Annotated in this window: 50 protein-coding genes and 1 pseudogene (2 of these 51 running past the window's edge); 19 read left to right on the plus strand and 32 right to left on the minus strand. The window is 54.3% G+C overall.

What is annotated here, in order from left to right; translation table 11 throughout:
• The 4 genes in view from J9880_RS19040 to J9880_RS19055 are tightly spaced (at most 59 nt apart) and all read right to left on the minus strand, a layout consistent with a single transcriptional unit that may run on beyond the window.
• Positions 1–391, minus strand: the beginning of a protein-coding gene (locus J9880_RS19040) for a carbohydrate ABC transporter permease (protein ID WP_232769775.1). 425 nt of this gene lie to the left of the window's left edge; the window shows 391 of its 816 coding nt (coding positions 1–391); the start codon lies at positions 389–391; its stop codon lies off the left edge, out of view.
• Complete coding sequence (locus J9880_RS19045; protein ID WP_095921913.1) at positions 388–1,299, minus strand: carbohydrate ABC transporter permease; 912 nt, start codon at positions 1,297–1,299, stop codon at positions 388–390. Before J9880_RS19045 ends, J9880_RS19040 begins: the two co-directional genes overlap by 4 nt.
• 8 nt (positions 1,300–1,307) lie before the next feature.
• Positions 1,308–2,588 carry an ABC transporter substrate-binding protein gene (locus J9880_RS19050; RefSeq protein ID WP_232769776.1) on the minus strand — a complete coding sequence of 427 codons (1,281 nt, stop codon included), beginning with the start codon at positions 2,586–2,588 and terminating at the stop codon, positions 1,308–1,310.
• 59 nt (positions 2,589–2,647) lie between these two features.
• Entirely contained in the window at positions 2,648–3,751 is a 1,104-nt protein-coding gene (locus J9880_RS19055; RefSeq protein ID WP_195817057.1) for an ABC transporter ATP-binding protein, read from the minus strand.
• Positions 3,752–3,995: 244 nt separating this feature from the next.
• Here J9880_RS19055 and hslJ point away from each other — a divergent pair, with 244 nt between their 5' ends.
• The gene (gene hslJ / locus J9880_RS19060; RefSeq protein WP_095921910.1) at positions 3,996–4,418 is read left to right on the plus strand and encodes a heat shock protein HslJ; all 423 of its coding nucleotides are present in this window, start codon (positions 3,996–3,998) and stop codon (positions 4,416–4,418) included.
• A 44-nt stretch (positions 4,419–4,462) separates the two neighbouring features.
• On the opposite strand, the gene J9880_RS19065 is transcribed toward hslJ, so the two are convergent.
• The gene (locus J9880_RS19065) at positions 4,463–4,747 is read right to left on the minus strand and encodes a putative hemolysin (RefSeq protein WP_095921909.1); all 285 of its coding nucleotides are present in this window, start codon (positions 4,745–4,747) and stop codon (positions 4,463–4,465) included.
• A gap of 237 nt (positions 4,748–4,984) precedes the next feature.
• On the opposite strand from J9880_RS19065, the gene J9880_RS19070 reads away from it, so the two are divergent.
• Both J9880_RS19070 and nifJ read left to right on the plus strand, forming a co-directional pair.
• Positions 4,985–5,644, plus strand: a complete 660-nt coding sequence (locus J9880_RS19070) for an MgtC/SapB family protein (RefSeq protein ID WP_095921908.1) — start codon at positions 4,985–4,987, stop codon at positions 5,642–5,644.
• A gap of 241 nt (positions 5,645–5,885) precedes the next feature.
• The gene (gene nifJ / locus J9880_RS19075) at positions 5,886–9,416 is read left to right on the plus strand and encodes a pyruvate:ferredoxin (flavodoxin) oxidoreductase (protein WP_232769777.1); all 3,531 of its coding nucleotides are present in this window, start codon (positions 5,886–5,888) and stop codon (positions 9,414–9,416) included.
• A gap of 180 nt (positions 9,417–9,596) precedes the next feature.
• Here nifJ and J9880_RS19080 read toward each other — a convergent pair whose 3' ends face one another.
• From J9880_RS19080 to J9880_RS19110, 7 genes are all read right to left on the minus strand, one after another.
• Positions 9,597–12,254 (minus strand): glycoside hydrolase family 78 protein, encoded by a 2,658-nt coding sequence (locus tag J9880_RS19080; protein ID WP_232769778.1) that lies wholly within the window; start codon positions 12,252–12,254, stop codon positions 9,597–9,599.
• A 47-nt stretch (positions 12,255–12,301) separates the two neighbouring features.
• The gene (locus J9880_RS19085; RefSeq protein WP_232769779.1) at positions 12,302–13,600 is read right to left on the minus strand and encodes an MFS transporter; all 1,299 of its coding nucleotides are present in this window, start codon (positions 13,598–13,600) and stop codon (positions 12,302–12,304) included.
• A 105-nt stretch (positions 13,601–13,705) separates the two neighbouring features.
• Complete coding sequence (locus tag J9880_RS19090; RefSeq protein ID WP_232769780.1) at positions 13,706–14,575, minus strand: helix-turn-helix domain-containing protein; 870 nt, start codon at positions 14,573–14,575, stop codon at positions 13,706–13,708.
• A 256-nt stretch (positions 14,576–14,831) separates the two neighbouring features.
• Positions 14,832–15,542: a FadR/GntR family transcriptional regulator gene (locus J9880_RS19095; RefSeq protein ID WP_095921903.1), complete on the minus strand. Its 711-nt coding sequence runs from the start codon at positions 15,540–15,542 to the stop codon at positions 14,832–14,834.
• Between the two features lie 94 nt (positions 15,543–15,636).
• Positions 15,637–16,413 (minus strand): SDR family NAD(P)-dependent oxidoreductase, encoded by a 777-nt coding sequence (locus J9880_RS19100; RefSeq protein ID WP_095921902.1) that lies wholly within the window; start codon positions 16,411–16,413, stop codon positions 15,637–15,639.
• Positions 16,414–16,436: 23 nt separating this feature from the next.
• The gene (locus J9880_RS19105) at positions 16,437–18,575 is read right to left on the minus strand and encodes a heparinase II/III domain-containing protein (RefSeq protein WP_232769781.1); all 2,139 of its coding nucleotides are present in this window, start codon (positions 18,573–18,575) and stop codon (positions 16,437–16,439) included.
• The gene (locus J9880_RS19110) at positions 18,572–19,906 is read right to left on the minus strand and encodes an alginate lyase family protein (protein WP_232769782.1); all 1,335 of its coding nucleotides are present in this window, start codon (positions 19,904–19,906) and stop codon (positions 18,572–18,574) included. Before J9880_RS19110 ends, J9880_RS19105 begins: the two co-directional genes overlap by 4 nt.
• Before the next feature lie 256 nt (positions 19,907–20,162).
• On the opposite strand from J9880_RS19110, the gene J9880_RS19115 reads away from it, so the two are divergent.
• Complete coding sequence (locus J9880_RS19115; RefSeq protein ID WP_232769783.1) at positions 20,163–21,962, plus strand: sodium:solute symporter family transporter; 1,800 nt, start codon at positions 20,163–20,165, stop codon at positions 21,960–21,962.
• Between the two features lie 40 nt (positions 21,963–22,002).
• Here J9880_RS19115 and nudI read toward each other — a convergent pair whose 3' ends face one another.
• From nudI to J9880_RS19130, 3 genes are all read right to left on the minus strand, one after another.
• Entirely contained in the window at positions 22,003–22,428 is a 426-nt protein-coding gene (gene nudI, locus J9880_RS19120; RefSeq protein ID WP_095921898.1) for a nucleoside triphosphatase NudI, read from the minus strand.
• Between the two features lie 135 nt (positions 22,429–22,563).
• A complete protein-coding gene (locus tag J9880_RS19125) occupies positions 22,564–22,806 on the minus strand; it encodes a YgdI/YgdR family lipoprotein (protein ID WP_095921897.1) in 243 nt (80 codons plus the stop codon).
• Between the two features lie 32 nt (positions 22,807–22,838).
• Positions 22,839–23,072, minus strand: coding sequence for a YgdI/YgdR family lipoprotein (locus J9880_RS19130; protein WP_131692722.1), 234 nt, complete (start codon positions 23,070–23,072; stop codon positions 22,839–22,841).
• Between the two features lie 616 nt (positions 23,073–23,688).
• Between J9880_RS19130 and J9880_RS19135 the strand changes: the two are divergent.
• Both J9880_RS19135 and ttcA read left to right on the plus strand, forming a co-directional pair.
• Positions 23,689–23,814: pseudogene (locus J9880_RS19135) on the plus strand (site-specific integrase); the annotation flags it as partial.
• Positions 23,815–23,896: 82 nt separating this feature from the next.
• Complete coding sequence (gene ttcA / locus J9880_RS19140) at positions 23,897–24,832, plus strand: tRNA 2-thiocytidine(32) synthetase TtcA (protein ID WP_095921895.1); 936 nt, start codon at positions 23,897–23,899, stop codon at positions 24,830–24,832.
• Positions 24,833–24,895: 63 nt separating this feature from the next.
• On the opposite strand, the gene J9880_RS19145 is transcribed toward ttcA, so the two are convergent.
• The 3 genes from J9880_RS19145 to J9880_RS19155 form a co-directional block, all read right to left on the minus strand.
• A complete protein-coding gene (locus J9880_RS19145) occupies positions 24,896–25,573 on the minus strand; it encodes a hypothetical protein (protein WP_232769784.1) in 678 nt (225 codons plus the stop codon).
• A 293-nt stretch (positions 25,574–25,866) separates the two neighbouring features.
• Positions 25,867–26,850: a zinc transporter ZntB gene (gene zntB, locus J9880_RS19150; protein WP_095921893.1), complete on the minus strand. Its 984-nt coding sequence runs from the start codon at positions 26,848–26,850 to the stop codon at positions 25,867–25,869.
• A gap of 68 nt (positions 26,851–26,918) precedes the next feature.
• Positions 26,919–27,854, minus strand: a complete 936-nt coding sequence (locus J9880_RS19155; protein WP_232769785.1) for a LysR family transcriptional regulator — start codon at positions 27,852–27,854, stop codon at positions 26,919–26,921.
• Positions 27,855–27,967: 113 nt separating this feature from the next.
• Between J9880_RS19155 and J9880_RS19160 the strand changes: the two genes are divergently transcribed.
• Positions 27,968–29,170: an MFS transporter gene (locus J9880_RS19160; RefSeq protein WP_095921891.1), complete on the plus strand. Its 1,203-nt coding sequence runs from the start codon at positions 27,968–27,970 to the stop codon at positions 29,168–29,170.
• A gap of 65 nt (positions 29,171–29,235) precedes the next feature.
• On the opposite strand, the gene J9880_RS19165 is transcribed toward J9880_RS19160, so the two are convergent.
• Positions 29,236–30,870, minus strand: coding sequence for an ABC transporter substrate-binding protein (locus tag J9880_RS19165; RefSeq protein WP_232769786.1), 1,635 nt, complete (start codon positions 30,868–30,870; stop codon positions 29,236–29,238).
• A 144-nt stretch (positions 30,871–31,014) separates the two neighbouring features.
• A complete protein-coding gene (ycjG, locus tag J9880_RS19170; protein ID WP_133823463.1) occupies positions 31,015–31,992 on the minus strand; it encodes an L-Ala-D/L-Glu epimerase in 978 nt (325 codons plus the stop codon).
• A gap of 118 nt (positions 31,993–32,110) precedes the next feature.
• Between ycjG and tpx the strand changes: the two genes are divergently transcribed.
• The gene (gene tpx / locus J9880_RS19175; RefSeq protein WP_095921888.1) at positions 32,111–32,614 is read left to right on the plus strand and encodes a thiol peroxidase; all 504 of its coding nucleotides are present in this window, start codon (positions 32,111–32,113) and stop codon (positions 32,612–32,614) included.
• A gap of 84 nt (positions 32,615–32,698) precedes the next feature.
• Here tpx and tyrR read toward each other — a convergent pair whose 3' ends face one another.
• Complete coding sequence (gene tyrR / locus J9880_RS19180; protein WP_095925130.1) at positions 32,699–34,273, minus strand: transcriptional regulator TyrR; 1,575 nt, start codon at positions 34,271–34,273, stop codon at positions 32,699–32,701.
• A gap of 255 nt (positions 34,274–34,528) precedes the next feature.
• On the opposite strand from tyrR, the gene xthA reads away from it, so the two are divergent.
• Together xthA and J9880_RS19190 are read left to right on the plus strand one after the other, a co-directional pair.
• On the plus strand, positions 34,529–35,338 hold the full coding sequence (gene xthA, locus J9880_RS19185) for an exodeoxyribonuclease III (RefSeq protein ID WP_119827164.1): 810 nt from the start codon (positions 34,529–34,531) through the stop codon (positions 35,336–35,338).
• Positions 35,338–35,751 carry a pyrimidine (deoxy)nucleoside triphosphate diphosphatase gene (locus J9880_RS19190; RefSeq protein ID WP_269812093.1) on the plus strand — a complete coding sequence of 138 codons (414 nt, stop codon included), beginning with the start codon at positions 35,338–35,340 and terminating at the stop codon, positions 35,749–35,751. Before xthA ends, J9880_RS19190 begins: the two co-directional genes overlap by 1 nt.
• A gap of 68 nt (positions 35,752–35,819) precedes the next feature.
• Here the strand turns inward: J9880_RS19190 and J9880_RS19195 are convergent, their stop codons facing one another.
• From J9880_RS19195 to J9880_RS19205, 3 genes are all read right to left on the minus strand, one after another.
• Positions 35,820–36,134 carry a DUF1496 domain-containing protein gene (locus J9880_RS19195; protein WP_232770492.1) on the minus strand — a complete coding sequence of 105 codons (315 nt, stop codon included), beginning with the start codon at positions 36,132–36,134 and terminating at the stop codon, positions 35,820–35,822.
• Complete coding sequence (locus J9880_RS19200; RefSeq protein ID WP_232769788.1) at positions 36,127–38,076, minus strand: DNA topoisomerase III; 1,950 nt, start codon at positions 38,074–38,076, stop codon at positions 36,127–36,129. The genes J9880_RS19195 and J9880_RS19200 overlap by 8 nt, the downstream gene beginning before the upstream one ends.
• Before the next feature lie 224 nt (positions 38,077–38,300).
• The gene (locus J9880_RS19205) at positions 38,301–38,852 is read right to left on the minus strand and encodes an NAD(P)H nitroreductase (RefSeq protein WP_095921884.1); all 552 of its coding nucleotides are present in this window, start codon (positions 38,850–38,852) and stop codon (positions 38,301–38,303) included.
• A gap of 179 nt (positions 38,853–39,031) precedes the next feature.
• On the opposite strand from J9880_RS19205, the gene sppA reads away from it, so the two are divergent.
• The 3 genes from sppA to pncA all read left to right on the plus strand — a co-directional run bounded on the left by sppA (position 39,032) and on the right by pncA (position 42,689).
• Positions 39,032–40,885, plus strand: coding sequence for a signal peptide peptidase SppA (gene sppA, locus J9880_RS19210; RefSeq protein ID WP_232769789.1), 1,854 nt, complete (start codon positions 39,032–39,034; stop codon positions 40,883–40,885).
• A gap of 148 nt (positions 40,886–41,033) precedes the next feature.
• Positions 41,034–42,047: an asparaginase gene (gene ansA / locus J9880_RS19215; protein WP_095921882.1), complete on the plus strand. Its 1,014-nt coding sequence runs from the start codon at positions 41,034–41,036 to the stop codon at positions 42,045–42,047.
• Between the two features lie 12 nt (positions 42,048–42,059).
• A complete protein-coding gene (pncA, locus tag J9880_RS19220) occupies positions 42,060–42,689 on the plus strand; it encodes a bifunctional nicotinamidase/pyrazinamidase (protein ID WP_095921881.1) in 630 nt (209 codons plus the stop codon).
• Between the two features lie 69 nt (positions 42,690–42,758).
• Here pncA and J9880_RS19225 read toward each other — a convergent pair whose 3' ends face one another.
• The 3 genes from J9880_RS19225 to msrB form a co-directional block, all read right to left on the minus strand.
• Positions 42,759–43,361 carry a LysE family translocator gene (locus J9880_RS19225; RefSeq protein ID WP_133823461.1) on the minus strand — a complete coding sequence of 201 codons (603 nt, stop codon included), beginning with the start codon at positions 43,359–43,361 and terminating at the stop codon, positions 42,759–42,761.
• Positions 43,362–43,455: 94 nt separating this feature from the next.
• Positions 43,456–43,728, minus strand: a complete 273-nt coding sequence (locus J9880_RS19230; RefSeq protein WP_013575364.1) for a YeaC family protein — start codon at positions 43,726–43,728, stop codon at positions 43,456–43,458.
• A gap of 95 nt (positions 43,729–43,823) precedes the next feature.
• Entirely contained in the window at positions 43,824–44,237 is a 414-nt protein-coding gene (msrB, locus tag J9880_RS19235) for a peptide-methionine (R)-S-oxide reductase MsrB (protein ID WP_119827176.1), read from the minus strand.
• A 349-nt stretch (positions 44,238–44,586) separates the two neighbouring features.
• On the opposite strand from msrB, the gene gapA reads away from it, so the two are divergent.
• Positions 44,587–45,585 (plus strand): glyceraldehyde-3-phosphate dehydrogenase, encoded by a 999-nt coding sequence (gapA, locus tag J9880_RS19240; protein ID WP_013575362.1) that lies wholly within the window; start codon positions 44,587–44,589, stop codon positions 45,583–45,585.
• A gap of 166 nt (positions 45,586–45,751) precedes the next feature.
• Positions 45,752–46,621 (plus strand): D-hexose-6-phosphate mutarotase, encoded by an 870-nt coding sequence (locus J9880_RS19245; protein WP_119827178.1) that lies wholly within the window; start codon positions 45,752–45,754, stop codon positions 46,619–46,621.
• Between the two features lie 72 nt (positions 46,622–46,693).
• Here J9880_RS19245 and J9880_RS19250 read toward each other — a convergent pair whose 3' ends face one another.
• Both J9880_RS19250 and J9880_RS19255 read right to left on the minus strand, forming a co-directional pair.
• Entirely contained in the window at positions 46,694–47,548 is an 855-nt protein-coding gene (locus J9880_RS19250; protein ID WP_232769790.1) for an aldo/keto reductase, read from the minus strand.
• A 110-nt stretch (positions 47,549–47,658) separates the two neighbouring features.
• Positions 47,659–48,408 (minus strand): MipA/OmpV family protein, encoded by a 750-nt coding sequence (locus J9880_RS19255; protein ID WP_095921876.1) that lies wholly within the window; start codon positions 48,406–48,408, stop codon positions 47,659–47,661.
• A 533-nt stretch (positions 48,409–48,941) separates the two neighbouring features.
• Between J9880_RS19255 and yeaG the strand changes: the two genes are divergently transcribed.
• Together yeaG and J9880_RS19265 are read left to right on the plus strand one after the other, a co-directional pair.
• Positions 48,942–50,876, plus strand: coding sequence for a protein kinase YeaG (yeaG, locus tag J9880_RS19260; RefSeq protein ID WP_095921875.1), 1,935 nt, complete (start codon positions 48,942–48,944; stop codon positions 50,874–50,876).
• Positions 50,877–50,910: 34 nt separating this feature from the next.
• Positions 50,911–52,185: a YeaH/YhbH family protein gene (locus tag J9880_RS19265; RefSeq protein ID WP_119827182.1), complete on the plus strand. Its 1,275-nt coding sequence runs from the start codon at positions 50,911–50,913 to the stop codon at positions 52,183–52,185.
• 143 nt (positions 52,186–52,328) lie between these two features.
• Here the strand turns inward: J9880_RS19265 and J9880_RS19270 are convergent, their stop codons facing one another.
• The gene (locus tag J9880_RS19270) at positions 52,329–53,093 is read right to left on the minus strand and encodes a DUF481 domain-containing protein (protein ID WP_095921820.1); all 765 of its coding nucleotides are present in this window, start codon (positions 53,091–53,093) and stop codon (positions 52,329–52,331) included.
• A gap of 468 nt (positions 53,094–53,561) precedes the next feature.
• On the opposite strand from J9880_RS19270, the gene nadE reads away from it, so the two are divergent.
• On the plus strand, positions 53,562–54,392 hold the full coding sequence (gene nadE / locus J9880_RS19275) for an ammonia-dependent NAD(+) synthetase (RefSeq protein ID WP_232769791.1): 831 nt from the start codon (positions 53,562–53,564) through the stop codon (positions 54,390–54,392).
• Between the two features lie 150 nt (positions 54,393–54,542).
• Positions 54,543–55,739: a multidrug effflux MFS transporter gene (locus J9880_RS19280; protein ID WP_131692710.1), complete on the plus strand. Its 1,197-nt coding sequence runs from the start codon at positions 54,543–54,545 to the stop codon at positions 55,737–55,739.
• Between the two features lie 10 nt (positions 55,740–55,749).
• Here J9880_RS19280 and dadX read toward each other — a convergent pair whose 3' ends face one another.
• Both dadX and J9880_RS19290 read right to left on the minus strand, forming a co-directional pair.
• Positions 55,750–56,823 carry a catabolic alanine racemase DadX gene (gene dadX, locus J9880_RS19285; protein WP_232769792.1) on the minus strand — a complete coding sequence of 358 codons (1,074 nt, stop codon included), beginning with the start codon at positions 56,821–56,823 and terminating at the stop codon, positions 55,750–55,752.
• A gap of 65 nt (positions 56,824–56,888) precedes the next feature.
• On the minus strand, positions 56,889–57,671 hold the 3' portion of the coding sequence (locus tag J9880_RS19290; protein WP_232769793.1) for a D-amino acid dehydrogenase. Its footprint extends 519 nt past the window's final position; only the last 783 of its 1,302 coding nucleotides appear in the window; its start codon lies off the right edge, out of view; it ends in the stop codon at positions 56,889–56,891.

The raw sequence follows: 57,671 nt of genomic DNA on the forward strand, positions 1-57,671 counted from the left end.
ATCCCAGCGCGCCGATGGTTTTGTAATTATTCAGGATCAGCACATCGGGGCTGATCATCAGTTGCAGCAGGATCAGCGCGAAGATCAATCCTGCGCCTTTCAGTTTGAACCGCACCAGCGCATAAGCGGCCAGCGTCGCCAGGATCAGCTGGCAGACCACAATCATCAGCACCAACAGGGTCGTGTTGAGGAAATAGCGGGCAAAGGGTGCCGCCTGCCAGGCATTGATAAAGTTCTGCACGGTCAGCGGTGCAAACAGCGAAAAACTGCCCTGCGCCGACGCCGGGTGGATAGCGATCCAGACCGCCACCAGCACCGGTAACAACCACAGCACCGCCGCCAGCCAGATGGCGAGATCCAGGAACAGACGGCGGTAAGAAAAGGGTTTCACTGATAGTGCGTCCTTTTGTCCAGCAGGTTGAATTTGATCAGCGCGATGGCCGCGAGGATCACCAGCAGCACCACGGTCATCGCCGACGCCGCCGGTAAATCCCAGTAACTGAATGCCGTGCGGTAGATGTAAAACAGCAGCAAGCTGGTGCTGTTGTTCGGGCCGCCGTTGGTCATGGCAATCACCTGATCGACAATCCTGAAGGCGTTCATCGAGGCATTAATCAGCACGAACAAGGTCGTCGGCATCAGTAACGGCCACTGCACGCGCCGGAAGAAATAGCGGCGCGACGCCCCTTCGATGTCTGCCGCTTCGGCCAGTCGCGGATCAATTTGCTGCAATGCGGCAAGATAGAAAATCATGAAGAATCCGGCTTCGCGCCACACCGATACCGCCATCAGGCTGTAAAGCGCCGTACCCGGTTCGCCGAGCCAGTTGACGGCTGGCAGCGAAAACAGCGCCAGCATTTTATTAAGCAAACCCAACTGCGGGGTATAGAAAAACAACCACAGATTGGCAATCGCCACCATCGGCAGCAGTGAAGGGATAAAGAACGCCGCGCGGGTCAGTGCGTTGCCGCGCAGACGGCGGTTCACTGCCAGCGCCATCAGTAAAGCCAGAGCCACCGACAGCGGAATGGTGATCAGGGCGTACAGCAGATTGTTGCGTAACGACAACATAAACACGTCGTCATCCAGCAGCGCCCGGTAATTATCCAGCCCGACAAACTGAGCCGCATGGCCGCTGCGGGCGGCGCTGAACAGGCTTTCCCACACCGTGGCCAGCGCCGGATAGTGGGTAAACAGCAGCAGAAAACTCAGCGCAGGCAGCAGCAACAGATAGCCGTAAAGCTGTAAAGACAACCCGCGTGTGCGGGTGGCCGGAAGGACTGCGTGAAGTGTGCTCATGCCCTTCCTTACTGATAGGGTTTCAGCAGGCGGTCTGCCTGTTTCTGCGCCGAACTCAGCGCCTCGGCAGGCGTTTTCACCTGCGTGACGGCCGCTTCAATCGCGTGGTTCATCAGTTCCTGGATCTGCACGCTGTTGTAGGTCGAAAGTTCCGGCTGAGAATATTTCAGCTGTTCGCGGGCGACCAGCGCCTGCGGAACCTGCTTCACATATTCCTGCATCACCGGGGTTTCCCACGCGGCAGGCGATGTCGCGACATAACCGGTGGCAATGCTCCAGCGCGCCGCCTGTTCAGGTGCGGATACCCAGCGGATAAACTCCAGCGCCGCTTTCTGTTGCGCCGGGGTGGTGTTTTTAAACACGTATAAATTGCCGCCGCCGGTCGGACTGCCGCGCTGCGTTTTCTCCGGCAGCATCGCCACGCCAAACGGGAATTTGGCGTTGTCACGCACCGTCGTCAGGTTACCGGTAGTGGTGACCATCATGGCGGTTTTGCCGTCGATAAAGTCCTGCGGCGTGGTGCCCCAGGCAATGGTGCCTTTCGGTGATACCGCCTCTTTTTGCGCCAGATCCGTCAGCCATTGCAAAGCTTCCACGTTGGCAGGCGTGTCAAAGGTCACCGCCGTCCCTTTTCCGTTATCCAGATGACTGCCGTTGGTGGCCGCAATCCCCTGGAAATTCCAGTAACCGTTCGGCGTGGACGGAATTTCAATGCCCCACTGCTTCACTTCGGATCCTTCACGCACCACTAACTTTTTGCCAAAATCCACCACCTGCTGCCAGCTGGCGGGCGGCGTGTCGCCGTTCAGCCCGGCCTTTTCAAACGCCTGTTTGTTCCAGTACAACACCACGGTCGAACGCTGGAACGGGATGCCCCACACTTTGTCCTGAATGTGACGGATAAACGCCGGATAGAAGCCGTCGATCCACTGCTTACCGTCTGCGTCGTTCGCCAGATCGCTGACCGGCAGAATAGCGCCCGCGTCGATCAGGGAATAAGCCTCGATATCGCCGATCACCGCGATTTGCGGGGCGTTACCGCCACGAAATGCCGTCAGCGCCTTGGTCACCGTCGTGGCGTAATCCCCGGTGTAGACCGGCTGAATACGGATATCCGGATGCGTTTTCTGAAAATCTTCCACCAGCGTATCCACCGTGTGGCTGATTTTTCCGCCGACGGCAATCGGGTAATACATTTGTAATTTCACCGGATCCGCGGCAAAAGCGGAAGTACCGGTAAGCAGCAGAACAGCGCAGGCAAGACGTGAAAAACGGTGAATACGTGACATGGTTTTCCCTTCGGCAATGGAGGTGGTATGAGTCAGTAAAAGTGCAAAACAGCAAAAAACTACACGGCAACCCGTTGCTCTGATGGCAAACAAGTTTGCTCAGCCTGATAACAGCGTTTTCCGTCCGCTGTGTTGAAAAAATATTGCGCGCCCGTGCTCCATTGCAGCCCGACCGTCTGGCCTTCGGCAAAACGCTGCATCCCCGCCACTTTTACCGTCAGCGGTTCCTCATATCCCGGTAACACACAGGCCAGCAGCGTATCGGCCCCCATGTATTCGTGGCTCAGCACCTGCGCGGTCAGGCTGGCGTGTGCGGCAGCCGTCAGCTGAATGTCTTCCGCGCGCAGGCCGAGGCTGAGGGCGTTGCCGTGGACATTTTCCACCACCGGCAGCGGCATGCCGGCCAGAAAGTGATGTTGGCCCTGTTGCGCCAGCGGCAGAATATTCATCGGCGGCGCGCCAATGAATTGCGCGGCGAAAATGCTGGTCGGGTTGTTATAAAGGTTGTCCGGCGTGTCGTGCTGTTCGATGCGGCCATCGTTAAGCAGAATAATTTTGTCCGCCATGCTCATCGCTTCGGTTTGATCATGGGTGACATACAGCAGGGTCAGACCGAGCTTTTTCTGAATCGCACGAATTTCGCGGCGCATGCTCTGGCGCAGCTTGGCGTCCAGATTGGAAAGCGGTTCGTCCATCAGGCACAGTTTATTATTGGCGATCACCGCACGGCCCAGCGCCACGCGCTGTTGCTGCCCGCCGGAAAGCTGCGACGGCTGGCGGTCGAGCAGCGGTTCCAGTTCCATCAGCCTGCTGACGTCCGCCAGTCGCGAGGCAAACAGCCGTTTGTCTTCGCCCCGCGCCCGCAACCCGAAAAGCAGGTTTTCACGGACATTCATGTGCGGGAATAACGCGTAGGACTGAAATACCATCGACAGTTTGCGTTCGCCTGGCGTCAGCGCCGTGACATCGGTGTGCTGAAAACGGAGGGTGCCCTGATCGGCCGTTTCCAGCCCGGCAATAGTGCGCAGCAACGTGGACTTGCCGCAGCCGGACGGCCCCAGCAAGGCAATGAAATCGCCTTCCTGCACATCAAAACTGATGTCGTCGAGCGCCACTTTGTTGCCCCAGGATTTGCGGATGTGATGCAGTGATAGATAGCTCATGCCGCTGTATGTCTCTCTGACCTGTGATGGGCATAACCTAACGGCGTAAAATGACGCTTTTATGATGGGCAGATGACGGGATAAAGATCAGCGATATTTTAAGCGCCTCGCCCTGTGCAGCGGGAGGGCGTTAAGGGCTTAAAATTTCAATTCATTCACGCTATAATGCACCACTAAATATTGCATAAGTCAGTTGAATGTATCGACAGGATGAGTGCTGAAGGAATATTTCTCAGGAGAGAAGATGAAGAAGTCACTGTTTGTTCTGGCCGCCGCTATCACGTTAAGCGCATGCAGCATGAATCAGAATACCGCCATTAAACAAAACGATTTACAGCATCACCGCTTCGAATTGCTGAGTGTGGATGGTCAGACCGTGCCAGCCGCACAGGGGCGCATTCCGGAGATTGAGTTCGGCGCCAACATGCACGTTTCCGGCAAGATGTGTAATAACTTCATGGGTCAGGGCGAGCTGCACAACAATGTGCTGACCGTGAAAGGTCTGGCCTCCACCATGATGATGTGCCCGGATGAGAATCTGAATAAATGGGATCACGTGATCAGCGACGTACTGAACAACGGCGCGGCGCTCAGCTTGCAGGATCGTAAGCTGACCCTGACGCAGGGCAAACATCAGCTGATCTATCGCCAGAAAGACCGGATGTAATCACGGGCTGACCCTGCAAAAAACGCCAGAGATCATTCTGGCGTTTAGCCGGCGGTGCAGCGGCCCTGCATCAGTGCGGCTTCAGAACACTGGCGTCCGTTCGCCATCGAACACATGCCGACGCGGCTGCCATCAAGCTGTGGCGCCAGACGCAATTGCCCGCCCGCCATCGAACAGGCCGCATACGCCGGGCTGTCCATATTCACGGCACGCTGACCGACATTGACGCTGTTGCCTTTTTGCACAACCTCAGCCGGCTCATCGTGGCTGCTGCATGCGGCTAACACCAGTACACCTGCGGCCAGTAACACGCGAAACGCAGTGATCATCTGTCCTGCTCCTGAATATAACGGGGATTTTTTTCGAATCGCCATCATATCCGACGTTTTTCGCCCGCGTCGAGTCCTGCGGTGAAATAACATCAACTTTTTCCTAAAATAATCTCAAATCTAAACACTCAGACACATTTTATTTCGTCCGGTTATTTCTTTGACGAATAAAATTAACCGTTATTAACCTCTTTACCCTCTGTATGACCCGGAAAATATAATGATAAAGGAGCAGACATGCTGACAGATTTTTTACTCCGGATTGCCCTCGCCGGTGCCCTGGGAGGATTAATCGGCATTGAGCGTCAGTTACGCGCCAAAGAAGCCGGATTGCGCACCCATATTCTGGTGGGTATCGGCAGCGCCATGTTTATGATTGTGTCGAAATACGGCTTTGCCGATATTCTGCTGCAAACTCACGTCAGCTTCGACCCCAGCCGCGTGGCGGCACAGGTGGTCAGCGGCATGGGTTTCCTCGGTGCCGGGACGATCATTATTCAGAAACAAATTGTGAAAGGATTAACCACCGCCGCGGGTTTATGGGTGACGGCGGCGATTGGTCTGGTGATTGGCAGCGGGCTGTATCAGATCGGCATTTATGGCGCGTTCATGACCTTAATTGTGCTGGAAGTGTTCCGCCAGATAAGTAATCACTGGGTCGGGCATCATCATTTAATAGAAATCCGGCTGCTGCCGGAAAGCGTGCCGGGCGTGCTGATGGCCTTGCAGAAAATGCGTATCCGCCCCGGTCAGATCAAAATCAATCAGCGCGATGAAGAAGATGAAAGAAAATGCGAACTGGTTCTGGATGTGATCCTGCGGCCGAAACAGAGCGTGGATAAATTGTATGAGGCGCTGATGTCGGTGAAAGGAATAAAAAGAATCGATATTAATTAACCCGTTTTTCCCTTCCCTAATCCGCTGTTTAGCCACCGGCAGAAATCGTTATTTCCCCGGTGGCTAATAATAATCCCAATCTAATCGTTTACAGAGTAACCGCTTAAAATATCAGGCGAAATAGCCCTGCACACAATCAGGATAAATCGATTAATCCGCCCTCTGCTAAGCTTTTATCATTCTTGCCAGCAAAAACACTTTCCTGCTGGCCGCCATTGTGAGCAAAGCAAAAGGATATTCCATGATCACCACTGACGGTAATAACGCAGTCGCTTCCGTGGCTTATCGCACCAACGAAGTGATTGCCATCTACCCGATCACCCCCAGTTCAACCATGGCCGAAATTGCCGGTGCCTGGTCAGGCGAAGGGAAGCAAAATCTGTGGGGCGATGTCCCGACGGTAATGGAAATGCAGTCTGAAGCAGGCGCGATTTCCACCGTCCATGGCGCACTACAGACCGGTGCGTTATCGACGTCGTTTACCTCGTCGCAGGGTCTGCTGCTGATGATCCCGACGCTGTATAAACTGGCCGGTGAACTGACGCCGTTTGTGTTGCATGTGGCGGCGCGTACCGTCGCGACGCACGCCTTGTCGATTTTTGGTGATCATTCCGATGTGATGGCCGTGCGCCAGACCGGTTGCGCCCTGCTCTCTGCCGCCAGCGTGCAGGAAGCGCAGGATTTCGCGCTGATCTCTCAGGTCGCCAGTCTGAACAGCCGCGTGCCGTTTATCCACTTTTTTGACGGCTTCCGTACCTCGCACGAAATCAACAAGATTGCGCCACTCAGCGATGACACGCTCCAGCAGATGTTGCCGCAGGCGCAGATTGACGCGCACCGCGCCCGTGCGCTGTCGCCGGACCATCCGGTGATCCGTGGCACGTCCGCCAACCCTGACACCTATTTCCAGTCGCGTGAGGCCACCAACCCGTATTACAACGCCACCTGCCAGCACGTCATTGACGCCATGGATGCCTTCGCCGCCCTCACCGGCCGCGAATATAAGCCGTTCGAATACGTCGGCGATCCGCAGGCAGAACGGGTGATTGTGCTGATGGGTTCCGGCATCGGCACCGCCGAAGAAGTGATCGACACCCTGAATGCGCGCGGCGAGAAAGTCGGCGTGCTGAAAGTGCGTTTATACCGGCCGTTCAGCGCCGCCCATCTGCTGTCGGTGCTGCCGCAAAGCGTGAAAAGCATCGCGGTGATGGATCGCACCAAAGAGCCGGGCGCGCTGGCCGAACCGTTGTATCTCGACGTGATGACCGCCCTGGCCGAAGCCTACAGCCGTGGCGAACGCGATACGCTGCCGAAAGTGACCGGTGGCCGTTACGGATTATCCTCGAAAGAATTCGGCCCGGACTGCGTGCTTTCGGTGTTCCGCGAGCTGTCGCTGAGCCAGCCGCGTCCGCGCTTTACTGTCGGCATTTATGACGACGTCACCGGTTTGTCATTGCCGGTGGTGGAAGAAGAATTGCCGCAGCACGCGTCGCTCGAAGCCCTGTTTTACGGGCTGGGCAGTGACGGTTCGGTGTCGGCCACCAAAAACAACATCAAGATCATCGGTAACAGCACGCCGATGTACGCGCAGGGTTATTTCGTTTACGACTCCAAAAAGGCCGGTGGCCTGACAGTGTCGCATCTGCGCGTCAGTGAAAAGCCGATCAAATCTGCGTATCTGGTGAGTCAGGCGCACTTTGTCGCCTGTCACCAGTGGCAGTTTATCGATTTATACCAGATGGCCGAACGCCTGCGTCACGGCGGGATTTTCCTGCTCAATACGCCGTTCAGCGCCGCTGAAGTCTGGGAGCGTTTGCCGCTGGAAGTGCAGGCAACCCTGCTTCAGCGCGAGGCACGCTTCTATGTCATTAATGCCGCCAAAATTGCCCGCGAATGTAAACTCGGTGCACGCATTAACACCGTTATGCAGATGGCGTTTTTCCATCTGACACAGATTCTGCCGGGCGATCAGGCACTGACAGAATTACAGGGCGCGATTGCCCGCAGCTACAGCAGTAAAGGCGAGGAACTGGTCACCCGCAACTGGATGGCGCTGGCCGCCACGCTGGAAGAACTGGTGGCGGTACCGCTGCAACCTGTCCCGGAAAATCCGCGTAAACGCCCGCCGATTGTTTCCGACGCGGCACCGGACTTCGTCAAAACCGTCACCGCCACCATGCTGGCGGGTCTTGGCGACGCGCTGCCGGTTTCGGCCTTCCCGCCGGACGGCACCTGGCCGACCGGGACCACGCAGTGGGAAAAACGCAACATTGCCGAAGAAGTCCCCATCTGGAAACCGGATTTGTGTACCCAGTGCAACCACTGTGTCGCTGCCTGTCCGCACTCGGCGATCCGCGCCAAAGTGGTTCAGCCGGAATTTATGGAAAACGCCCCTTCCTCGCTGCAATCGCTGGATGTGAAGTCCCGCGACATGCGCGGTCAGAAGTACGTGTTGCAGGTCGCGCCGGAAGACTGCACCGGCTGTAATTTGTGCGTGGAAGTGTGTCCGGCGAAAGATCGTCAGGATCCTTCCATTAAAGCCATCAACATGGCCGATCGTATCGAACATCTGGAAGAAGAACGCGCCAATTATGACTTCTTCCTCAAATTGCCGGAGATCGATAAAACCACGCTGGAACGCATTGATATCCGCACATCGCAGCTGATCACGCCGTTGTTCGAGTACTCCGGTGCCTGTTCCGGTTGCGGTGAAACGCCTTACATCAAGCTGCTGACGCAGTTGTATGGCGACCGTTTGCTGATCGCTAACGCCACCGGCTGTTCCTCTATTTATGGCGGCAACCTGCCTTCCACGCCGTACACCACCAACGCGGATGGCCGTGGTCCGGCCTGGGCAAACTCACTGTTTGAAGATAATGCCGAGTTCGGGCTGGGCTTCCGCCTGACAGTGGATCAGCATCGCCGCCGGGTATTACGTCTGGTCGCGTCGCTGGAAGAACATATTCCGGCTGACGTGCTGGGCGGTCTGCGTGATGACAGCGCCACGCCGGAAGTGAAACGCGAACATGTCACCGCGCTGCGTAAAATTCTGGCTGAGATCGACACGCCGGATGCCCGTCAGTTAGCCACGGATGCCGATTATCTGGTGGATAAATCCATCTGGCTGATTGGCGGCGACGGCTGGGCATACGACATCGGTTTCGGCGGGTTGGATCACGTGCTGAGTCTGACCGAAAACGTCAACGTGCTGGTGCTCGATACCCAGTGTTATTCCAACACCGGCGGGCAGCAGTCGAAAGCCACCCCGCTGGGTGCGGTGACCAAATTTGCCGAACAGGGTAAACGCAAATCGCGCAAAGATCTGGGTGTCAGCATGATGATGTACGGTCATGTGTATGTGGCACAGATTTCGCTCGGCGCGCAGCTCAACCAGACCGTCAAAGCCATTCAGGAAGCCGAAGCCTATCCGGGACCGTCGCTGATTATCGCCTACAGCCCGTGCGAGGAGCACGGCTATGACCTGGCCCTCAGCCACGATCAGATGAAACAGCTGACTACCACCGGTTTCTGGCCACTATATCGCTTCGATCCGCGTCGCACGGAAGAAGGCAAACCCGCACTGGCGCTGGATTCCAGACCGCCATCCAGCGGACTGACGGATACGCTCAACAATGAGCAACGCTTCAGAAGGCTGAATGCCCAACAGCCGGACGTGGCAGAAATGTTGTATGCCGCAGCGGAGAAAGAATTGCAGGCCAAATATGACTTTTTGGCCATGCTGGCGGGGAAGAAGACCGAACCGGAATCTTGAGTCTTTAAACTGTGGGTTGAGATAAAAACGTGGTCGGCTCCCTCCCCTGCGAAGGGGAGGGTTGGGGTGGGGTATCAGAGACAAATCAAAAAGTTAACCTGAGCTTTGACGGCCGTTTTGTCTGCTAAACCCCCTCCCGGCCTCCCCCTTCGCAGGGGGAGGAGCAAACAAGCTGCCTCACTAAACTAACCGGTATTCCACCCGATATTCCCCCGATCCCACCTCAGCCGTATACCCGTCAGCACAGCGCACAAAATCAATCCCGTCTGCTTCCTGCACAGATTGACCGTCCGTCAGGATCACGGTGGCGGAGGTATTCGCCGGAACCGTGACGTTAAGGAACACGGTCTGCCCGCTGACTTCCCAGCGCACGCCAATACTGCCGTAGATTGACTGATAACGGGTATCGAGCCAGCTCAGGCCGCCGCCGGTCAGCGGTTTGATGATGAAATGTTTGAATCCCGGCTGCGCCTCGTCGGCTTCAATCCCTGCGGCCACGCGGTAGAGCCATTCGCCCACCGCGCCATAGGCGTAATGGTTGAGGGAGTTCATGTCCGCGCTCCACATGCTGCCGTCCGGTTTGATGCCGTCCCAGTGTTCCCAGATGGTGGTGGCACCGGCTTTCACCTGATACAGCCATGACGGGAAATCGTCTTTCAGCAGTAAATTCCACGCTTCCTTCGTGCGTCCGTTCTGGCTCAGCGCATGGCAGAAATACGGCGTGCCGACGAAACCGGTGACCAGATGTCCGTCGTGCTCATTGAGCAATTCAACCAGCGTGTCGGTGGTGCGCTGGCGGAAATCTTCCGGCACCAGATTGAAATACAGCGCCAGAATGTGCGCGGTTTGGGTTCTTGCCGCCAGACGACCGGATGGCGTGAAAAACTCCTGCTGAAAACGACGGACAATCGCCTGATGCAACGCCTCGTAATGCTGATGATCTTCCAGCCGGTTCAGTACTTTGGCCGCTTTAGCAAACAGCTGGGTGGAATAGGCGTAATACGCCGTACAGGTCAGGTCGTTAGGCGTGGCACCGAAATAACTGCCCTCTTTTGCATCCAGCGCCACCCAGTCACCAAACTGTAAGTTGTACTGCCAGATATGGTTGTCAGCGTGTGCGGTCATAAAATCGATCCACCCCTTCATACTGGCGTACTGATTTTCCAGCACCCGGGTGTCACCGTACATCAGGTACATCGTCCACGGGTTGATCACCGCCGCATCTGCCCAGGCCGATGCCGAGTGAGTGCCGCCCTGGGCCAGCAAACGGTCTTTGGCGCAATATCCGGTGAGGATGTCGGGAATGACGTGGGGCACGCCGCCGTCCTCCGTCTGATCATAACGAAGATCGGTCAGCCATTTGGCGAAGAAATTTCGCGTCTGCATCAGATAACTCGCCGTGCGGCAAAAAATCTGGGCATCGCCCGTCCAGCCCAGACGCTCATCGCGCTGCGGGCAGTCAGTCGGCACATCGACAAAATTGCCTTTCAGCCCCCACAAGATGTTGTGATGTAACTGGTTCAGATCCGGGTCGGAACAGGCGAAATGCCCGGTCTGTTGCATGGCAGAATGCAGCACAATGGCGGTGAAATTATCCCGGTCCAGCTCCGCCGGATATTCCTCGACTTTCACGTAACGGAAACCCTGCCAGGTAAAGTGCGGATGCCAGATTTCCTCGCCCTCGCCCCGGAGCACGTACTCCGTCCGCTGTTTCGCAGAACGCAGGTTATCCAGATAAACATTGCCCTCTGCGTCCAGCACTTCAAAGTGGCGCAACACCACTTTATCGCCTGCGTTTCCCCGCACCTTAAATTCTACCCAGCCACTTAAATTCTGGCCGAAGTCGAGGACCGTGTCGCCTTGCGGCGTGGTGATCAGCGCGACTGGTTTCAGTTTTTCTATTTGTCTGACAGTGTTGCTGCCCTGCGCGACCAGCGTGGATTTGTCATGCGCCACCACGCTGACCGGCCGCCATGATGCCGCTGAACCCTGCCTGTCGCACCAGCCGGGAATTTCCCTGCGGGCATCATAAATTTCGCCGTCATAGATTTCAGAAAACAGAATGGCAGAATCGTGGCCTTTCCAGCTTTCATCGCTGACCACAGTGTCCTGCGAACCGTCTTTATAATTAATCACCAGCCGTGAAATAAGCGCCGCCCGTTCACCGTAATAATTTCTGTGGCGGGTAAAGCCCATATCCCCTTTATACCAGCCAGCGCCGGTTATCGCGCCGATGACATTCTCGCCGTTTTGCAGATGACCGGTCAGATCGTAAGTCTGATAACGCAAATGGTGGTGATAACTTGTCCAGCCGGGAGTCAGGGCATCTTCGCCGACCTGATGGCCGTTGAGATGTAATTCATAAAGCCCCAGCGCACTGACGTGAATAAACGCAGACTGAATATCCTCGGCGCGGTTCAGGACAAAAGATTTCCGCAATAACATGGCTGCGGAGCGATCTTTATCTTCCGGCGATTCTGCCGTAATAAATTCCGCGTTCCATTCATGGGAATACAGCACGCCGGAAATCATGTGTGCAGGCGGACTCCACGGACTGACTTCGCCGTAATTATCCCGCACCTGAACCCGGATGAAATAACGCTGAGAAGACGTCAGCATTAATTCGGTCAGCTCGAGGTTATTTGAACGGGAGGTTTCCTGCCATTCGCCATGATGAATAATGGGGTCAAAATGGTGGTCATGGCTTATCTGGATACGATACGCCGTTTGCTGAACATTTCTGTTATCGCTTTCTATTTCCCAACCCAGAACAGGAAGTTCCTGCACACCCGACAAAGCGGATTCCTGATCCAATGTAACTCTGATGACTGCGAGCATAATGCATGACTCCTCGTGTAATTAACGTTGCGCGATAAAAGGGATAACTAAATTTGTTTTGCCGCTGACGCCGGATATTCAGACGGTTGTTCATGAATAAGCACCCCGCCTTCATCGGCAAATTCATTACGTTGTTTGCCGTGGAAACATATCCAGCCAATGAATAACCCTGACGCCACGGTGGCGGACAAAATGGAATACAACACCAGCGGACCGGCATCAAGTAACAACGGAGTAACAAAGGCCAGCACGCCGCATAATAAACGTGAAATCGCGACGATAATGCCTTGCGCCGTGGAACGCAGCATGGTCGGGAAAGATTCCTGCGACCACACTTTCATGATCCCCTCGAAAGCCAGTCCGCTGCCGAGTGCGGTGAAGAATAAACAACAGAACCAGGAAGCCGGCGAGAAATTAAATAACACCGGCAGGAAGAATCCGCCCGCGAAACAACAGGCACCAAAAATAAAGGCGGGAATACGTTTCGGCGTATCGACGAAGCGCATAAATAAGATCCCCGCCAATACCCCGACCGGCATGGTCAGCAGGTTCCACAGGGAATTTTGCGCGACGCTGATCCCCACGACGTTAACCGCAATATAAGTACCAAACTGCCCGCCGGTATTGGCGGCAAGGTTGGTGAAGGCGTAAAACAGGCACAGGGCAACAAACGGCCACAGGTATTTTCCATGCAGGAGATCTTTAAACCGCGCGTTCTGCGCACGGATGGTCACGATCCCGGCGCGGCGTTCATTGCGGGCAACCAGCCATAATGGCGACTCCGGGATCGTGCAGCGCAGCAACAGTAAAATCGCGGCCACGGCGCAGACATGCAAATACATAATCTGCGCACCGGATCGTCCCCAGCCGCCGACCAGCGCGGAAATCGCCATCGTGGTGCCAATACCCAGAAACCACAGCAGATTCGACAGGCCGATAATTTTCCCGCGATTTTTGTCCGTGGCAGCTTCAGCAATGGTCGCCAGAGAGACCGGTAAATCCGCGCCGGTAGCCAGCCCGACCAACAGCGTGCCGATAAACAGCACCGGGAACGTATTGCCGAAGGCCAGCAGCAAGGTACCCAATATGATCATCACCATGGTGACAATAAACACTTTGCGTCTGCCGTAACAGTCGCCAAGTCTGCCGCCGAGAAATGCGCCCAGCGCAATACTCAGGGTTAATATGCCGGAGAGTATACCGATTTGTACGGCCGTGGTGCCGATCGTTTTCTGATAAATAACCAGCGCGGTCCCGTTGGAAACAATGGCGGCAGAATCAATATATGACGCCATGCCGGAAACCACCCCGACATACCAGGGATTAAGTTTTTTAGCGGTTGACATAATAATGTCCTTCAGAGGTAACGGTGAATAATAAAGGGTGTGAGTGTTCCTTTCTCTTTACTGTTATTATGGTTTTATGTAATTAATTTATATTATTAACGCGAATTACTGATGAACGGTTTCAATCACACTGTTACTGACCCGCATACGTTCCTGAGAAGGTGTGCGGTTAAATTGTTTTTTATAAGCTTCCGTCAGTCGGGATGTGGCAGAAAATCCGCACAGTCTGGCGATCTTTCCTATCGTTAAATCGGATGTGCGTAATAACTCCTGTGTTTTAAGTAAACGGTAACGTTGCTGGAATTTCTCCGGGGTAAACCCGGTGATCTCTTTTATAAAGCGGAACATGGTTCGCTTTGCCACGCCGCTTTCTTCACATAAATAGTCCCAGTTAATATTGCATGTATAATTCTCCCGTAAGTAATTTAACAGATGACGCTTGCCTGAGTCCGCATGGCTGGTACGGCATTCCCTGCGGCGGGCACATTGAAACATCATCACGATCATAGACAATAAATAGGATTCCGCCGTGGCAAAGTAAGAATCATCATAAACAGCATCACACAGGGCATTCATTTTTTCCGTCAGCTCGGTAATTTTGTCTAATTCTTCATTCGTCAGTCCTGCACGCCGTTTTTTCAGTGGCGAGGTATGCTGGTGGATCCCCGCGGTCAGCTGGCTGATATGATGAATAAAATGAAATGGCCGTGCTTTATGTAGCAGAATATTGGTAATTGACAACTTATTCGTGGATTCATAACAGTGAACGTCATTGGCACTGACAATGAAGAAATCACCTTTATGAATAAATTCCACCTGATCATTAATGATATGAAAGCCGCTGCCATGACGGACAATAACCAGTTCATCAAATTCGTGCCGGTGAACATCTTCCAGCGACTGACGATTCATATCGAATAAACTGAAAGCATGGCGCTCCGAAAGAAAGAAATCACTGACCTTGAGTATTTTCATGTATTCACCGCGTTAATGACTAAAATAAAATCCCTTTGATCACTGTGCGTAATAAAAATACCATTTCCTGATGAAATGATTAGACCGTAATAATTATGACAAGTCTATACGACGAACTGGCACTGTGGCGTAACCGGCCGTGATATTTGTTTCATTTTTGTATCTGAAATCTCATTTCAGCCGCCAGACATAAAAAATGCGCAGAATAATCTGCGCATTTTATTGACGTCGGAAAACGTCCGCTATTTCGTCAAAGTTACGGCTTGTGCAGCCGATGCTTGTGCCCTTTCATCAGGCTCAGCGAGGCTGAAAATGCTGCGCCTTCATCACCGGCCATGATCGCTTCATAAATCCGTTTATGTTCATTGAGACACATGCCGCCTTCCTTGGAGGAGTATTCAAAGAACCATTTGAAAATCGTGGTCAGCACGTTACCAAAAGGCACATAAAAACAGTTGCCGGAGGAGATGAAAATCATGCGGTGAAACTGGGTATCGATATCCACCCACTGTGCTGCATCGAAATTTTCCGCGACATGACACATCTGGCGATAGATACGTGAAAGTTCGATACGCTGCTCTTTGCTGGCGTTCACTGCGGCCAGCGCGGTGGCGTGGGGTTCGATGGCTTTGCGGAACTCGAGAAACTGGTGATAAATTTCTTCCGTCGCTTCCATTCCCTGCATCCATTCCAGTAACTGCGGATCCAGCATGTTCCACTGCGGACGCTCTTTCACGCGGGTGCCGATTTTCGGACGCGATTCCAGCAACCCTTTGGAGGTCAGCAACTTCAGGGCTTCCCGCAACGCGGTGCGGCTGACGCCAAACTGTTCGCCGAGTTCGATTTCATTGGGCAGGATCGCGCCGCACGCCAGCTCGCCGGAGAGAATTTTACGGGCGATATCACGGGCGATATGGGTGTTCAGGCCACGGGTCATGCCTGCGGCGGTTTCAAACTGCATGCTCATTCGCTTCCCTTTTTCCTGTGCAGAGTGCCGACATCATAGTTCAGGCGACGGTGCGCTGCATGCCCCCGCCGCCATAAATCTCCCGAACTGTGCGCTATGGCGCCATCTGCCCGCCATTGACGTCAAGGATCTGACCGGTGATATAGCCGCTGCACGCATGGGAGGCAAAAAACAGGTAAGACGGTGCCAGCTCTTCCGATGTGCCAAAACGTCCCATAGCGATAGTGCCGGAGATTTTTTCACGCACTTCGGCTGTTTTATCCGCATGGAAAACCGTGTCGATGGTCCCCGGCGCAATCACGTTGAAGCGGATATTGTCTTTGGTGAATTCTTTCACCCAGTTGCGGTGCACATTATGCAGCCAGGCTTTAGAGGCCGCATACAGGCTGGCACCGGGGCCGCCGCCTTCACGACCGGCAATCGAACCGGTGCTGATCACCGAGGTGGTTTTGCCGCTCTGTTTCGCGGCGTGGCGCAGATGCGGGATGGCAAATTTGGTGACCATCAGCGCCGAACGGGCGTTAAGATCCATCACATGATCATAAAAATCGTCATCGATGTTTTCCAGCCCCTGACGTCCGCCCAGACCGCCCGCGTTATTGATCAGCACGTCAATGCCGCCGAAGCGTTCGACGAAATTCGCCACCAGCGCCTCGCATTCTGCGGACTGGGTGACATCCGCGCCAAAATACGCCACTTCACCGCCATGTTGGGCGATCTCTGCCGCCAGTTTATCGAGGCTGGCATCGTGGCGATGGCCGTTGATGCCGACTTTGGCCCCTGCGGCGGCGAATGCCTGTGCCGCTGCCAGACCAATGCCTTTGGTGGAACCGGTGATCAGAACACGCTGGCCTTTCAAATCGTTAAACATGGTAACTCCTTTATTCTTCAGGTTTATTCTTCAGGGATACTCAGAGGTGAGACGGATTGCCACGCCACGCGGAAAGCGTCTTCCGCTGCCGGTGCGTCGCCGTTATTGATACGAATATTCAGGATGCGGTTGCCGGTGAGAAATACCTTCAGTTCTGTGCGGACGTCGTCGTGACCCGTCACGCTAACGCGTTCCACCTGCCCGCGCGCACTGAGCGAGGTTTCGGTGGCTTCATCGAAATAGCCGTGGGTTTCGAACACGCTGGCGAAAATGGCGTTGGTGCCGTCCGTGCGTAACAGCAATGCCGGTTCGCTGCGCAGGTTGAAATGCGGATCGCCGGCACCGGTGCGGGCGACAATCAGTTCACCGCCCTCAGGAAACGCGCTGGTCAGCGTCCGGTAACGGTCGCCGTCAAGCCAGCTGAATAAGGCTGACTCTCCCGCCGCAATCTTCGCACGGGCGCAATCCCACAGATGCTGATAACCCTGCTGTTCACCCAGCGGTTTCAGCTCGCGGGCGGCATCCAGCGCAGGGTCGCAACGGACAAACTGGCCGAGATGATGCAGGCAATAATCGTAACGGTGCGGTTGATGACTGGTAAGGCGGAAGACATCGACCATCAGCGGCGACGGTAATTCGGGCAAATTCAGCATCAGCACCGTTCGCTGCTGATTCACGCCGGGATAATAGTCCCGCAGGCGCGCGCTCATGCCCTGTCCCGCCGGATGATCAGTCACGAAGAAGTGCGACTCGCCCCAGCGGGTTTCCGCTTGCAGGCTGTTTCCGCCATGCTGACTCTGCCCGTCCACCACCACCGTGTTATGCGCGACGGTCTGTTTGCAGTAGGTGTTATTTTCCGGGATGTAGCGCCCGCCGAATTTAGGTTCGACGTTGACCCAGCGGCCAAAACCATAATCGCGCAGATATTCACGCCCGTGGCTGAACAGGCTCAGGTGCAGACCATCGAAGTGCCCGTGATTGAGGGCGGAATGCAGACGCGGAATACTGCCATGCTGGCCGTACCACATCAGCGCCATGCTCTGATCGTGCGTGCCATGACGCAGAATACCGATGCCACCTTGTGTGCCTTCGGGGCCGTCGCGCAGCGCAACACTGCCCCAGTCAGCGGAGGTTGGCGGGGCATTTTTCAGCGCCGCAGAAAGTGGCAGCGCAGCCGCACTGACCCATACGCTTTGCTGCTGTTGAGCGACAGCGACCCATACCGGGTTCTGTGAATAGCGCGCATAGCAGACGCTGGCGGCAATGACTGCGCCGTCATCGCGGATATTAATGGTTTTCGAGGAGTCGTTCAGCGCAGGCCAGACGCCATCCGGGAAAGCCGTCTGCATCAGAGCTTCGCAGGTTTTACGGATAATCTGATCGCGGAACTGATAAATCTGTAATTCCGGCTGTCGCCGTTCAATGGCTTCCGCCAGCAACAACAACGGGCGCAGGGCGAAACGGTGATAATACGGCCCTTCGATGTAATACCCGTCCGGTGAAAACAGCTGACTGAGCTGGGCAAAGAAGCCGCCGCTTTCCCGGTCGCCCTTCAGGCCGTACAGGGCTTTTTCCACCAGCGGGGCATCGCCCAGAACGTAACCACTGATCGCCGCCGCCGCTACCGACCAGATCCCGTGGTTATGCACGATATCGAAATCAGCGGTATGGCGGTTCAGCGCATCGTCCGCCATCACGCGGAACAGGCGGGTTTCAATGGTTTCACGCTGCGCGGCATCCAGCGAAGCCATCACGCAGTGATACCCTTCGACGGCATACAGCCAGAACATATTTTCATTCAGCGTCTGGTGGAACAGTCTGCCGGGCGCATTGCTGTCTTTGCTGGTCGCGCTGCCGAGCGACGGATACATTTCCGCATACCCGTTGAGCAGCGCCAGCGCCCGCTCGCGGTAACGCGGTTCGCCGGTGATCAGGAATAAGCGTCCGGCAAGATTGAGGGTCAGATAATTTTGTTTATGCTGCGTATGCTCAGGACCGCCCGCTTCGCCGTGACCGGGGATCGCCACCGGCTGTTTCAGCGTGTTTTCCAGCGTGGCGATTTGCGCCCGCAGCGCGTCACCCAGAACCGAGTCCGTTTCACAGGCGGCGCGTAATTTTTTCGCTTCATCGATACTGATCAGCAGCGGTTGCCAGTGATTCATTTTTTCTCCTCCTGCGTCGCCGGGGCGACATACCCTGCCGCGAAGGACGGCAGCGACAGCAGCCAGGTTTCGCGTCCGGCTTCCATCACCGCACCGCGTGTGACGTCCTGATGATAGCCGCCGGAAGCGGACTGACCGGCAGGCGGTAAGGTAAAGGTCGCGCGGCGGATCTGCTGTTCGTAACGTTTTTCGCCGGTGGCGTTATCCGCCCACGACAGTAACGGCACCGGACGCACGCGGATCTGATCAAGCGATTTGTACGGCCACGCCACGCCGGGATCGGTAAAGCGGGCCATAAAATCCAGCGAGGTCAGAACGCTGCCGCCCTGAGGCGTGTGGTAATGCCAGAGATCGATGCCGTTTTTCTGCGCCAGCACCGCCATCATGCTGATCGCCTGTAAGTTAAAATAGCTGTAATGAAATGAGCGGGTGCGCGCCAGTTCGGCAGGCTGGGTGCCGTCGGATTTCAGCTGCACGTCGAGCTTACTTTTCATCAGCGTCGCCATTTCACCGATCAGCGGTTTATCACCGAGATACCACGCAATGCCGGACACCTGTGTCACGTACCAGTTGCCGTGGTTGTTCTCCGTGCGCCCTTCCTTTTTGGCGATTTTGCTGCCCTGCAACCAGTGCAGATAATCCTGCATCCACGCCCGCATCTGCTGTTCATCGTTATCCGTCCAGGCCGGATTGCCCTGCAACAACACGACAGAATCCACAATCCGGGTGGAAAAATAGCGACCATCCAGCACGCCCGCGTTACGCCCCGGCGAAATCCCCGGCACGCCCTGAGCAAAATTCAGGTTCGGGTTCATGCGTGTTTCCGGCGTGATAAACCAGGCACGCAGCAGGCTGGCGGCTTTATCGGCATATTTCTGCTCACCGGAGAAATACCAGGCCAGCGTCAGGTTCTGCACCCGCGCGGTAAAATCCGCCAGCCTTACGCCGTCACTCTGATCGTTTTTGCTGGCCGGATTCACCTGCCCGTCTTTGCGGATCCACGGCAGCCCGTCGGGTTTGCTGTCATCCGGCCACCAGTAGGCGCTCAGGCTGAGGTAATCATGTTTTGACCCGCCCGGCGGCGTCATGCCTTTGTCGGTCACGCTCAGTGCGGGTTTCTTCAGGGCGGAATCCGCAGCAGCCAAAAGTTGCTGATACGCCAGTGCCGTTTGTGGCGCGGCCGTGTGTTGGTGAAGTTGCTGGCGAACCACGACCATTTGCGCCGGGTTCAGAAATGCCGGTTCCGCCGCCTGTGCGCCCGCCATCAGCCCCAGCATCAGGGCGATACCCGCCGTGATTCCCTTCTGCTTACCGCACCGCATTAACGTCATGTTTTCTCCCGGCCTCGCGGCGTTCATCTGCTGTTATTTCACGCTTTAGTCATACTAATAAAGCAATGAACCCCGGGTTTCGCCAGTCAGAATTGGCTTAAATGCCGACAATAAGCCTAACAAGTGACCAAAATCACAATTTGATAACAAACTAAGCATTTCTTATTTGTCCGACTTTTAATTTCAAATCCCTCTTCTACGCTTGCTCAATACATAACCAAAAACATCTCACCCTACAAACGAGAGAGTAACGACAATGGATATCAACGTTCTGGTCATGATCGGTTACTTCGTCTTAATGATTGCCATCAGTTATGCGTTCAAGAAAATGGCTTCCGGCTCCTCAAGTCACTATTTCCGTGGCGGCGGGCGAATGCTCTGGTGGATGGTCGGCGCGACCGCCTTTATGATCCAGTTCAGCGCCTGGACCTTTACCGGCGCGGCCGGTCAGGCTTACCGCTACGGTTTCAACGTGGTCAGCGTGTTCGCCGGTAACGTGTTTGGTTATCTGGTTGCCTGGTGGTGGTTCGCCGCCCGCTTCCGCCAGTTGCGTGTTGATACGGCAACAGAGGCGATTAATCATCGCTTCGGCAAAGGTAATGAACAGTTTTTCACCTGGATGATCATTCCGCTGAGCATTCTCAGCGCGGGGGTATGGCTGAACAGTCTGGCGGTGTTTGCCAGCGCGGTATTCCATCATGACATCACGCTGACGCTGTGGGTCACGGGGATTGTGGTGCTGGTGATTTCGCTGCTCAGCGGCGCATGGGGCGTGGTCGCCAGTGATTTTGTGCAGACGCTGGTGGTGGCGATTATTTCGGTTGCCTGTGCGGTGGTGGCGCTGTTTAAAGTCGGCGGCCCGGTGAAACTGGTCACTGAGTTTCCTTCCGGATTCCTCACCGGCCCGGACGTCGGCCCGCATTACATCTCGCTGCTGGTGGCCTGTTTCCTGTTCTTCTTTATCAAGAATGTGCAGAGCATCAATAACCTGCAGGATTCCTACCGTTTCCTGAATGCCAAAGACAGTTTCAATGCCAAAAAAGCGGCCCTCTTCGCGCTGGTGCTGATGCTGGTGGGGACAATCATCTGGTTCATCCCGCCGTGGGCTGTGGCGATCCTGTATCCGGACGCGGCAACCGCACACCCTGAACTGGGCAAAAATGCCACGGATGCGGTGTATCTGATTTTTGCCGAACGCGCCATGCCGATGGGCACCGTGGGTCTGCTGATGGCCGGATTGTTCGCCGCCACCATGTCTTCCATGGACTGCGCACTGAACCGTAACTCCGGGATTTTTGTCCGCAGCTTCTGGACGCCGGTGGTGAACCGCAACAGCGAACGCAGCGATAAATATCAGCTGCGCGTCGGTCAGATTGCCTGTGTGGTCAACGGCGTACTGGTCATTCTGGTGGCGCAATACATGCACACCATGCAGACCGTCAGCCTGTTCGATCTGATGATGAAAGTCGGCACGCTGATGCAGGCACCGATTGTCGTGCCACTGTTCCTCGGTGTGTTTATCCGCAAGACGCCGGACTGGGCGGCGTGGGTGACGGTGCTGTTTGGATTGTGTGTGTCTTACGTGGTGGCGAACCTGTTCACCGCACCGGACGTCGCCCGTCTGCTGGGCATCACCCTGACCTCGCGTGAACTGCTGGATGTGGCGATCATGTGGAATATCTTTGCGCATCTGGTGTTTACCGGCGGGTTCTTCTGCCTGACGCAACTGTTCTGGCGCGAAACCGATTCGGCAAGAAATACCCAGCGTCGTAAATTCTTCACTGACATGGAAACGCCGGTGTATGCCGACCATGAACAGGATGAGTTTGACCGCTTGCAGCGCGATAAAATCGGCCGTATTTCGATGTACATGGGCGCGGGGTTATTGCTGATGGTGCTGGTGCCGAACCCGCTTTGGGGACGGATCCTGTTCCTGCTGTGTGCGCTGGCTATTTTGCTGTTCGGCTGGGTTTTGCACCGCAGCGCGGAGAAAGGCATGAAAGCGGCGCAGGCCGGTAAAGCGGCTAAACGCCATGTGGCGACGTCACAGCGGTAGATAAATGATGCAGGGTTTCTGGTGGAAGCCCTGCTTTTTTTTACAACAACCCACGCTGTATTAACGTTATGCGCGTGGCTTCGTTCAAATCATATCCGGGCAAATCGTCTTTGCGTACCCATGCATAGTCTTCAAATTCATCATTGAGAGTGATCGCGGTATTTTTCGCATGACAGTGGAAAAGCAGGTAAATCATGTAGATTTCCTCTGTCCGTCCATCCGGGTAGGTTTTGGTGCGTATATCATCACGGAACGTCCATGGCGTGATATGCGTCAGTTCCAGCGCCTCACCGAGTTCTTCCCGCACTTCGCGCAGCAAAGCCTGTTCTATGGTTTCGCCCGGTTCAACGCCTCCCCCGGACAATGCCCACTGACCGGGAAATACACCACGGCCGGAGGGCATTTTGCACAACAAATAGGTTCCCTGATGTTCAATTAACGGACAGACAATGGTTCTCTGGCGCACAGTGACTTTCCTTAGTGACAATTTTCAGAAGCCAAAAGTATCATAAAGCCGCCTTCCGCCCTGCGATTCAGGTCATAAAAAAACCCGCTTTGGCAGCGGGTTTTGATGGCAAACAAAAATGATGACGCAGCATATTTATTTGGGAAGCTCTGACACCTGTTTCACTTCCGTTTTGCTGATTTGCTGTTTCACACCATTGGCATCGGTATATTCCAGCAGACCGGAGTCGGCTTCTTTCGGTTTACCGTCACTAATGATGGTACGCGCATCATTGGTTTGAATCGCATAACTTGTACGGGTACAACCCGACAGCGCGGCGACACACATGATGGCGGCTAAAGGTAAAAGCATTTTTTGCGGCAATAAAGTCCTGTTCATCTTTCTCTCCTTTGTCATGATTTCCGGATAAATCAGTTATCCAGTTCACTCATGTTCTTCACCTGGTCGCGGTTAATTTGCTCAGTCTGACCCGTCTCGGCGTTTTTATAAGACACCAGACCGGTATCGTCATCGACCTGCGGTTTTCCGTCGGTGACGATGGTTTTCCCGTCCGTCGTTTTAATTGCCTGATTCGACGCACAACCTGCGACAAAAAAAATGGACACAGCGGCAAGTGATGCGGCAATAAGGTTTGCTTTCTTCATGATGTTTCTCCTGAAACGGGATTCTGATTAGAAGTATGTGTCAGGTAATTATAGTCGCCCTGCCGGAGCGGTTTTCAAAATAGGACAATTGGAAGTTTTTGGTGAATTATCAGGCAAAACCAGGAGGGTTGGAGGGGGGTGGTAAAGGGCATAATAAGTTTCAGAATAGCAGTAAGAAAAGCATTCTTTCTGGTTTTGAGCGGACAGTGAATCTTATTAACAACAAGTATGTTAGCGGGATGCTTAATTATTCGCCTGCGCCATAAAATAATAATAATCCCGGGCAATAACGCAGGATAAATACACTACGGGTGTTTTAGTGACCGCAGAAATATTGCGCTTTCATGGCGTAATCCACGTGCAGAATGATGTCATTAACCATTCAGGGCTGTAATTACAGGCGGAGTGGATAAGGTGCCCTGAGAACAAAATTATCCCTGACAAAATAACAAAAAATGCAATCCGGATGTGTTGCTGAGTCATTGAGGATGACCTCTTCTAAATACGTTAAATTTTTGCAGGTCAAAGCCCGGGCTTTCAACCTTCCGCTATAGAGTTTATCGGCGCTCCCCCGCTGAGCTTTAGCCTCCGACGGCGCAATGTATGCCTCCTGCCCTCCAGTGCAATAAAACGCGCTGACTTTTTGCGTCTTAATCCGTATCATACGCGCCACACGTACGCGTGCCGGATGCTGACTGCGGGAGCGAAACCGCCTTTTATCATCGGCCAGCGGGAGCATGAACGCAACCCGACCGGCATGCTGAACAAGAAACTCGCGTGGCAGGTTTCCCTGCTTCGCCACCAGACGAATTGAACATCAAAAAATGTCAGATACTCAGTCAGTTAACAAGAAAGAGCAGTACAACCTCAATAAGCTGCAAAAGCGCCTGCGTCGTGACGTAGGGAAAGCGATTGCTGACTTCGGCATGATCGAAGAAGGCGATCGCATCATGGTGTGTCTCTCCGGCGGGAAAGACAGTTACACCATGCTGGAAATTTTGCGCAATCTGCAACAAAGCGCACCGGTGAATTTTTCACTGGTGGCGGTCAACCTTGACCAGAAACAACCGGGCTTTCCGGCGCACATTCTGCCTGAGTATTTAGAAACGCAGGGCGTGGAATATAAGATTGTCACCGAAGACACCTATTCCATCGTTAAGGATAAAATTCCTGAAGGCAAAACCACCTGTTCGCTGTGTTCACGTCTGCGCCGTGGGATCTTGTACCGCACCGCCACTGAACTGGGTTGTACCAAGATCGCGCTCGGTCATCACCGCGATGACATCCTGCAGACGCTGTTCCTCAATATGTTCTACGGCGGCAAACTGAAAGGCATGCCACCAAAACTGATGAGCGACGATGGCAAGCACATCGTGATCCGTCCGCTGGCGTACTGCCGCGAGAAAGATATCGAGCGTTTTGCGATTGCGCGCGAATACCCGATTATTCCTTGCAACCTGTGCGGCTCGCAGCCGAACCTGCAACGTCAGGTTATCGGTGACATGTTGAAAGACTGGGACAAAAAATACCCTGGCCGTATCGAAACCATGTTCAGCGCGATGCAAAACGTGGTGCCTTCCCATCTCAACGACATGAACCTGTTCGATTTTAAAGGGATCCGTCATGGCGACGCTGTTGTTGACGGCGGAGACCTGGCGTTTGACCGTGAAGATATTCCGATGCAGCCAGTGGGCTGGCAGCCGGAAGACGAGGAAACCGCAGTTGCGGTGGAACGTCTCAACGTGCTGGAAATCAAATAACCTGCCGCGCCCCGTCTGACGCGTCATTGAAAAGCCCGCTGCGAATGCGGGCTTTTTTGTTTTTCACGCCAGCGTGACGGTATCTGTCCAGTTGTAATTGGTCATCTTAAGTTTTACCGGCAGGCTGAGTGAGCCGAAGTGCCGGTGCTGATTTTTCAGAAAGAACGTCCGCAACCCTTCCGGTAAATATTGCGCGCTGTAACGCAGCACCGTGCTGTGCCAGAAAATCTGCGGGATAGCCCCGTTCGGGTAACGCTGTTTGATTTTCGACGCCCACGGCGTGTCGAGCAGATGATCGACCAGCGACTGTCTGATTTGCAGGCTTTTTTCATCCGGCGTCCCGGCCAGCAGAAGCTGATCCGGTAACGCGACCAGCCGCAGATCACTGATTTGCATGATATGTCCTGCGCAGTGTTGCTCGAAAATCGCGATCAGTTCCGCGCGGCGGGGTTCATCTTGCGGACGCGCATAAAGCGCCTGAGTGACAGCGAAAAAGGTGAAATGCATGCCGTTCAGCGGGGCAATGTCGGCCAGCGGATCGCCCTGTGCGGCGGTTTCCAGCTCCTGCAATAATCCCGCCATTGCCGCCCCGGCGAGGTTGCCGCTGGTGATGGCCAGCCGGGTCGGATGATAGAAAGGCTCCGTGCGGATGGCGCCGGTCCCGGGGTGGTCATTCCATACAGACAGTGTTTTTTCGTTCGCGCTGTCATACGCCTGATGAATCATTTCCCTGGTATGCAAAGCGGGCTCCTGATAAATGAAAATGAGATGAAACCGACAGTAACGGCTCTGAATGCACCTTGCAGAGGATAAACCTCAAAAAGATTGAGCGAAATCAACATTAGAATCGCTGAATCGGTGCAGTATCTATTTCGCAGGTGAATGCAACGTCAAGCGATGGGCGTTGTGCTCCATATTGTCTTATTTCCAAATTTTTAGAATTAATGCATAGCACAATTTAATTCGAACGACGCCGGTCTTATTGACCGGCTTTTTTTTGCATTTTTTTCACAACATCAACCAGTACTACGCCTCTACAACCATCTGCTCTTTTTCAGCCACAGCGCCACGCCGCCGCCCAACGCAATCAGACAGGCGCAGAAAATCCCGAAACCAAAGGGTGAGGTATTTCCCGGAATGCCGCCCAGATTGACCCCAAACAGACCGGTCAGGAATGTCGCAGGCAGGAAAACCATCGCCAGCAATGACATGGTATAGGTGCGGCGGTTCAGGGAATCCGCCATCAGTGAACTGATTTCATCAGAAAGCACCGCCGTGCGCGCAATGCTGGCATCCAGGTCATCCAGGCCACGGCCTAAACGGTCGGAGATCTCCTGCATCAGACGCCGGTCATCGTCATTCATCCACGGCAGACGTTCACTGGCAAGACGGGAAAACACATCACGCTGCGGTGCCATGTAACGACGCAGCACAATCAGTTGCTTGCGCAATAAAGCCATCGCGCCGCGCTCCGGCACCTGCTGTTCCATCAGGTCGTCTTCGATATCGATAATTTTATCGTGCAGATCTTCGATGAAATTGCTGGTGTGATCGGTCAGCGCATCACAAATCTCCACCAGCCAGCGGCCGGTGTTGGTCGGTCCGCTGCCCTGTTTCATATCCCCGATCATCTCTTCCATGGAAAACACTTTCCGGTGTCGGGTGGAGACAATCATTTTATCGGTGAGATAGACGCGGATGGTGACCAGCTGGTCAGGGCGCGCATCGGCATTAAGATTGATGCTGCGCAAGGTGATCAGCGTCCCCTCGCCGACGCGCATGACTTTCGGACGTACGCTGTCACCGGCCAACGCTTCACGCACGGTGTCCGGCAGCACCGGCGTGCTGTTAATCCACTGTTCACTGGCAGGAAGGGTGTAATCGAGATGCAACCAGCAGGGTTTATCTTCGCTGGCAACACACTGCGGGCTGATGTGGTTCACACCGCCCTGTCCGTCCATCTGGAAGGCATAAACTGCATCTGAAACCTGTAACTCTTTTCCCTTGATGACGTCCACGACGTTCCTCACTTTTTCTTCGTTATCTCTGCTGATAGTAGCGTTAAGTGTCTGAAATTCAATTTTATCTACCCGCCGGGTGCCTGCATTTCTGCCAGCGCGGGCATCACTTTACGCATCATTTCAAGGAATTTTCGTAACCGTGCAGGGTAATAGCTGGAATACGGATAGACCAGATAAACCGGCAGCGGCAATGCATTCCAGCCGGGTAAAACCCGTTGCAGACGCCCTTCGGCGATATCTTCTTTCACAATCCACGAGGACACAATGCCTGCCCCCAGCCCGGAAAGCGCGGCCTTGCGTACGGCGTATAAGCTGTCCGTCGCCAGACGTGGCATGATCGTGCAACTGTCCATTCTGCCGTCGATATCATGACGCAGCGTGACCTCGTTACGGTAAAAGGTGCTTAATGCAATCCAGGGTAACTGCGGCAGTTCGCTGACGTCATTCACCGGATGCTGTTGCAGCAACGCGGGCGTGGCGACGGCAATTCGCGGCACCTCGGCCAGCAGAATGGCAACCATTGAGGGATCTGCGACGTTTCCCACCTGAATGGCGCAGTCGATATCTTCAGACATAAAGTCCGGCGTCCGGTCATTGAGCATCCAGTCGACCGAAAGCTGCGGATAACGCTGCAGATATTCCGTCAGCGGCGCGATCAGCTGATCCTGACCAAATGCATGGGGCGCGCGCACCCGCAGGATCCCCACCGGTTCATCCCCCGCACCGTGCAGCTGATCTTCCAGTGCCGTCCAGCGTCCCAGCAATAATTTCGCCTGCTCATAACAGCGTTCGCCGTCATCGGTGAGTTTCATCGCATGGGTGGTTCGCAGGATGAGTTTCGCGCCCAGCAGGCGTTCCAGCGACTGCAAGCGGCGGCTGACGGTCGGCTGGCTGGTGCTCAGTTGTGCGGCCGCAGCGGACAGGCTGCCGCTCTCGACGATCCTCACGAAAGTTTGCATCAGGTCGATGCGGTCGATACCGCTGGTGACGGGATTGCTCATACGCCTCACGTATAACAGTTTTACCTTTCTGCAGGCTACCACTTATAACCATTCAGGTGAAGAATGCATTCCACGCAACCGAACATACAAATCAATTCTTCAGGGGTCACGCTATGTCAGAACTTACCAGCACATCCGCTGTTCCGGAATCTGCCCTGTCGGGCAAAATCATTTTCACCCTGGCCGCCGGTGCCGGATTAAGCGTCGCCTCAATTTATTACAGTCAGCCGATGCTCGGCATCATGGGCGGTAATCTTAATGCCAGCACCACATCGGTCGGGCTGATCCCGACGCTGACGCAGGCGGGCTATGCATTGGGGATCCTGTTTCTTATCCCGCTGGGCGACCGCCATGACCGCCGCACCCTTATCCTGCTGAAAAGTATATTGCTGGCCGCTGCGTTGCTGCTCTGCGGTTTTGTGCCGGGCATTCACGGTTTACTGATCGCCAGCCTGATCACCGGTATCGGCGCGACGATGGCGCAGGATATCGTCCCGGCGTCAGCCCATCTCGCGCCAGCGGCGCAACGGGGGAAAACCGTCGGCACCGTGATGACCGGTTTACTGGTCGGGATTTTGCTTTCCCGCGTTATCAGCGGCTTTGTCGCTGAATATTTTGGCTGGCGGGTGATGTATCAGCTGGCGGCACTCAGCGTGGCGCTGATTGGCGTGGCGCTCTGGCGGGTATTACCGCGTTTCACGCCGGATACCCGTATCAGTTATACCGCTCTGTTGCATTCGATGTTTGGCCTGTGGAAAAACTATAAAACGCTGCGCCATGCCGCTCTGGCTCAGGGGTTGTTATCCGTCGCCTTCAGCGCATTCTGGTCTACGCTGGCCATCATGCTCAATGAACATTTCCATCTCGGCAGTGCGGTTGCCGGGGCGTTTGGTCTGGCCGGGGCGGCCGGGGCGCTGGCAGCACCGCTGGCGGGTGCACTGGCGGATAAAAAAGGTCCGGCGCGGGTGACTCAGGTCGGGTCGGCGCTGGTGATGGTGTCATTCGCGGCCATGTTCCTGCTGCCGTTGTTATCGCCACATGCCCAGCTGGCATTGATTGTGCTGAGTGCCATCGGTTTTGACTTAGGTATTCAGGCCACGCTGGTCGCCCATCAGACGCTGGTGTATGGCCTTGAACCGGCCGCCCGGGGTCGCCTGAACGCCCTGCTATTCACCGTGGTATTCATCGGCATGTCAGCCGGTGCGGCGCTCGGCAGTAAAGCACTCGACGCCGGGGGCTGGACAGGTGTGGTGGCGCTGGCAACAGCCGCAGCGGGCGCGGCATTGCTGGTGCGTCTGTTCAGCCGTAAAAGCTGAGTGTTGAGATAAAACAAAAGCGCCCGCGGTTTTCACTCCGCGGGCGCTTTTTCGTCTCAGTGAGATCAGTGTTTAATGATGTACATTTCCTGACTGTAAGCCACGTCTTCCGGATTGGTGATCGGATAGCCTTTCACCCAGGGTTTAATCAGACGTCCGTTGGTGTACTGATAAATCGGCGCAATCGGTGCCTGACCGGCGATAATCTGCTCGGCTTTGTTGTAGTCATCATTACGACGGGCGTCGCTGGTTTCCCGGCTGGCATCACTGATCACTTTGTCGTATTCCGCGTTGCTGAACTTGCTGATGTTGCCGTTATGGGTGGAAGTCAGCAGTGACAGGAAGGTAGAGGCTTCATTGTAATCGCCGATCCACGAGGCGCGGATGACATCAAAATTGCCGGTGTTGCGGCTGTCGATATAGGTTTTCCATTCCTGATTCACCAGTTTCACTTCCGCACCCAGCGTCTTTTTCCACATCGAGGCCACTGCAATAGCGATTTTCTGATGGCTTTCTGAGGTGTTGTACAGCAGCGTCAGTCGCAGTGGTTTCGCCGGGCCGTAACCCGCCGCCGCCAGCAGGCTTTTCGCCTGCGCATTCAGCTCTTCCTGCGAATACTGTTGCAGCTCACTTTCGGTCGGTTTAAAGCCATTGGTCACGTCCGGCGTGAAACGCCACGCAGGTTTTTCACCGGTGCCCAGCACTTTTTCCGCGATGATTTTACGGTCGATACTCAGGGAAAGCGCCTGACGCACGCGCGCATCGTCGGTCGGTGCGCGGCGGGTATTGAAGGCGTAGTAGTACGTGCCAAGCTGATAGGGTGTAAACACCTGCCCCGGCAGATCGCGCAGCAGCTTTTGGTACTGATCTTTCGGGAATGACTCGGTGATATCGATATCATCGGCCAGATAGCGTTTCGTCGCATTCGACTCTTTGTTGATCGGCACGAAAGTGACTTTGGTCAGCACCGTGCGGGCGTGATCCCAGTAGTGAGGATTGGGTTCCAGCACCAGTTTTTCGTTGACCACGCGGTCTTTCAGCACATACGCGCCGTTACCCACCAGATTGCCGGGTTTGGTCCAGTCGTTACCGTATTTTTCAACGGTGGCCTGATGCACCGGAAACAGACTGAAATTCGCCAGCAGGCTGACAAAATAAGGCACCGGTTTATCCAGTGTCACCCGCAGCAATGTCGGGCTGACGGCGGTGACGCCCAGTTTATCCACCGGCATTTTACCGGCGATGATAGCGTCGGCATTGGAAATGCCCGCCAGCCCGGCAAACCACGCGCCGGAGGACGAGCCTTTCGGATCGACCAGACGCTGCCAGCTGTAAACGAAATCCTGCGCCGTGACCGGATCGCCATTCGACCATCTGGCGTCTTTGCGTATCGTGAACAGGAATACCTGATTGTTCTGGTTTTGCCAGCTTTCGGCCACGCCCGGAATACTTTTGCCGCTGGCATCCTGATTCACCAGCCCTTCGAACAGGTCACGCGCGACCTGCGCTTCCGGCAGGCCGACCACTTTTGCCGGATCCAGTGAAGCGGGTTCATCTTTGATATGGCGGACAATTTCCTGTCTGGCGGCGAGTTGCGCACCGGCTGGCACCTGCGCAGCGAAAGCCTGACCGGCAGTCAGCGCCACCAGCGCAGCGCATAAGGAAGAGGATAAAAGCGGAAATGATTTTCCCTGCGGCATAAATTCTCCTGAACAGACAAAGGGCTACGCCCTGAAACATTCAGGAGTTTTATCATTATCGGGAATAATCCCCTATAAGAAATCATTCCAGATTTGCCTTCGCGCACAAAACCGCAGGATTTGGCGAAAAAATGCCGGGTGAAATCAGGCTGAACCGGCGATGTCGATGCCGCCGCAATGGAATTTCAGGGCAGGATCCACATCCTGCGCCAGCCAGGTCGGGCCATCGAGATCAATAAACTTCGCGCCCGCCGTCAGCGGTAAGGCGGCGCGAACCGCCCGCGAAGTGCATAACATGCAGCCAAGCATGATCTCAAACCCCTGCTCACGTGCGGCGTCGGCCAGCGCCAGCGCGCCGGTCAGGCCGCCGGTTTTATCCAGCTTAATGTTGATCATGTCATAGCGGTTTTTCAGCGCCGGCAGCCCTTCCACGGTATGGCAGCTTTCGTCAGCGCAAATGGGCAGCGGATGGATAAAGTTTTCCAGCGCCGAATCTTCACCGGCGGGCAGCGGCTGTTCCAGCATCAGGATGCCGAGATCGGCCAGCAGCTGACAGCGCGCCACCAGTCCGTCGCTTTGCCAGGCTTCATTGGCATCGACAATCAGCGAGGCGTTCGGCACGGCGGCGCGCACCGCCACCAGCCGTTCAGCAATCAGACGGTCATCGAGTTTGATTTTCAGCAGCGTCGCGCCCTGCTGCTGGAGGGCCAGCGCCGCTTGCGCCATGGCTTCCGGCGATCCGATGCTCACGGTTTGCGCCATGCTGATGGAAGGCAGCGGTTCAGTGCCGGTCAGTTGCCATAAATTCAGACCAAGGGTCTGGGATTCAAGATTCCACAGCGCGCAGTCCAGCGCATTACGGGCAGCGCCCGCCGGGAGTAAATGTTGCAATTGTTCGCGGCTGGCGCCCTGTTCGACCGCAGTCACCACACTGGCGATCTGCGCCATGACTGAGGTTTCACTTTCGTCATAACGTGGATACGGCGTGCATTCCCCGACGCCACGGATGCCATTTTCTTCAATTTCGACCGCCACCACCCGTGCTTCGGTGCGGCTGCCACGGGAAATAACAAACGGCGTATGTAACGGCCAGGCTTCCGGATAAAAGCGAACACTTCTCATAGCAGTTCCTTTTGTTATGCATAATGGATACAACTATTTAGCAATTATTATATATCCAACCTACAAATGTTACCCTAAACTGAAAGCCGTTTGACTCCAATGGAAATAGGAAATAATCATGACCCAGACAGTACACTTTCAGAGCAACCCGGTGAGCGTTGCAGGCAAGATCCCTCAGAAAGGCGACGTGGCCAAGCCTTTCAGCCTGGTCGCTAAAGACCTTTCTGATGTCAGCCTGAGCAGCTTTGCGGGTAAACGTAAAGTCCTGAACATTTTCCCAAGCATTGATACCGGCGTTTGCGCCACGTCCGTGCGTAAATTCAACCAGCTGGCAGGCGAAATCGACAACACTGTTGTGCTGTGCATCTCTTCTGATCTGCCTTTCGCCCAGTCACGTTTCTGCGGCGCGGAAGGGTTATCTAACGTGATCACCCTCTCCACCTTGCGTGGCGGTGATTTCAAATCTGAATACGGCGTGGGCATCACCGACGGCGCGTTGTCCGGTCTGACTGCCCGTGCGGTAGTGGTTCTGGATGGTCAGGACAACGTGTTGTACAGCGAACTGGTGAACGAAATCACCACCGAGCCTGACTATGAATCTGCCCTGGCTGTGCTGAAGTAATCCCTTCTTAGCAGACAACAGATGAAAAAAAAGCAACGGCTGAGTCCGTTGCTTTTTTATTGGGCGCTCTTCCTGAGACGCGAATTATTCTTCGCTTTCACCCGTTTCACCGCGACGGCTGCTGAGACCGTATTCGCGGAGTTTGTTGGCGATAGCCGTATGCGACACGCCCAGACGTTTCGCCAGTTTACGCGTACTTGGATAAGTGCGGTAAAGACGGGTCAGCACCGAGCGTTCGAAACGTTTGCTGATGTCGTCCAGCGAGCCGTTCAGCGCTTCTTCACCTATCGTCACTTCGGCGTCGAAGTCCGGCAGCACGATATCCTGCGGACGCAGCTCGCCGCCTTCCAGTTGAGTCAGCGCACGATAAATGGCGTTTTTCAGCTGACGGACATTGCCCGGCCAGCCGTAATGCGTCAGGTAATTCGCCAGTTGCGGGGACAGTTTCGGACGCGGCATGCCCTGTTCATCAGAGAAGCGCGCCACAAACAATTCGGTCAGCGGCATCACATCCGCAGGACGGTCACGCAGCGGCGGCAGCGTCAGGCTCAGCACGTTCAGGCGGTAATACAAGTCTTCACGGAATTCACCGCGCTGCACCAGTTCCACCAGATTTTTCTGCGTGGCGCACATCACCCGGACATCCACTTTCACTTCATGCTCTTCACCCACGCGACGGAAAGTGCCGTCATTGAGGAAGCGCAGCAGTTTGATCTGCATTCTCGGCGACATCTCACCGATTTCATCAAGCAGCACCGAACCGCCGTTAGCCTGTTCGAAGAAGCCTTTTTTGCCCTCAAGGGCATTCGGATAGGCCCCTGCGGCATAGCCGAACAGTTCGCTTTCCACCACGTCATCCGGCAGTGACGCACAGTTGAGGCCGAGGAACGGCTTTTTACCGCGTGCGCTGCGCAGATGGCAGGCGTGAGCCAGCAAATCTTTCCCGGTGCCGGTGTCGCCGACAATCAACAGCGGCGCATCCAGCATGGCGAGTTTACGTGCCTGATCCAGCACATGACGCATTTTCGTGCTGACCGCCACGATGTGGTCAAACTCGCTGTCATCGTTCACCGTCAGATCCTGCAACTGACGTCCCATACGGGCCGCCGATTTCAGCATCACCACGGCACCGGCGATTTCGCCTTGCTGGTCTTCGTTATCAATGCGGATCGGCGTGAGATCCATCAGGAAATCCTGACTGCGGATCACAATGCGCTCGGTATGCGGTTGCGCGTTGCCGCTTTCCAGCCAGCGCGTGACGTTGTAACCGGTGATCAGGCTGGCCGCGGTTACATTGCGGATTTTGTCTTCATCGAGTTCAAACAATGCCAGCGCGGCCGGGTTGGCCTGCTCGACTTTGCCTTTCATATCAATGGAAAAAACCGGTTCCGGCATGGAAACCAGTAACGCGCGCAGTGCGCGATGCTCCCGTTCGGAAGGCAGGAAAGACACGGTACGGACATCGGTCACGCCATCGATACGGCGGATTTCAGCCATCAGGGCGCGAAAAGTATCAAAATCCAGTTGGGAAAAATTCAGGTAAATGCGGCCGATCGAGGCAATCTCGATCCCGCGTAAATCAATACTGCGTAAAACCAGTAAATCGAGGAGTTCACGGGTGAGACCCAGGCGGTCTTCGCAAAAAACTTCCAGACGCATCAGTGTTGACCTTTTTCTGCCGGTGCGGAAATCGCTGCAGGCATAATACTCTTTCATGTACACCGGAAGAAGAGACTGTCACGAAAAGTTGACAAAATAATTCGCTGGCAGATATCCGGCTGTCATGATGATCCTGCATGCCTTGCGCTGTCACAGTGATTTCTGCTGGCAGCAACAGGCGGATGCCGGTTTCTCACTTCGCCCTTTTTCTGCTACTATCGCCCTTCTGATTTCATCGCCAAATGGTTCCCGACTATGAAGTTCGTCTCCTTTAATATCAACGGATTGCGCGCACGCCCGCATCAGCTTGCCGCCATTATCGAACAGCACCAGCCTGACGTAATTGGTTTGCAGGAAACCAAGGTGCATGACGACATGTTCCCGCTGGAAGAAGTCAGCCAGCACGGTTATCACGTGTTTTATCACGGCCAGAAAGGCCATTACGGCGTTGCCATGCTGACGAAGCAGGAACCGGTGGCTGTACGCCGTGGTTTCCCGGGTGATGACGAAGAGTCTCAGCGCCGGATCATCATGACCGATATCGAGACTCCGCAGGGCATTCTGACGGTGATCAACGGTTACTTCCCGCAGGGCGAAAGCCGCGACCATCCGACCAAGTTCCCGGCCAAAGAGAAGTTTTATCGCGATTTGCAGGATTACCTGACCACCAGTTTGTCCGTGAGTAATCCGGTAGTGGTGATGGGCGATGTGAATATCAGCCCGACGGATCTGGATATCGGTATCGGCGAAGACAGCCGTAAACGCTGGCTGCGCACCGGCAAATGTTCTTTCCTGCCGGAAGAACGTGAATGGATGGATCGCCTGAAAGGCTGGGGTCTGATCGATACTTTCCGCGCCGCGAATCCTGAAACTGCCGACAAATTCTCGTGGTTTGATTACCGTTCACGTGGCTTCGATGAAAACCGCGGTCTGCGTATCGATCTGATCATGGCAAGCACACCGCTGGCCGCGCGCTGTACCGCAACCGGTATTGATTACGATATCCGCGCCATGGAAAAGCCTTCTGATCATGCGCCAATCTGGGCAACGTTCGATCTGAAATAATGACCATGAAGACGATTGACGTGGTCGCCGCCCTGATCGAGCGGGAAGGCAAATTGCTGCTCGCCCGTCGGGATGCGTCCGGCGATCAGGCCGGTTTGTGGGAATTTCCCGGCGGAAAAGTCGAAGCCGGAGAAACTCATCCCGCCGCACTGGTGCGCGAGTTGCAGGAAGAAATGGGCATTACGGCGACGGTGGAAGAGTTCATCGCCACCAGCGTGATGCAGCAACCGGCGCGGTTAATCCGTTTGCATGGCTGGCGGGTCAGCGGCTTCACCGGCGAGATAACGTTACAGTGTCACTCAGAATGCTGCTGGGTTTCGCCGGATGAGGTGCGTTCGTTTGAACTGGCTCCGGCAGATATTCCGCTGATCAACGCGTATCTGACGAAATCCACCCCGTCATCCTCGCGGTAAATAAAAAGGCGCGGAAGGTTTCCCGTTCAGCGCCTTTTTTTCACGTTTCAGTCACGTTTCAGAAAGCGTTATTTCTTTAACACTTCCCATTTGAGTTCATTGGTACCCACCACATTCGGATCGCGTGAGCACTGTAATACCACGCTGTCAGCGGTGACCACCGCCCCCTCGCTGTAACTCTGGTTGTTGTAGATACAGCAATTGTGGCAGGTCGGCGCGCTGTTATTGTTGTTGCCGCTGTTCTCCCAGATCTGCGGCGGCAACGGCACCACGACATCTGCGCCGTTACCGATATTACTGCGGTTTGCCATCGCCGGTGCAGACAGCAGCGCGGAACCGGCCAGTAACACCATCAGCACATTTCTCACCAGTACATTATTCATCACTGTTTGCTTCCTTCCCTTTAATGCTCGCTTTACGGCGTTTGGGGGCGCTTTTGCCTTTCGCCGCAGCGGCCGCCGGTTTGGAAGGCAGACTGCGGAATGCCGAAGACACCCGGTTTGTTTTGGCCTGCATGATGAGATTCTGCAACGTCGCGACCAGCGGTTGCATGAAATCCTGATAACGGCAGCTCTTTTCACTGATACGCGTCAGCGTTGATTCCCAGTCAGCGGTCATATCAGGGCGCGCGGCAATGTCCGGCAGCGAATGGATCAGCGCGCGGCCGGTGTCGCTGGAATGAATGTAGCGCCCTTTTTTGTACAAAAATTCGCGGCGGAACAGCAACTCGATAATCCCGGCACGTGTGGCCTCCGTACCCAGCCCGTCGGTCGCGCGCAGAATTTTTTTCAACTCTTTATCCTGCACAAAACGCGCAATACCGGTCATGGCTGAAAGCAATGTGGCGTCAGTAAAAGGCCGTGGCGGCTGAGTCTGACGTTCAACCACTTCCCCGCGTTCGCACAGCAGTTCGTCACCTTTGGCGACCACCGGTAGCGGCGTGCCTTCGTTTTCCTCGTCGCGTTCTTTACTGCCCAGTAAAGTGCGCCAGCCCGCTTCGGCCAGAAAACGCGCCTTGGCGATAAATTTACCGCCCGCGATATCCAGGTCGATCACGCATTTGCGGTAAACCGCGTCAGGGCAGAATTGCATCAGATATTGTCGCGCCACCAGACCATAAATCTTGCGTTCATCGTCGGTCAGGTTGACGTTGCTGCTGCGCGCCGTCGGGATAATCGCATGGTGCGCATCCACCTTTTTGTCGTCCCAGCACCGGTTGCGTATATCGGTATCCACCACCGGTTGCGGCATCAGATCAGGCCGGTGAACGCCGATGGCGTTGATGACGGCATGACGCCCGGCAAAATGCTCCTCTGGCAGGTATCGGCTATCCGAACGCGGATACGTAATCAATTTGTGCGTTTCGTATAATTTCTGGCAGATATCGAGGATCTGCTGGGCGCTGAGACCAAAGGCTTTCGAGCCTTCAATCTGCAAAGTGGAGAGCGAAAACGGCAGCGGCGCGATGTCGTTCTCACGTTTATCATTATAGCCGGTGACCATCGCCGGTTGCCCGGCAATGCGCGCCACCACGTGATCGGCCAGCGGACGGTGCAGCAAACGCCCTTCTTCATCCTGATACGGCTCGCAGGAATCGCTCGGCTGCCACAGCGCCACAAAACGCTCTTCGGCAGGCGTGACGATATGCGCTTTCACTTCAAAGAAATCTTTCGGGATGAAGTTTTCGATATCTTCATCACGCCGCACCACCAGCCCGAGCACCGGCGTTTGCACGCGGCCAACGGACAGCACGCCGTTGTAACCGGCATTACGCCCGAGAATGGTGTAGGCGCGGGTCATGTTGATGCCGTACAGCCAGTCGGCACGGGCACGGGCCAGCGCGGACACACACAGCGGAATAAAGTCGCGGTTGTCACGCAGGCGGTCAATGGCACGTTCCACGGCCTGCGGGTTAAGATCGTTAATCAGGCAGCGTTGGGTCGCCTGCCGTTTTTCCGGCGTCAGTTCGAGGTAATCGAGCACTTCATCCACCAGAAGTTGCCCTTCGCGATCCGGGTCACCGGCGTGGACGACCTGCGTCGCTTCGAGCAGCAAACGTTTGATGACGTTGAGTTGTTTGGCGACAGAAGAGCGCGGCTGAAGTTGCCACTTTTCCGGAATGATCGGCAGATCGGCCAGCGACCAGCGCGCAAAGCGGCTGTCGTAGGCGTCGGGCTGCGCCTGTTCGAGTAAGTGACCGACGCACCAGGTCACCACCTGATCGTTGCCACAGGCAATATAACCGTCGCCGCGACGATGAGGTTTCGGCAGGACATCCGCGATGGCGCGGGCAAGGCTGGGTTTTTCGGCAATGAACAGACGCATCAACATGCACCCGTTTGCGGTGTGATCGCTACAGAGATTTCCATTGTCCCATCCTTCATTTCACTACGTCCTCATCATGCAGAGGTGGCTATGTTAGCCGCTGGCGGCGTAATTAGTAAGACGGTTAGAAGCTTCTGAGACAGCAGTCGCTCATTATGGCAGCAAAAAACCGGTTTAATCGGAAAAGGCCGATTAAAACCGGTTAATAAATGCGCCGTCAGGATTTAGAGGTGGCTGACGAAAGGTGTGCTGTCGGCCGGGATCACCTGCAGGCTGGCTTTCAGCTGTGGCGTGCCGAGGTAGAGGAATCCGACGATTTTGTCGTTTTCACCGCATTTGAATGCCTTGCGCACATCCGCATGGTCGGTCCAGGCGCCGGTGCGCCAGATGCCGTTAAAGCCCTGCGCCAGCGCGGCCATCTGCATGGCGTGAACCGCACATCCGGCAGACAGCAGTTGCTCCCACTGCGGCACTTTCGGGCTGTCTTTGCAGGTGGCAATCACGGTAATGATTTGTGGCGCACGTAATGGCGCCTGCGTGGCCTTTTCAATGGCTTTTTCATCCGCGCCGTCTTTAATGGCCGCTGCACGCAGCACTTCACTGAAACGGGTCAGGCCGTCGTTTTCAGCAATGACGAACCGCCACGGCTGTAATGCCCCATGATCCGGCGCGCGCATACCGGCATGAATGATGTTTTGCAGCGCTTCGCCCGCCGGTGCAGGAGCAGCCAGACGGGAAGCAGAACGGCGGTTAAGTAATAAGTCCAAAGCATCCATGATGTTCTCCTGAGAATAAGGGCTATTTGGATTACGTTAACATAAGCGTAACGTCTTTTTCCAACGTACACATGGCTTTCAGATAATGCATCACTGCCAAATCCTGACATGATTTAAAGCTGACATTTTTCCGGCAGGTCATTAGGATAGCGGGACTTATCCGTCTTGTTGGAGAGACCATGCGCACATTGTGGCGAATTATCGCCGGTTTTTTTAAGTGGACCTGGCGTCTTCTTAATTTCGTCAGAGAATTTATTCTCAACGTATTTCTTATTCTGATTATTCTGGCCGGTGTCGGCATCTGGTACGCCGTGCAGGACAAACCGGTGGAAACGACCAAAGGTGCGCTGCTGGTTGATCTCAGTGGTTCCGTGGTCGACAAGCCGTCGGTCAATAATAAAGTCCGTCAGTGGGGCCGCGAATTGCTCGGCACCTCAAGCAGCCGTTTGCAGGAAAACTCGCTGTTTGATTTAGTCGATACCATCCGTGCTGCGAAAGATGATAAAGACGTCACCGGTATCGTGTTGCAACTGACTGATTTCACCGGTACTGACCAGTCATCCATGCAATATATCGGCAAAGCACTGCGCGAATTCCGCGACGCAGGCAAACCGGTCTATGCCATCGGCGACAGCTATAATCAGTCGCAATACTATCTGGCCAGCTATGCCAATAAAATCTATCTGTCGCCACAGGGCGCGGTCGATCTGCACGGTTTTGCCACGAATAATCTCTATTACAAATCGTTGCTGGATAAGCTGAAAGTCACCACCAATATCTTCCGCGTCGGTACCTATAAATCCGCCGTAGAACCGTTGATCCGCGATGATATGTCCCCTGCCGCCCGCGAAGCTGACAGCCGCTGGATTGGCGGATTGTGGACCAACTATCTCAATACCGTTTCCGCTAACCGTCAGATCACCCCTGAACAATTGTTCCCGGGCGCGGCGGGCGTGCTGGCCGGTATGCAGGCCACCGGTGGCGATATGGCGCAATATGCGCTGAAAACCAAACTGGTGGATGCGCTGGCATCACGCACCGAAGCGGACAACGAGATGGTGAAAGCCTTTGGCTGGAACAAAACCACCAAAGACTTTAATTACACCAGCATTTACGATTACTCGCCGAAACCAAAACCGGACAATAACGATCCGCAAATCGCCGTGATCTTCGCGACAGGCGCAATCAACGACGGTGAAGAACAACCGGGTGCAGTCGGTGGCGACACCACGGCACAGCAAATTCGTGAGGCCCGTCTGGATCCGAAAGTGAAAGCGATTGTCCTGCGCGTCAACAGTCCTGGCGGCAGCGTCAGCGCGTCTGAAGTGATCCGCTCCGAACTGGCTGCGGCCAAAGCCGCAGGCAAACCGGTGGTGGTTTCTATGGGCGGCATGGCGGCTTCCGGCGGTTACTGGATCTCCACGCCAGCTAACTACATCATCGCCAGCCCGAGCACCCTCACCGGCTCCATCGGTATCTTCGGCGTGATCAACACTTACCAGAACACGCTGGATTACGCCGGTGTGCATACCGACGGTGTGGCGACGTCTCCGCTGGCGGATATTGCGTCCACCAAAGCGCTGCCGCCGGAGTTCTCCCAGATGATGCAGCTGAACATTGAGAACGGTTATAAAACCTTCCTCGGTCTGGTGGCGGATTCCCGTCATAAAACGCCTGAACAGATTGATCAGATTGCACAGGGGCATGTGTGGCTCGGCTCTGACGCCAAAGCCAACGGTCTGGTGGATGAACTGGGCGATTTCGACGACGCGGTGAAGAAAGCGGCGGATCTGGCGAAACTGCCAAAATGGCAACTGAACTGGTATGTCAGCGAACCCGGTCTGGCTGATCTGCTGTTCTCGCAAGTGAGCGCGTCTGTTCATGCCATGTTGCCAGCGGCGATTCAGGCCTATCTGCCTGAGCCAGTCAGCAAGATGGCGATGGAGTTGAAATCACAGGCCGAACTGTTCAGCAACATGAACGATCCGCAAAACCGTTACGCACTTTGCCTGACCTGTGGTGACGTGAAGTAACCTCCCGCTTTGGGATAAAGATTCACCGGAATGCACAGCCCGACGCTTCTCACTGAGAACGTCGGGCTTTTTTAGGGTGGGACACCTGCTGATAAGCCTTTATACTTAGCGCAGTGGCTTTCACCTTTCTAAAAAAAGAACATCTTTAATGACTAAAAAATCTATTTACGTTGCCTATACCGGCGGCACCATTGGTATGCAGCGTTCTGAACAGGGTTACATTCCGGTTTCCGGCCATTTGCAGCGCCAGCTGGCGCTGATGCCTGAATTCCACCGCCCTGAGATGCCTGAATTTACCATCAAAGAATACGCGCCACTGATGGATTCCTCCGACATGACGCCGGAAGACTGGCAACACATTGCCGACGATATTCAGGCGCATTACGACGAGTACGACGGTTTCGTCATCCTGCATGGTACGGACACCATGGCGTTTACCGCCTCCGCACTCTCCTTTATGCTGGAAAACCTGAGCAAGCCGGTTATTGTGACAGGGTCACAGATTCCGCTCGAAGCCCTGCGTTCTGACGGACAAATCAACCTGCTGAACTCGCTGTATATCGCGGCTAATCATCCGGTCAACGAAGTCACCCTGTTCTTCAACAACCGTCTGTATCGCGGCAACCGCAGCACTAAAGCACACGCCGATGGTTTCGATGCCTTTGCCTCACCGAACCTCTCGCCGCTGCTGGAAGCCGGGATCCACATCCGCCGTCTTTCCACGCCATCACTGCCGGAAGTCCCTGCCGCTAAACTGAAAGTGCATCACATCACGCCGCAACCTATCGGCGTGGTGACGATTTATCCGGGCATTTCTGCCGAAGTGGTACAGAATTTCCTGATGCAGCCGGTGAAAGCGCTGATCCTGCGCTCCTACGGCGTCGGCAACGCACCACAAAAAGGCGATCTGCTGAAAGTGCTGAAAGACGCCTCAGAGCGCGGCATTGTGGTGGTTAACCTGACGCAATGTATTTCAGGGCGCGTCAATATGGGGGGATATGCCACGGGTAACGCCCTCGCACATTCCGGCGTGATCAGCGGCTTTGATATGACCGTGGAAGCGGCGCTGACCAAGCTGCATTATCTGCTCAGCCAGTCACATACGCCGGAAGAAATCCGCGAACTGATGCAGCAAAACCTGCGTGGCGAACTGACCGAATAAATAAGGGGCATTATGAAATCTGCGTTGTTGCTGGTCGATCTGCAAAACGATTTTTGTCACGGCGGTGCGCTGGCGGTGACTGACGGCGATGCCACGATTGCGGTCGCCAATCAGATGATGGCGTGGTGTAAAAGCCATGACATCCCCGTGCTGGCGTCTCAGGACTGGCATCCGGCCGGACATCGCAGTTTCGCCGCGAATTCCCACGCCGAACCCTGGACGCTGGGGGATCTGAACGGTTTGCCACAGGTCTGGTGGCCGGTTCACTGCGTCCAGCACGAACCGGGCGCAGAATTTCACCCGGCGCTGAAACTGCCGCTGGTAGATTTTGTGGTGCAGAAAGGCACCAACCCGGACATCGACAGCTACAGCGCCTTTTACGACAACGGCCACCGTGCCGCCACCGTGCTGAATGACTGGCTGAAAGCCGCGCAGATCACGCATTTGTATGTGATGGGTCTGGCGACGGATTATTGCGTAAAATTCACTGTGCTTGACGCCCTGGAACTGGGTTATCAGGTGACGTTGCTGACCGATGGCTGTCGGGGTGTGAACTTACAGCCACAAGACAGTGCTGACGCGATTGAAGCGATGCGGGTTGCAGGTGTGAAGGTGAGTACGTCCGGGGCGGTGACGGCGTGAATTTTGTCGTCCTGCTAAAGAAATAGCAGGACGACAAAGAGCAGCAAAATCTTCAACCAGCCCACCACTTCAATGCAGAAAACTACTCAACGCAAAAACAACCAGCATTCCCCCGCCCGCAACGTTCACTGTCTTTTTCAGGGTCAGGGTGTTCATCTTGCTGGCAGAGAAAACAAGCGTCTGACTGAGGGTGATAAGCCACACAGACATCACTGCAATATGCACACTCGCCAGAATCATATAATGCCCGATCTCTCCCTGGCTGCCCGCAAATTGCGACACCACAGTCAGGTAAAACAGGATGGCTTTCGGGTTGAGTACATTCGCGATCCAGGCCTCTTTCAACGTCACCGCGCCGCCGCTGCCGTCGAACACCATTGCACGTGCGCTGAGGCCACTGCGGATAAGCTGGATGCCGAGCCAAAGCAGATAAACCATGCCGGCTATTTTCAGCATATTGAAAAGCGTCGGTGAAGCCACAAGCAATGACGTGATGCCAAGCCCGATAAGGATGGCATGGGTGTATATTCCGAGAGCCGTGCCGGTGAGCGTCTTTAGAAGCCCTTTCCGTCCACCTGACAGTGCACTGTTCATGGCAAGCGTGAAACTCGCACCGGGGGAAAGCGCAACGGGAAGTAATGCGGGGATGAAGCCGGTTAAATTGATGTCCATAGGCTGATAAGAATTTAGGGTAAATTCCTTTTTAAGTGGATTAACATCAATTTTAAAGGCGCGGGTCAGCGCCCTTTTTCTGCACCTGCGGGGTTCACTCAGGTTTGAGTTTGATCAGCGTGTCCTGCGCAAACTGCTGTTTCAGTTCCTGCTTACTTTTGGTGACGATTTGTCCGTCGGTGCCGATGCTCATATGCTGGGCATCAACGTTGTGACGCGACTGATACAGCATCACGGCCTGCAGGCTGTGCTCTTTTTGTTCCGGCGTCAGCGCGACACCGTCCGGCCATTTACCGAGTTCGACAGCCTGCGCGAGACGTGCGTAGATTTCCGGCGTCATCACATCAATAAGTTGATTAATTTCCATCTGAGCACCTTGTGTTCGTCACTATTATTCAAGCGGTTTTGAATAATAGCTGAATCGATTTTGTCGGTTAGATTACAACATCATTTTCTGGCGGCTTAACCGGTGGTTTTCCCGCCATTCTGACCGTCGGTGAAACTCATCGAGGCCGAGTTTACACAGTAACGTTCGCCCGTCGGTTTCGGGCCATCGGGGAAAACATGCCCTAAATGCGCGTTACAGCGGGCACAGCGAACCTCGACACGCGCCATATTATGCGACTTATCAGTAAGATATTTAATCGCATCAGGGTTCACGGGCTGATAAAAACTTGGCCAGCCACAGCCGGAATCGTATTTGGTATCGGAGTAGAACAGCGCCGAGTCACACACCACGCAATGATAAAGCCCTTCGCGGCGGTTGTGCAGCAACTTTCCAGAGTACGGAGGCTCTGTTCCGTGTTCCTGCGTAACATAACGTTGTATTTCAGTGAGTTGCTCAAGGGTAGAGGAAGATTTGGCTTCAATGCTCATGATTCTCGTTCTCTGACGAATATAAAAATCAACTAAAATAACAGTTTATAATAACAAAAAATTAACAACAGGTCTGTCTGTTTTGTCCTAAACTGTATGGCATCGGCGTTACCCTGCTCCAACTTGTGATGGCGATCACACTCCTGATCTTCCGGTACTTTATATTCAGTTTTTCGCCCCCATGTGGTTGTGAGCCGATTAAAAAAACGGAACGTGCAATAAGCGAGCAACAGTAGGTCGTCGCTTTGACTTACAGCAATAATTGACACGATTCCGCTTGACGCTCAGCAAGGTTTTTGTAATTTTACAACCAACCTTTTATTCACTAAAAAAATAGCTGGTGGAATATATGACTATCAAAGTAGGTATCAACGGTTTTGGCCGTATCGGTCGCATTGTTTTCCGTGCTGCTCAAGAACGTTCTGACATCGAGATCGTAGCAATCAACGATCTGTTAGACGCGGACTACATGGCATACATGCTGAAGTACGACTCAACTCATGGTCGTTTCAACGGTACTGTTGAAGTTAAAGACGGTCACCTGGTTGTTAACGGCAAAACCATCCGTGTTACCGCTGAGCGTGACCCAGCTAACCTGAAATGGAACGAAGTTAACGTTGACGTTGTGGCTGAAGCGACTGGTCTGTTCCTGGATGATGCGACTGCTCGTAAGCACATCACTGCAGGCGCTAAGAAAGTTGTTCTGACTGGTCCTTCTAAAGACAACACGCCAATGTTCGTTATGGGTGTTAACCATAAAGAATACGCAGGTCAGGAAATCGTTTCTAATGCATCTTGCACCACTAACTGCCTGGCACCACTGGCTAAAGTGATCAACGACAACTTCGGTATCGTTGAAGCGCTGATGACCACTGTTCATGCAACTACCGCAACTCAGAAAACTGTTGATGGCCCGTCTCACAAAGACTGGCGCGGCGGCCGCGGCGCATCCCAGAACATCATCCCTTCTTCTACCGGTGCTGCTAAAGCAGTAGGTAAAGTTATCCCGGCTCTGAACGGTAAACTGACCGGTATGGCGTTCCGCGTTCCTACCCCTAACGTTTCTGTTGTTGACCTGACTGCACGTCTGGAAAAACCAGCTTCTTACAAAGAAATCTGCGCAGTGATCAAAGCAGCTTCTGAAGCAGGCGACCTGAAAGGCGTTCTGGGTTACACCGAAGACGACGTAGTTTCTACCGATTTCAACGGCGAAAAACTGACTTCCGTATTTGATGCGAAAGCAGGTATCGCGCTGAACGACAACTTTGTGAAACTGGTTTCCTGGTACGACAACGAAACTGGCTACTCAAACAAAGTATTGGATCTGATCGCTCACGTTTCCAAATAATTGGTTATGTGAATGAACTGATTGAAGGGCGACGCAAGTCGCCCTTTTGCTTTCTGTCGGATGCACTTTTTTATCAGCACATGAGTGCGATCAAACAGACAGGTTTGGTTCATGTGTAGTCTTGGTTGTAAATCGTAATTGTTTAACCCTGACAGGACTTTAGATAATGACAGAACAACTCTTTTCTCTTCCGGTCGTAAACCAAATCTCTACCTCCGTCAGCCAGCGTCAGATTGACGAACTGCCGGTGCTCGTTGTCACCCATCCGAAAGTTCGTGCCGCAATTGCCCTGCAAGGCGCGCACCTGTTGTTATGGCAGCCTGAAGGTGAAGAACCTGTGCTGTGGATGAGCAGCGCCAGTGCGTTCAAAGAAGGCGTCGCGATCCGTGGTGGCATTCCAATTTGCTGGCCGTGGTTCGGTCCGGCTGGTCAGCCTTCACATGGTTTCGCCCGTAATCTTCCATGGGAACTGACTGACCATAAAGAAAATGACGAAGGCGTCGTTCTTACCTTAACGCTGAAAAGCTCACCTGAAACACTGGCTCTCTGGCCACATGAGTTCACGCTGAGCGCACGTTTTTCACTGGGGGAAACCTGCCATATTGAGCTGGAATCTACCGGTGATTTCGAAGCCAACAGCGCCCTTCACACTTATTTCAACATTGGCGATATCGCGGATGTCAGCATTAAAGGTCTGGGCAACAGCTTTATCGATAAAGTCGATGGCGCAAAAGCCAAGCAGGAAACCGGTGATCTGACCTTCACCGGCCAGACTGACCGCATTTACACCCAGCCGCAGGCCACCAGCGAAATCGTTGACCCGGTACTGAAACGTACGCTGGTTGTCGCACATGAAAACAATTCTGACGTGGTTGCGTGGAACCCGGGTTCTGCCCTGTCAGTCAGCATGGCGGATATGCCGGACGACGGTTACAAAACCATGGTCTGCGTTGAAACGGCACAAGTTTCCCACAAACATGTGTCTACCCACGCAGCACCTGCACGTCTGGCGGTGACTTTCTCCCTCCGTAAGTAGTTTGCAGCGCGCATGACAAAGGGGCCGGAAGGCCCCTTTTTGTCGTCTGATGGCGGGTAGGAAGCGGAGACTTCAGACCATATCCAGCGGCGTTTTATGGCGTGGCGCCGGGAACGCGGCATCAATGCGTACGATTTCATCTGCCGTCAGGCTCAGCGTCAGCGCCGCCGCATTATCTTTTACATGCCGGGGCTGTACCGCTTTGGGAATGGCGATCACGTTACCGGAGCGTATTACCCAGGCCAGCGCAATCTGTGAACTGCTGACACCGCGTGCCTGGGCGATATCCAGCATCACCGGTGCGGTCAGCACGTCGTGGCGTAACTTACCTGCCTGTGCGAGAGGACAATACGCCATCACCGGCACGCTGTGCTCTTCACACCACGGCAGCAGGTCGAATTCGATCCCTCGAGCCGCTGCGTGATACAACACCTGGTTGGTCATGCATTCATTGCCGCCGGGGATTTTCCACAACGCCTGCATGTCGTCAGTATCAAGATTGGAGACGCCCCAGCGACGGATTTTGCCAGACTGCTGCAATTTTTCCATCGCCGCCACGGTGTCATGTAACGGAATCGAACCACGCCAGTGCAACAGGTACAGGTCTATACAATCTGTCTGTAATCTTTTCAGGCTTTGCTCACAGGCGGCGATCGCTTTCGCGCCACCGGCATGGTGCGGGTACACTTTTGATACCAGAAAAACCTCATCCCGACGTCCGGCGATGGCCTCTCCGACCACCCTTTCCGCGCCGCCATCGGCGTACATTTCTGCGGTATCGATCAGGGTCATACCGGCATCCAGCCCCTGCTGCAAGGCTTTCACTTCAGAGCGAATGTCACTGTTTCGCTCTCCCATATACCAGGTACCTTGTCCGATTGCGGGTACGGTCGTGCCGTCGGGGAATTGCACGGTGTTCGCTTTCATCTGTTTCCTCCGGTTGGGTTATGACTGCAATATCTGATGATCTATAAATGTGCAAATGGGGCGAAACGCCCCATTAATGTGCAACTCATTCACCCTGACGGTGCATTGCATCAGAAGGTGTAGGTAACACCTGTCCACAGTACACCCGTCCAGTCTTTTTCGATGATCGGGCTGTCAGTCACTTCACTGCCGAGGCGCAGATAGCGGCCCGTTACGAAGCCCTGCCATGCAGGCGTGAAGTTGTATTTCGCGGAAACTTCAACGTACGGGCTGAAACTGTCGTCTGCAGAATAGCTGTGGAAACCACTGCGACGCGATTCGTCTTTGGTCACGCCATAATAATAATCGTTGAGATTCGAGCTGAACCAGGTCACACCAAAGCCTGGTACCACGGCCCAGTTAGACCCTTTGATCGCATACAGATAACCCAGATCAGCGGTCATACCGTTACTGGTATCAAGGGTGTCCGCGTTGAAGCTGGCGCGAATCGTCCCCCATTGCGCGTTATGCGAATAAGCCAGACCGGCCATCAGGGTGGAGCGCCGTTTGTCCAGATGCTTCATGCGTTTGTCGTCGCTGTCGCTCGGGTCAAAGCTTAACGGGAAATAGCTGGCGGTGACGCTCAGTTTGTTTGCTTCGTCATTCCACAAATAGTAACCCGCCATCAGGGTGTGGAAGTAGAAGTCATCATTGTCGTAATTGATGATCGGCACCGGATAAACGTGGTCGTTATTGCCACGGTACGGATCAGGCGCGACCAGCGCGGAACCACCGACCTGCCAGGTTCCCGCAACAGCAGCATGGCTGCAAATCACTGCCGCGCCCACGATGGACAGTGTTTTAAGAGTAATTTTTTTCATTGTCTTAATTCCATTAAGTAAAAAATCGCCGCTAGTGTAAATGAACCGTAAACATCGCGCTTAGCAAATCTCGGTCTATAAAAAGACATATCCAGAAAAATCGGGTCGATCGCACAATTTAACTGCAAAATATGAAATAAAAATGACTAAAGAAACAACTTCCGCTCTGCAAAGCACGTCCTGCAAGGCTTTTCAGAGCATTCCTGATAACTGAGTCATTGATATGACTTAAAAAACGGCAAAAGCATAGAGGAAATTTTCTTAATGCCAAACTACGCTTATAAATAGATGAAAGACTTAGCCTGAACGGTTGCCCGTCCCACCGGGTCTGACAGTGAACAAATCATCGCATCTGTCGGCTTTGAAGGGGTTCTGCAAGTTGGCATAAGGGTTGCTGTATTCAGGTGGGAGATCTTTCTTCCGGGGGCGCTGAAAAAAGCTCTCATTAACCTGTGCTATACCCAACTCATTGGAATTGCAGCCAGTCGGCGGTTCCGGGGACGAAGGGTAAAATAACGAAGGACGGGCATCGTATGAACATATTTGACCACTATCGCCAGCGCTATGAGGCTGCCAAGGACGAAGAGTTCACACTGCAGGAATTTCTTACCATTGCACGGCAAGATCGCAGTGCTTATGTCAATGCGGCGGAACGTCTGTTGATGGCCATCGGTGAACCAGTGATGGTAGATACCGCGCTTGAACCACGCCTGTCGCGTTTATTCTCGAACCGTGTTGTTGCACGTTACCCTGCATTTGAAGAATTTTACGGCATGGAAGAGGCTATCGAACAGATTGTCTCCTACCTGAAACACGCCGCGCAGGGTCTGGAAGAAAAGAAACAAATCCTTTATTTACTGGGCCCGGTGGGCGGCGGTAAATCATCTCTGGCCGAACGGCTGAAATCCCTGATGCAACGCGTACCGATTTATGTGCTGAGCGCCAACGGCGAACGCAGCCCGGTAAACGATCATCCTCTGTGCCTGTTCAACCCGCAGGAAGATGCGCATATTCTCGATAAAGAATACAACATTCCTCCGCGCTATCTCGGCACCATCATGTCGCCATGGGCGGCAAAACGTCTGCATGAATTCGGTGGCGACATCACCAGGTTTAAAGTCGTGAAAGTCTGGCCGTCGATCCTCGAACAAATTGCCATCGCCAAAACAGAACCCGGCGATGAAAACAACCAGGACATCTCGGCGCTGGTCGGGAAAGTGGATATCCGTAAACTGGAAAACCACGCGCAAAACGATCCTGATGCCTACGGATATTCCGGTGCACTGTGCCGTGCAAACCAGGGCGTGATGGAATTCGTGGAGATGTTTAAGGCCCCGATTAAAGTACTGCACCCGTTACTGACAGCGACGCAGGAAGGTAACTATAACGGTACCGAAGGTATTTCCGCCCTGCCGTTCAACGGCATTATTCTGGCGCACTCCAACGAATCTGAGTGGGTGACGTTCCGTAACAACAAGAATAATGAAGCCTTCCTTGACCGCGTGTACATCGTGAAAGTGCCTTACTGCCTGCGCGTGTCGGAAGAGATGAAAATCTACGACAAACTGCTCAGCAACAGTGAGCTTTCTCATGCGCCATGCGCACCGGGAACGCTGGAAACGCTCGCGCGCTTCTCGATCCTCTCGCGTCTGAAAACGCCGGAAAACTCCAGCAGCTATTCCAAAATGCGGGTGTATGACGGTGAAAGCCTGAAAGATACCGACCCGAAAGCCAAGTCCTACCAGGAATATCGCGATTATGCGGGCGTGGATGAGGGCATGAACGGGCTGTCGACGCGTTTCGCGTTTAAAATCCTCTCCCGCGTGTTCAACTTTGACCATGCCGAAGTGGCCGCCAACCCGGTTCATCTGTTCTATGTGCTGGAACAGCAGATCGAGCGCGAACAGTTCCCGCAGGACATCGCTGAGAAATATCTGGAGCACCTGAAAGGCTATCTGATCCCGAAATACGCTGAGTTCATCGGCAAAGAGATCCAGACGGCTTACCTGGAATCCTATTCAGAATACGGACAAAACATTTTCGACCGTTATGTCACCTACGCTGACTTCTGGATCCAGGATCAGGAATACCGCGACCCGGATACCGGTCAGTTGTTTGACCGTGAAGCGCTGAATGCTGAGCTGGAAAAGATCGAAAAACCGGCCGGGATCAGCAATCCAAAAGATTTCCGCAACGAAATCGTCAACTTCGTGCTGCGTGCCCGCGCCAATAACAGCGGCCGCAATCCAAACTGGACCAGTTACGAGAAACTGCGCACGGTGATTGAGAAAAAAATGTTCTCAAATACCGAGGAATTACTGCCGGTTATCTCGTTTAACGCCAAGACGTCGACCGATGAACAGAAAAAACATGATGATTTTGTCGACAGAATGATGGAGAAAGGATACACACGCAAACAGGTACGCCTGCTGTGTGAATGGTACCTGCGCGTAAGAAAATCCTCGTAACAGAAGATCGTTGGCAACGTCGTTTGGGGGAAATATGACGTATTTTATTGACCGTCGGCTGAATGGCAAAAATAAAAGCGCGGTGAACCGCCAGCGCTTTTTGCGCCGCTATAAGTCGCAAATCAAACAGTCGATTGCCGAGGCCATCAACAAGCGTTCGGTTACCGACGTAGACAGCGGGGAATCGGTATCGATTCCCAACGCTGATATCAACGAGCCCATGTTTCATCAGGGTCGCGGTGGCTTGCGCCACCGTGTTCACCCCGGCAACGACCACTTTGTACAGAATGACCGCATCGAACGACCGCAGGGGGGCGGTGGTGGCGGCAGTGGTCAGGGCGATGCCAGCCAGGACGGTGAAGGCGAAGATGAATTTTCATTCCAGATCTCCAAAGACGAATATCTCGATCTGCTGTTTGAAGATCTGGCGCTGCCTAACCTGCGTAAAAATCAGCATAAACAGCTGAATGAATTTAAAACCCACCGCTCCGGTTACACGTCTAACGGCGTGCCGGCCAATATCAGTGTGGTGCGCTCTTTGCAAAACTCGCTGGCCCGTCGCACGGCGATGACCGCGGGTAAAAAACGGGAGCTGCGTGAACTGGAATCGACGCTGACCGAGGTCGAACACAGTGAACCGGCACAATTGCTGGAAGAAGAACGTCTGCGTAAAGAGATTGCTGAGTTGCGAGCAAAAATCGCCAAAACGCCGTTCATCGATACGTTTGATTTACGTTACCGCAACTACGAGCGTCGCCCTGAGCCTTCGAGCCAGGCAGTGATGTTCTGTCTGATGGATGTCTCCGGTTCAATGGATCAGGCAACCAAAGACATGGCCAAACGTTTCTATATTCTGCTCTATCTGTTCCTGAGCCGGACGTATAAAAACGTCGATGTGGTCTATATCCGTCACCATACCCAGGCCAAAGAAGTGGATGAACAGGAGTTCTTCTACTCGCAGGAAACCGGCGGGACCATCGTTTCGAGCGCGCTGAAACTGATGGATGACGTCATTCAGGAACGCTACGACCCGGCGCAGTGGAATATTTACGCCGCGCAGGCCTCTGATGGCGATAACTGGGCTGACGACTCCCCTCTGTGCCACCAGTTACTGGCACAGAAGATCCTGCCAATGGTGCGTTATTACAGCTATATCGAAATCACCCGCCGCGCCCACCAGACGCTGTGGCGTGAATACGAAGTGTTGCAGGAGAAATTCGATAATTTCGCTATGCAGCATATCCGGGAACAGGAAGATATTTATCCGGTGTTCAGGGAACTTTTCCATAAGCAAACTGAAAACGGTTAAGAACGAAATAAAATACAACCGGCGATGAATCTGTCGCCGGTTTTTTTATGTTTTTTTACCGCGTTTCGATGCACCAAAATAATCCATTAAAAAAGCCGGGGGATTTCTCCTCCGGCTTTTTGCATTATTTCCCGACGGGAAAATTACAGACCGTAAACCAGGTTCACAGACGTCACGGTATCGGTTTTATCCGGTGCGCTGGCAGGTGGTTTAGTGTTGTAGGTGACGTCATAGGCCACTTTCAATGAGAAGTGGGTATTGATTGCCACAGTCAGTGCAGTTTCAGAGTTCAGCGTGGTTTCGTCGTTCGCTAAAACGGAGAAGCCCTGGGTGAAACGTGCCGTGTCGCTGATCTGATAACCGTAAGTGCCGGAACCGTAGGCCAGAGCACGGGTGGTGTTACCGCCCTGTTCGAACTCATCGTGACGAACACCAGGACCTGCTTCCAGGTTCAGCGTATGAACCGGGCCGCTCCAGATCTGACGACCGTAACCGACCGCGCCGACAGTACGTGAACGGTAACCGTTATAACGGTCGCTCAGCCAGCTCGCCTGACCAAACACATAGTTCGCGGTATCCAGGTTGTAGCGCGTACGGCCGCCAGCCTGATATTTTTCAGATGAACGCACACCGGACGAAGACGTGTTACGCGCAGAACCCCACAGGCTGTAAGCCGTGTTGGTATCAAACCAGGTCATGGTGGTATCAGCATTCAGCGTGGAGTTGCTGGTGTTACCGGTTTGCGCACTGTAACCCGCCTGAACGTTGCCTTCGAACGGTTTTTTCGCCTGAGCAGGGTCATCTAACGCGGTGAAGATTGTGGTGTCTGCAAGGCTTGAAATACTGAACAGCGCTGCACCGCAGACTACGGCACAAGCTGGTAAACGACGTACAACCCGAAAAAACATTTTGTTTCCCCAATAAGACTTAAGGCAAATAACGACATTAGAACCACACGATGTATGCCATTAATTAGGATCCGTTAATCAAGCCTGGCAACTCCATTTCGATGGCACATGCATACAAATATTTCTACCGCAACAAATATAACGCACTCAGCCCAGGATATCTTAATAAAGCGGCTTTTTTAGATAGTTCCGAATGACATATATTTCCGGCAATAGAAACATACAAAATCATTACACTTCCTTTCATTGATTTCTTATTTCAATGCGGGTCAGTAATCGATCTTAACGCGCCACACTTTACTTCTTTCCTGCCGCTTTCGTTCGAAATATTGCGAGCTGGCAGCGTACAGATTTCCGCCGAACTCGTCGCTGAATCTTGTCCTTTTGAGCGATGCGGGGTAGTTTTATCCTGATAACGTCTTATTTTTGCCTCGGGTTCCTCGAAGGCAGCCTTCAGGAGGAGTGGTCATGGCTTTACAACAAGAGATTATTCAGGCTCTGCACGTTAAACCGCACATCGATGCCGCACAGGAAGTCCGTGTCAGCGTCGATTTTCTCAAAAGTTATCTGCTGGCCCATCCGTTCATCAAGACACTGGTTCTGGGCATCAGCGGCGGGCAAGATTCTACTCTTACCGGCAAACTTTGCCAAACAGCAATTAGCGAATTACGTGCGGAAACGACAGAAGCGGATTATCATTTCATCGCGGTGCGTTTACCTTACGGCGTGCAGGCGGATGAAGCCGACTGTCAGGACGCGATCACCTTCATCCAGCCGGATCAGGTTCTGACCGTGAATATCAAAAATGCGGTGCTGGCAAGCGAAGCGACATTGCGTGAAATCGGCATTGAGCTGAGCGATTTCATCAAAGGCAATGAGAAAGCCCGCGAACGCATGAAAGCCCAGTACAGCATCGCCGGGATGAAGAAAGGCGTGGTGGTGGGCACTGACCACGCAGCAGAAGCGGTCACCGGCTTCTTCACCAAATACGGCGACGGCGGCACGGACATCAATCCGATTTTCCGTCTGAACAAGCGTCAGGGAAAGGCATTGCTGAAAGAACTCGGTTGTCCGGCGCATCTTTATACCAAAGCCCCGACGGCCGATCTGGAAGAAGACCGCCCTGCCTTGCCGGATGAAGCCGCGCTGGGCGTGACCTACGAACTGATCGACGATTATCTTGAAGGCAAGAAAATCGACGATAACGCTGCCGCCATTATTGAAGGCTGGTATCTGCGTACGGAACATAAACGCCGTCCGCCGATCACCGTATTCGACGATTTTTGGCAGAAAATATAATTTCTGCGGTTCTTCGCATCAGACGGGCACCTCAGGGTGTCCGTTTTTATTCACGGCCCTGTCCCGCCTGTTTATCACAAGCCGCTTTCCATTCATTAACTAAATCATTACCCTTAGCGTCCTTTCGGATGACTGACAGTGATGTTTTCAATGCAAAAGTTTCTTTTTCTGTTGCTGAGCCTGGTGCTGCTCGGCCCTCTGGGTATTGATTTATATCTGCCCGCGATACCTGCCATTGCGCTAGGTTTACAGAGTACCGAGGCGGTCATTCAGTCCTCGATTTCGCTATTCATTCTGGTGATGGGCCTCGGTCAGCTGGTGGCCGGTCCGCTGGTGGATAAATTTGGCCGCCGCCCGATCGCGATTATCGGTGTGGTGGTTTATCTGGCCGGTGCAATAGTGGCCGCAACCGCCGTCGCGCCGTGGATGTTTCTGTTATCCCGTATTATTCAGGGGCTGGCGGTGTGCTGTACGTCGGTGGTGGTTTTCAGTGGCGTACGTGACCGGATGAATGGTAACGATGCGGCCCGTGCCTATGGCTTTCTTAACGGTACGCTGAACATCATTCCCGCGCTGGCACCGCTGATCGGTGGGCTGATTGCACAGTATTATGGCTGGCGTGCGCCTTTCTGGGCGTTAGCCGGTTATACGCTGGCGGTATTGCTGCTGGTGATAATCAAACTGCCGGAAACCCGCCCTGCCGGTACTCAGACCAACAATGGCCTGCCGTTTCGTCAGTACGCGCGGATTTTGTTTAATGCCCGGTTCATTACTTTTGCCTTAGTTAACGCCGGTGCAATGGGCATGGCGCTGACTTATGTCTCGCTGGCGCCGACCGTATTGATGAATATTGCCGGGCTGACGCCTTTGCAGTTTTCCCTGGTTTTTGGCGCGAATGGTTTCTGGATTATGGCAGTGAGTTTTATCTCCAACCGCATCATCCATAAAGTGGGCCGTCCGGTGTGCCTGACGACGGGCGGCATTCTGATGTTTGCCGGTTGTCTCGGTCTGATTGCCGGTATCACGCTGGTTCCGCCTGCTGAGCAGACGGCAACCTGGCTGTACATGCTGCCGGTGGCGAGCGCCTGTGCCGGTCTGGCATTTCTGGTCGGTCCGGCCACCAGTTACGCACTTGAGCCGTTCTCCAGTGAAGCGGGTGTGGCCTCGGCGCTGGTGGGGTCGGTGCAGATGGCAGGCGGCGCGTTACTCGGTTTTATCGCCATGGCATTACCGTTGCAGCCAAAACTGAGTCTGGCGCTGGTGATGCTGGCAGGAGGATGTCTGGCGATGCTGGCGCGGCGTGCCAGCAAGACTTCAACGGGGCGCCTGACCCGTCTGGAAAAGTAATACGTTTTTGTTATCCGATGGTCGTCACCGGTACGCGGGGTGCCAGCGCACTCAGCAGTTCGTAGCCCAGCGTACCGGCTGCCGTCGCCACCTCGTCTGCCGGGAGGTTTTTACCCCACAATTCAACCGGTGAGCCAATCCCCGCCTGCGGGCAAGGCGTTAAATCTACCGCCAGCATATCCATGGAGACGGTCCCCACCGTGGTGGTTCGTACGCCATCCACCCAGACCGGCGTACCGGTAGGCGCATGGCGCGGATAGCCGTCAGCATAGCCACAGGCCACCACGCCTATCCGTTGCGCTTGCGTGACACCGTAACGGCCGCCATAACCCACCCGCGCACCGGCATTGAGTTCCTGCACAGCGATCAGTTCGCTTTTCAGCGTCATCACCGGTTGCAGCCCGGTATCAGCGATATCCTGCCAGTCCCCGCTCGGCGACGCGCCATACACAATGATGCCCGGACGGATCCAGTCGTAATGGGTATGCGGATGCCAGAGCGTGGCAGCGGAGTTCGCCAGGCATCGCGGGCCGCTGATATGTTGCCCTGCGAAATTCACGGCAGCCATTTGGGCATCAACGCCTTCCACGCTGTCGGCGGTAGCAAAATGGCTCATCAGGGTGATCTCACCCACCTGCTTCAGTTCACGCAATTGTTGCCACGCGGCAGTCGTACGCTCAGGTGCAAAACCCAGACGGTTCATGCCGCTGTTCACCTTCAGATAAACGTTTACCGGCTGGCTGAATTGCGCCTCCGCCAGTGCGCGGATCTGCCATTCGCTGTGCACGGCGGTGGTCAGGCGGTATTGCGCTACCAGCGGTAAATCCGCAGCACTAAAAAACCCTTCTAGCAATAATATCGGCCCCTGCCAGCCAGACTCACGCAGCAAAATGGCTTCATTGAAATCGAGTAACGCAAATCCGTCGGTGGCGGATAAACTGCGCCAGATACGGGAAATACCGTGGCCGTAGCCATTGGCTTTCACCACCGTCCAGACTTTGCTTTCCGGCGCAAAGCCGCGAATGATATTGAGGTTTTGAGTTAACGCGGACAGAGATAATGTGGCTGAAATCGGGCGAGGCATACCAGCTCCGGCTATACAAAAGTCGTGCCCGTGCACTGCTGCACGGGCGAAGAGTAACGGCAGGTTCAGCGCACAGGATGCATGCTGTGCGGGCCAGCAGGATGCGCGATAAAGCCTGGACTGTAGCGTTCGACCGATAAATCATCGGAAGGAATGGCGGGCGTCACGCCGGACATAATATCCGAGAGTAACTGACCGGAACCGCAGGCCATTGTCCAGCCCAGCGTGCCGTGGCCGGTGTTGAGGTACAAATTCCTGATGCGCGTGCGCCCGACAATCGGCGTGCCGTCCGGCGTCATCGGCCGTAACCCCGTCCAGAACGTGGCCTGCCCGATATTGCCGCCATTCGGGTAGAGATCTCTCACCACCATTTCCAGCGTTTCCCGGCGAGCCTGCGCCAGTTTCAGGTTAAAACCGACTATCTCGGCCATGCCCCCGACGCGGATACGATCGTCAAAGCGGGTAATGGCGATTTTATAGGTTTCATCCAGTACGGTTGATACCGGCGCCGATGCCGGATCAGTAATCGGAATCGTCAGTGAATACCCTTTGAGCGGATAAACCGGGATCGAAACCAGATCGGCCAGCAGTGCGGTCGAATACGAACCGAACGCCACCACATACGCATCGGCTTTCACTATTTCCTCGCCGCACTGAACGCCGGTGATTTCGCCGTTTACCACATGCAGTTTATCCACCGTGCGGTTGAATTCGAAAACCACCCCGGCCTGACGCGCCATTTCCGCCAGCTTGCGGGTAAACATATGGCAATCGCCAGTTTCATCATTAGGCAGACGTAATCCACCCGTCAGTTTGTGCGCAACCTGCGCCAGGGCAGGTTCAGCGCT

Origin of the sequence: Rahnella victoriana (genome assembly GCF_021276285.1) — a bacterium.
GTDB lineage: Bacteria > Pseudomonadota > Gammaproteobacteria > Enterobacterales > Enterobacteriaceae > Rahnella > Rahnella victoriana.

Bases quoted from the DNA above. Each gene is read 5' to 3' on its own strand.
- J9880_RS19045 (WP_095921913.1), bottom strand. From the start codon at position 1,299: ATGAGCACACTTCACGCAGTCCTTCCGGCCACCCGCACACGCGGGTTG.
- J9880_RS19050 (WP_232769776.1), bottom strand. From the start codon at position 2,588: ATGTCACGTATTCACCGTTTTTCACGTCTTGCCTGCGCTGTTCTGCTG.
- J9880_RS19055 (WP_195817057.1), bottom strand. From the start codon at position 3,751: ATGAGCTATCTATCACTGCATCACATCCGCAAATCCTGGGGCAACAAA.
- hslJ (WP_095921910.1), top strand. From the start codon at position 3,996: ATGAAGAAGTCACTGTTTGTTCTGGCCGCCGCTATCACGTTAAGCGCA.
- J9880_RS19065 (WP_095921909.1), bottom strand. From the start codon at position 4,747: ATGATCACTGCGTTTCGCGTGTTACTGGCCGCAGGTGTACTGGTGTTA.
- J9880_RS19070 (WP_095921908.1), top strand. From the start codon at position 4,985: ATGCTGACAGATTTTTTACTCCGGATTGCCCTCGCCGGTGCCCTGGGA.
- nifJ (WP_232769777.1), top strand. From the start codon at position 5,886: ATGATCACCACTGACGGTAATAACGCAGTCGCTTCCGTGGCTTATCGC.
- J9880_RS19080 (WP_232769778.1), bottom strand. From the start codon at position 12,254: ATGCTCGCAGTCATCAGAGTTACATTGGATCAGGAATCCGCTTTGTCG.
- J9880_RS19085 (WP_232769779.1), bottom strand. From the start codon at position 13,600: ATGTCAACCGCTAAAAAACTTAATCCCTGGTATGTCGGGGTGGTTTCC.
- J9880_RS19090 (WP_232769780.1), bottom strand. From the start codon at position 14,575: ATGAAAATACTCAAGGTCAGTGATTTCTTTCTTTCGGAGCGCCATGCT.
- J9880_RS19095 (WP_095921903.1), bottom strand. From the start codon at position 15,542: ATGAGCATGCAGTTTGAAACCGCCGCAGGCATGACCCGTGGCCTGAAC.
- J9880_RS19100 (WP_095921902.1), bottom strand. From the start codon at position 16,413: ATGTTTAACGATTTGAAAGGCCAGCGTGTTCTGATCACCGGTTCCACC.
- J9880_RS19105 (WP_232769781.1), bottom strand. From the start codon at position 18,575: ATGAATCACTGGCAACCGCTGCTGATCAGTATCGATGAAGCGAAAAAA.
- J9880_RS19110 (WP_232769782.1), bottom strand. From the start codon at position 19,906: ATGACGTTAATGCGGTGCGGTAAGCAGAAGGGAATCACGGCGGGTATC.
- J9880_RS19115 (WP_232769783.1), top strand. From the start codon at position 20,163: ATGGATATCAACGTTCTGGTCATGATCGGTTACTTCGTCTTAATGATT.
- J9880_RS19125 (WP_095921897.1), bottom strand. From the start codon at position 22,806: ATGAACAGGACTTTATTGCCGCAAAAAATGCTTTTACCTTTAGCCGCC.
- J9880_RS19130 (WP_131692722.1), bottom strand. From the start codon at position 23,072: ATGAAGAAAGCAAACCTTATTGCCGCATCACTTGCCGCTGTGTCCATT.
- ttcA (WP_095921895.1), top strand. From the start codon at position 23,897: ATGTCAGATACTCAGTCAGTTAACAAGAAAGAGCAGTACAACCTCAAT.
- J9880_RS19155 (WP_232769785.1), bottom strand. From the start codon at position 27,854: ATGAGCAATCCCGTCACCAGCGGTATCGACCGCATCGACCTGATGCAA.
- J9880_RS19160 (WP_095921891.1), top strand. From the start codon at position 27,968: ATGTCAGAACTTACCAGCACATCCGCTGTTCCGGAATCTGCCCTGTCG.
- J9880_RS19165 (WP_232769786.1), bottom strand. From the start codon at position 30,870: ATGCCGCAGGGAAAATCATTTCCGCTTTTATCCTCTTCCTTATGCGCT.
- ycjG (WP_133823463.1), bottom strand. From the start codon at position 31,992: ATGAGAAGTGTTCGCTTTTATCCGGAAGCCTGGCCGTTACATACGCCG.
- tpx (WP_095921888.1), top strand. From the start codon at position 32,111: ATGACCCAGACAGTACACTTTCAGAGCAACCCGGTGAGCGTTGCAGGC.
- tyrR (WP_095925130.1), bottom strand. From the start codon at position 34,273: ATGCGTCTGGAAGTTTTTTGCGAAGACCGCCTGGGTCTCACCCGTGAA.
- xthA (WP_119827164.1), top strand. From the start codon at position 34,529: ATGAAGTTCGTCTCCTTTAATATCAACGGATTGCGCGCACGCCCGCAT.
- J9880_RS19190 (WP_269812093.1), top strand. From the start codon at position 35,338: ATGACCATGAAGACGATTGACGTGGTCGCCGCCCTGATCGAGCGGGAA.
- J9880_RS19195 (WP_232770492.1), bottom strand. From the start codon at position 36,134: ATGAATAATGTACTGGTGAGAAATGTGCTGATGGTGTTACTGGCCGGT.
- J9880_RS19200 (WP_232769788.1), bottom strand. From the start codon at position 38,076: ATGCGTCTGTTCATTGCCGAAAAACCCAGCCTTGCCCGCGCCATCGCG.
- J9880_RS19205 (WP_095921884.1), bottom strand. From the start codon at position 38,852: ATGGATGCTTTGGACTTATTACTTAACCGCCGTTCTGCTTCCCGTCTG.
- sppA (WP_232769789.1), top strand. From the start codon at position 39,032: ATGCGCACATTGTGGCGAATTATCGCCGGTTTTTTTAAGTGGACCTGG.
- ansA (WP_095921882.1), top strand. From the start codon at position 41,034: ATGACTAAAAAATCTATTTACGTTGCCTATACCGGCGGCACCATTGGT.
- pncA (WP_095921881.1), top strand. From the start codon at position 42,060: ATGAAATCTGCGTTGTTGCTGGTCGATCTGCAAAACGATTTTTGTCAC.
- J9880_RS19225 (WP_133823461.1), bottom strand. From the start codon at position 43,361: ATGGACATCAATTTAACCGGCTTCATCCCCGCATTACTTCCCGTTGCG.
- J9880_RS19230 (WP_013575364.1), bottom strand. From the start codon at position 43,728: ATGGAAATTAATCAACTTATTGATGTGATGACGCCGGAAATCTACGCA.
- msrB (WP_119827176.1), bottom strand. From the start codon at position 44,237: ATGAGCATTGAAGCCAAATCTTCCTCTACCCTTGAGCAACTCACTGAA.
- gapA (WP_013575362.1), top strand. From the start codon at position 44,587: ATGACTATCAAAGTAGGTATCAACGGTTTTGGCCGTATCGGTCGCATT.
- J9880_RS19245 (WP_119827178.1), top strand. From the start codon at position 45,752: ATGACAGAACAACTCTTTTCTCTTCCGGTCGTAAACCAAATCTCTACC.
- J9880_RS19250 (WP_232769790.1), bottom strand. From the start codon at position 47,548: ATGAAAGCGAACACCGTGCAATTCCCCGACGGCACGACCGTACCCGCA.
- J9880_RS19255 (WP_095921876.1), bottom strand. From the start codon at position 48,408: ATGAAAAAAATTACTCTTAAAACACTGTCCATCGTGGGCGCGGCAGTG.
- yeaG (WP_095921875.1), top strand. From the start codon at position 48,942: ATGAACATATTTGACCACTATCGCCAGCGCTATGAGGCTGCCAAGGAC.
- J9880_RS19265 (WP_119827182.1), top strand. From the start codon at position 50,911: ATGACGTATTTTATTGACCGTCGGCTGAATGGCAAAAATAAAAGCGCG.
- J9880_RS19270 (WP_095921820.1), bottom strand. From the start codon at position 53,093: ATGTTTTTTCGGGTTGTACGTCGTTTACCAGCTTGTGCCGTAGTCTGC.
- nadE (WP_232769791.1), top strand. From the start codon at position 53,562: ATGGCTTTACAACAAGAGATTATTCAGGCTCTGCACGTTAAACCGCAC.
- J9880_RS19280 (WP_131692710.1), top strand. From the start codon at position 54,543: ATGCAAAAGTTTCTTTTTCTGTTGCTGAGCCTGGTGCTGCTCGGCCCT.
- dadX (WP_232769792.1), bottom strand. From the start codon at position 56,823: ATGCCTCGCCCGATTTCAGCCACATTATCTCTGTCCGCGTTAACTCAA.